We start from the raw sequence: 57390 nt of genomic DNA, 5'->3' as shown, positions 1-57390 counted from the left end.
CAGCCCGACCACGACCGACCCGCACGTGAACAGGGCGAGGGACCAGCGGGAGCGCGCTCCCAGGGCCGAGCGGCGCAGCGGCGCCAGGGCTTCGGCGTACGAGATGGTCGTCACCCCAGCGACGCTAGCGACTCCAGCATCGCCACCGCGGCCTCGGGGTCCTCCACGGTCGGCACGTCGGGCCCCGCGGGGCGGTCGACGAGGACCACGGGCAGGCCGAGCCGGCGGGCCGCTTCGAGCTTGGCGGCGGTCGCCGTGCCTCCGCTGTCCTTGGAGACGATCACGTCGATGGCGTGCTCGCGCAGCAGCTCCAGCTCCCCCTCGACGGTGAAGGGCCCGCGGGCCAGCACGACGTGGGAGTACGCCGGCAGGACCTCCGGCGCGTCCACGGACCGCACGAGGCAGAAGGTGTCGTGCAGGAACGTGAACTCCCCCACCTCCTGGCGCCCGATCGTCAGGAACAGGCGCCGACCCAGGTACGCAGCGACGTGCGCCGCGTCCTCGAGGGTCGGCACCCGGTGCCAGTCGTCGCCGTCCTGCTCCTGCCAGCCCGGTCGCCGCAGCGCCACCAGGGGCACGCCGACCTGCGAGCAGGCCTGGGCCGCGTGCTCGCTCATCCGGGCGGCATAGGGATGGGTGGCGTCGACGACCACGTCGACGCGCTCCGCGCGGAGGTATGCCGCCAGCCCCGCGACTCCCCCGAAGCCCCCCACGCGCACGTCGACGTCAGGGACCCGCGGCGCACTGGTCACCCCCGCGAGGGAGTAGGTGACGGCATACGAGCGGGAGCGCTCGGCGAGGAGCCCGGCGAGGTGACGGGCCTCGCCGGTCCCGCCCAGGAGGAGCGTCCGCGTGGTCACGCGACCCATCGAACCACAGTGCGACAATGCCGTCATGGAGCAGGTGGGGGGCGGTCGCGAGGCCCAGCTGGAGCACACGGGGCTGCGTCCCGGCTGGACCACGGGGGCGTGCGCGACGGCGGCGACCAAGGCGGCCTACGCGGCGCTGCTGACCGGCGACTTCCCCGACCCGGTGACGATCTCGCTGCCCAGGGGGCGCACCCCCGCGTTCGCGCTGACGGCCGAGGACCGCGGCGACGGCTGGGCGCAGGCGGCCGTCACCAAGGACGCCGGCGACGACCCCGACGTGACGCACGGCGCGATCATCCGCTCGCGGGTGAGCCACGGGGACCCGGGATCAGGCGTCACCTTCCGCGGCGGACCCGGCGTCGGCCGGGTGACCCTGCCCGGGCTGCCGCTCGCGGTGGGCGAGCCCGCGATCAACCCGGTGCCGCGCACGCTGATGAGGACAGCCCTGCGCGAGGTCGCCGGCGGTGAGGCCGATCCGGACGTGGTGGTCGAGATCAGCGTCGACCAGGGCGTCGAGATGGCCCGCCACACCTGGAACCCCCGCATCGGGATCCTCGACGGGCTGTCGATCCTCGGGACGACGGGCGTGGTCGTGCCCTACTCGTGCGCGGCGTGGATCGACTCGATCCGCCGCGGCATCGATGTGTCCGAGGCGATGGGGCTGGAGCACGTCGCGGGCTGCACCGGGTCGACCTCGGAGCGGGTCGTGACCGAGCTATACGACCTGCCCACGCCGGCGCTGCTGGACATGGGCGACTTCGTGGGGGCTGTGCTGAAGTACCTCCGGCAGCATCCCCGCCCGCGCCTCACCATCTGCGGCGGGTTCGCCAAGCTCTCCAAGCTCGCGAACGGTCATCTCGACCTGCACTCGGGGCGCTCGCAGGTCGACAAGGCCCACCTGGCGTCGCTGGCCGAGGGCGCCGGTGCCCCGGCCGAGCTCGTGGCGCGGCTGCACGAGGTCAACACCGGCCTCGAGGCGCTCACCCTGTGCCAGGAGGCCGGGGTCGCCCTGGGCGACCAGGTCGCGTATGCCGCCCGCCAGGCGGCCCTCGAGGTCCTGGAGGGCGCGCCGGTCCTGGTGGACGTCGTCTGCATCGACCGCGCGGGCACGGTCGTGGGGCGCGTGGACCCGGCCTGACCCTCAGCGAGGCGTGATGGGCGGTGGCAGTGCGCAGTCGTGCCGCTCGCGCTCGGTGGAGTACAGGTGCGAGTCGCGGAACTGCGAGGCGGCCAGCACCTGACCCACGAGGATGATGGCGGTGCGGCGCAGCCCGTGGTCACGCACGGCATCCCCCAGCTCGCCCAGGGTGCCGCGCCAGACGACCTGCTCGGGGCGGCTCGCCATCGCGACCACCGCTGCGGGACAGTCGAGCCCGTAGTGCGGCGCGAGCTCCTCGACCACCTCGTCGGCCAGGTGGGTCGCCAGGTGCAGGGCGATGAGGGCGCGGGACCGGCCGAGGGTGGCGATCGTCTCGTGCTCGGGCATGGCGGAGGCGTTGCGCGACAACCGGGTCAGGATGATCGTCTGCCCCACCGTGGGGACGGTGAGCTCCCGGCCGAGCGCCGCGGCGGCGGCGGCGAAGGCCGGCACCCCCGGCACCATGACGTAGTCGATCCCCGCGGCCTCCAGGCGCCGCACCTGCTCGGCGACGGCGGAGAAGACCGACAGGTCCCCCGACTGCAGGCGCGCGACGTCCTGCCCGGCCTCGTGGGCGCGGACGAGCTCACCCATGATCTGGTCGAGGTCGAGGTGCGCCGTGTCGACGAGGCGGGCGCCCGGGCGGCACTCGGCGAGCAGCTCGTCGGGGACGAGGGCTCCGGCATAGAGCACGACGGGGCAGGACTGCAGCAGCCGCAGGCCACGGACGGTGATGAGGTCGGGGGCGCCGGGACCGGCGCCGATGAAGTGGACGGTCATGCGGGCAGCTCCTCGGGTCGTATGACGGACCACTGCGTCACCGGGCGGGCGGGGTTCCAGGACGTGAAGCCACCGACCGCGTCGGCGTGCGACACCTCGAGGCGGGTCAGGGATCCGCCATACCGGCGAAACATGCTGAGCAACACGGACTCCGAGTCGAGGGTGACCGTGTTGGCGACGAGCCGGCCGCCGGGCCGCAGGGCGTCGAGGACGGCGGGGACGAGGCCCTCCGCGGTGAGCCCGCCCCCGACGAAGACGGCGTCCGGGCGCGGCAGCCCCGCCAGCGCGCCGGGCGCCAGTCCCTCGACGACCTGCAGGCCGGGGACGCCGAGGTGGTCGGCGTTGCGGCGGATGCGCTTGATCCGGTCGCCGCGGGGCTCGACCGTGATGGCGCGGCAGGTCGGGTGGGCCCGCATCCACTCGATGCCGATGCTGCCGGACCCCCCGCCGACGTCCCACAGCAGCTCGCCTGGCGCCGGGCGCAGGGCCGCGAGGGTCGCTGCGCGCACGTGCTGCTTGGTGAGCTGCCCGTCCGTCTCGTAGAGCTCGTCGGCGAGCCCGGGGACCAGCCCGGCGAGCGAGTGGTATGACGAGAGGCACTGCACCGCAACGATGTTGAGCGCGCTGCCGGGGTCGGCGTGCCACGACCCGGCCACCCCCTCGACGACGCGCTCGTCGGGGCCGCCGAGGTCGGACAGCACCCACACGAGGCTGTCCCCGAGCCCGTGCTCGGTGAGCAGCGTCGCGACGGCCTGCGGGGTGAGGGCGTCGCGCGACAGCACCAGCACGCGGCGGCCGGGGTGGGCCACGAGGGCGAGACGCTCGAGGGGGCGGCCGACCGCCGACACGACGTCGACGTCCTCCAGGCCCCAGCCGAGCCGGGCGCAGGCCAGCGACAGCGACGACGGGGCCCCGATCACGGTGAGGCGCTCGCGACCGAGGACCTCCGCGAGGGTGCGACCGATGCCGTGGTGCATGGGATCGCCGCTCGCGAGCACCACGACGCGCACCTCGCCGCCCGTCCCCCCGAGGGCGCCCCCAGGCGCCCCGAGGCCGTCCAGCAGGGGACGCAGGCCCTCGCGCAGCGGCACGGGCAACGGGACGACCCGCGCCTCGTGGTGACCGGCGACGAGGTCGGTCTGGCGGGTGCTGCCGACGACGACGTCGGCGGACGACACGGCCGCGCGAGCGGGCTCGCCGAGCCCGGCCCAGCCGTCGGCGCCGATGCCGACCACGGTGACGGGGTTCACGATCCGATCAGCTCCTCGAGCGCGCGGGTGTCCAGGTGGTCCTCGACGGCGTCGGCGAGGCGGTCGAGCATCGCGACCCGTTGCGCCGCGAAGGACGAGGCGTCAGGGGCCGGAGCCCAGCCGGGGCGGGTGCGGGTCGCCACCTGCCGCAGGAAGGCCCGCCGGAACCCGTCGTTCTCGAAGGCCCCGTGCCAGGTCGTGCCCCACACGGCGTCACGCTGCCACCCGTCGAGGAAGGGCAGCACGTCCGCCTCGCCCCGCAGGTCCGTGCGCTCGCTCACGCCGTGGTGGATGAGATAGGCGGTGACGTCGTGCCCGCCCCAGCGTCCGGTCGGCGTGCCGAGGTGCTTCTCGCGGGCGAAGGTCACCCGCGTCGGCAGCAGCCCGAGGCCGGGCACCGTTGCGGCAGCGGGGCTCTCGACGGCATACGGGTCGTGGATCTGGTCGGCGAACATCTGGTAGCCACCGCAGATCCCGAGCACCGGACGCCCGGCCCGGGCGCGCTCGACGACGGCCCGGTCGAGCCCGCGGGAGCGGAGCCAGGCCAGGTCGCTCTGCGTGGCGCGTGACCCGGGCAGGACCGCGAGGTCGGCGGCCGCCACGACGGCAGGGTCGGCGGTCACCTCGACCTGCACGCCGGGCTCGATCGCGAGGGCGTCCACGTCCGTGGCGTTGCTGACGCGGGGGAAGCGGATCACCGCCACCCGCAAGGGTTCTGGCGAGTCGGCGGGCGAGCCGGCGCCGGTGCGGGACCCGGCGCGCGACCACCCCGAGATGGCCAGGGCGTCCTCGGAGTCCAGCCAGACGTCCTGCAGGTAGGGCACGACGCCCAGCACGGGCCGGCCCCCGGTCCGCTCCTCGAGCATGCGCAGGCCGGGCTCGAGCAGCCCGAGGTCGCCGCGGAACTTGTTGACGATCCAGCCCTTGATGCACGCCTGGTCCTCGGGGTCGAGGATCCCGAGCGTGCCGTAGAACGCGGCGAGCACGCCCCCGCGGTCGATGTCGCCGACCACGACGACGGGCAGGTCGACGGCCCGGGCCAGGCCGAGGTTGACGTAGTCGCCGGACCGCAGGTTGATCTCGGCGGGCGACCCGGCGCCCTCGGCGATGACGACGTCGTAGCGGGACGACACGTCGCGGAAGGCCTCGAACGCCGCCTCGGCCAGCGCCCGGCGCCCCGTCGCCCACTCCCCCGCCTGCAGCTCACCCCACGGCTGCCCGAGCAGGACGACGTGGCTGCGGCGGTCTGAGCCGGGCTTGAGCAGCACGGGATTCATCGCGGCCTCGGGCGTGACGCCGCACGCGAGGGCCTGCACCCACTGGGCGCGCCCGATCTCGGAGCCGTCGGGGCAGACCATCGAGTTGTTGGACATGTTCTGCGCCTTGAAGGGCGCGACGCGCACGCCCTGGCGCGCGAGCCAGCGGCAGATCCCCGCTGTGACGAGGGACTTGCCCGCGTCGGACGTCGTCCCGGCGACGAGCAGCCCCCTGGTCATGCCTGCCCGCCTGTCGTCGTCGTCGTTGTCGTCGTCGTTGTCGTCGTTGTGGTTGTCGTCGTTGTCATGGTGGTCCCGTCCCCGCCCTCGGCGAGGCGGTGCGCCGGGCCGACGGGCCCTCGGACCGGTCGTATGCCGTCCGCCACCGCTCCGACGACCGCCGCCACGGCCAGGGCCGCCGCGCCGATGGTCCGCGAGAGACGCACCGCCCGAGCCAGGTCCGCGGTGACGACCGCGCGTCCGCGACCCAGCGTGCCGCGATCCTCCACCTCGTCGTCGTAGCGGTTGACGCCCCCAAGGCGCACGCCCAGCGCCCCGGCGAAGGTCGCCTCGACGGGACCGGCGTTGGGGCTCGGGTGGTGGGGGGCGTCCTCGCGCCACGCGCGCAGGGCCTCGGCCCGGTCGCCGCCATGGCGCGGAGCCAGCGCCACGGTCAGCGCGGCGCACGCGCGGGCCGGCGCCAGGTTGACGAGGTCGTCGAGCCTGGCTGCGGCCCAGCCGAACTCGCGATACCGCCGGTTGCGGTAGCCGATCATCGCGTCGAGGGTGTTGATCGCGCGGTAGCCGAGCAGGCCCGGCACGCCCAGCAGCCCGCCCCACAGCAGCGGGGCGACGACGGCGTCGGAGGTGTTCTCGGCGAGGGACTCGGTGGCGGCCCGGGCCAGCTCGTCCGCGTCCAGTCCGTCCGGGGCGCGGGAGCACAGGTGACTCAGGCGGTCTCGCGCCCCGGGCAGGTCGTCGGCGTCGAGGAGCCGCGCCATCGCGTCGCCTTCGCGCGCGAGGCTGGTGCCGCCGAGGACGACCCAGGTGGCGACGGCGGTGGCCGTCATACGGAGCAGGGGCCGGTCGCGCAGCCCGCGCTCGACCAGCCCGCCCGCACCCGTGACCGCCCCGACGAGCAGGGCGACGTGCAGGACCCCGGCAGGCCGTCCGTCCCGATAGGTGAGGCGCTCGAGCCGGCTCGCCAGCGTCCCGAACGCCGCGACCGGATGGGCCCGGCGCGGGTCGGCGAGGGCGAGGTCGGCGGCATACCCCAGGACCAGGCCCCCCGCCCGCGGTCCGACACGCTCCAGCCACTGCACCCGCACACCCTATCCATCCGCTGAGCCTGCCCCCGCCACGACCCGAGGGGCGGGTCGGAGCGCGTCAGGGCAGGCGTCCGAGGACCACCGTCGCGGTCGCGGACCGGGCCCGGGCGACCACCACTCCGCCGGCCGCCAGCACCGCCGCCTCGGCGACGCTGGGGGCGCCCACGTGGCGACGCACGACCTCGCTGGGCGCCGCGACGGGCTGAGACGCGAGCGTCTCGTCGTCGTAGGTCTGCAGGGGCACGCCGAGGCGCCTCGCCAGCTCGACGACGGCAGGCTCGGTCCGCTTGCGGGTGGACGTCACCACGGCGACCATCGCGTAGCGGGGGTCGACCCCGTCGCCGTCGGCGGGACCGTCGACCAGCTCGTCGAACCGTCCTTCGTCGAGCCCCTCGACCAGCCCGTCGATCAGCTCGTCGACCAGCGCGACGAGCCCGTCGACGGCGGCGCCGGACCGGGTGCCCACCCCCAGGATCAGTTCACTCATGGTCGCGATCCTGCCACCGTGCCCAGGTCGTCCTCCCGACCGGACGGGCGGGTATGCCGAGAGCCCGCCCCCTGGCCGGGGACGGGCTCTCGCCCTGGTGCTGCGGTGCTTGCTGCCGTCTGTGAGGCGTGGACCTGGTCAGCCGGCGGGCGGGGCCGTGGGCACTGCCGAGGCCGAGCCCGAGCCGGACGACGACTTCCCCATCGAGCCACCCATGCCCCCGAGCTGCTCCAGCTCGGCCTTGGTGACCATGCGGGCGCCCTCGGGCTTGGTCACGTCACGGTCGAGCTCGGAGATCTGGGACACCAGGGTCAGGTGCAGGTTCTTGGCCTTGAGGTCCTGCAGCTCCTTCTTGCTCTTGGCGTCCTTGGCCTTGGTCTCGTCGAACCAGTTCAGGACCTGCATCACGTCGCCCTTGACGGCGGTGAAGCGACCGTCGGCGATCGTGGCGTCGAAGGCCAGGACCGAGCCGGCCTTGAGCTCGGTGAGGCTCTTGGTAGCGTCCTTGACCATCTGGTCGGTGAACTGCTTGGGCGCGATCCGCTTGCCGTCCTGGAACATCTGGGTCAGGAACGGCTGGATCTTGACCTGCACCTTGACCGTGTCGCCCTCGCTCGTGAACGTGCCGTTGGTGTCGAGGTTGCTCTTGACGGCGGCGGTCAGCTGCTTGGTCTGGTCGGGCGTGAGCTGGGTCGGGTTGGTGCTGGCGGCGGCGCCGCCGGACTTCGCCAGCTGCTCCACGGTGCCCTTGTCGAAGCCCACCCACTTGCCGTTGACGGCGTCCTTGATCCAGCTCGGCGCCTGCCCGAGCGCGCCCTGCACGTCGGCCATGGAGAACGCGCCGGTCTGGTCGGCGATCTTGGCCAGGTCGAGCTTGACGAAGGTGTCCTGCGCGGCGGTCCTGAGGTTGAACAGGTCCGAGTCCGTCTTCCAGGACATCGCGGTGTTGATCTTGGTCGGGTCGGTCTCGTCCTTGAGCGCTGCCCCCGTCGACTGCATGTCGACGACGATGGACGACCCGGAGATCAGCTGGGCGATCTTGGGCGAGACGCTCGGCGTGCTGGTGGAGCCCCCGCTGCCGCTGCCCATGCTCGACGCGAGCTTGATGATCGTGTCCGGGCTCGCCTCGAGCTTGGTCGTGACGCGCTGGCGCTTGCTGTCACCGGTCTTGTCGTAGGCGGAGAAGAACGCTCCCTTGGCGTCCGACCCGACCGCCGCGGCCGCCTTGGCGTCGCTGCCGGTCGTGCCTGCCCCGCAGGCGGCGAGCGTCCCGATCGCCAGCGGCGCGGCGACGAGGCCGGCGATGATCCTGCTGCGCGTGTCCATCCTGGTGTCCCCCTTGGATCCTGGTGTCGGCGGCCCTGGCGGGCCGGCCACTGACTCGAACCTACTCGCCGATCCGGGCCGGCGGAACCCGATCCGGCCAGGGTCCACCCTGTCGCGACCCTGGTCGTTGCCGGTCCACCCCTACCAACCCCCGGGGCCGGGTCAGGGTTCCCGTTGGTAGGCTGCGGGCACCGAACACCGCAGGGCGGGGAAGCCGGTGAGTCTCCGGCGCTGACCCGCAACCGTGACCTCCTGGCGCCATCCGTGGCTTGGAGCAGCCGGACCGCCCGTCCTGCGCGTCGGCTCCGTCTATCCGCCGTGGCATGCGGGTGGAGCTCGTCCCGGGCAGTTCCGAGGCGGCCCACGCCCGCCAAGGAAGGTCGCCCGTGTCCCCCACGTCCCGCTCCATCTCTCGTGCCGGCCGTGCCCGCAGGGCACGTGGGAACGTCGCCACGCCGTTCACCGCGGTGCTCGCCCTGTTCCTGGCAACGCTGCTGTCGGCGCTCGTGTCGACGGTCGCCCTCGCGGCGCCCGCGCACGCGGCGGACGCCTACCGCTTCTGGGGCTACTACCAGCTGACCAGCGGCACGTGGGGCTTCGCGACCAAGGGGCCCGACGGCACGACGCCGGCGGACGGGTCGGTCGAGGGCTACCGCTTCGCCCTGGGCGACACGAGCACCCCGCGGCTGCCGCGGGCGGTCGTGACCTTCGACCAGGCCTGCGGCTCGACCCCGGCCGTCTCCGGGAGCAAGCGCGTGGGCGTGGTCGTGGACTTCGGTCGGGCGGCGGACGCACGGGAGCAGGGCGCGACCGTGCCGGCCCCCTACGCCACCTGCGTGACGGTGCCCACGTCGGCGACCGGGGCCCAGGTCCTGGCGGCGGCCGCCAAGCCCCGCGTCGAGAAGGCCATGGTCTGCGGCATCGACGGCTACCCGGCGAGCGGCTGCAGCGACACCGTCAAGGACGTGCCCGCCGCCGCCAAGGCCGCCGACCAGCCGGTGACCATCGACGTCCGCCCGGCCTCGTCTGCAGGCTCGACCTCTGCCTCGGGCGCGGCCGCCTCCTCGTCCGCCGCCGCACCCGCGTCGTCGAGCTCGTCCTCCAGCACGACCGCGTATGTCGTCGGCGTGCTCGCCGTCCTCGCGCTCCTGGCGGCCGCGGCGTGGGCCATGGCGCGCCGGCGCCGCGCGGACGGGCGCTGACGGACCCCGTGACGTCCGGGCGAGCACGCGTGCCGCGACGGGTCCATCCCGTCGCGTGGTGGCTGTGGGCCGCCGGGCTCGCCACGGCCGCCTCCCGCACGGACAACCCGCTGCTCCTGCTCGCCGTCGTCGCGGTCGCCGTGCTCGTCGTGGCGCTGCGCGAGGACCCGCACGCCGACGCGCCCCTGACGATGTTCCTGGTGCTCGGGCTCGTCGCCATCGGCCTGCGGGTCGGCCTGTCGATCGTCCTCGGCGGCGGGGTCACCGGGCAGGTCGTGCTCGTCACCCTGCCCGAGGTCCCGCTCCCGGAGGCGGCGGGCAGCCTCCGGCTGGGCGGCCCCGTCACGCTCGAGGGCGTGCTGGCGGCCCTCTGGCAGGGGCTGCAGCTCGCCGCGATGCTGGCCGCGATCGGCGCCGCCAACGCCCTGGCCTCCCCGCGGCGCCTGCTGCGCTACGTCCCGGCCACCCTCTACGACGTCGGCACCGCCGTCGTGGTCGCGTTGTCCTTCGCCCCGCGGATGGTCGTGGACGCCCGTGCCGTCCGCACCGCCCGTCGCCTGCGCGGCCATGACGGACGCGGGCCCCGCGAGCTGGCCCGCACGATGGTGCCCGTGCTCGAGGCGGCCTTCGACCGCTCCCTGGACCTGGCGGCCTCGATGGAGGCCCGCGGCTACGGCCGCCACACCCGGGCGGGCGGCACCCCTCGCTGGTCCGGCGTCGTCACCGTCGTCGGGCTGATCGGCCTGGTCGCCGGGCTCTACGGCCTCCTCGACGGGTCGGCGGCGTCCGCCTTCGGCTGGCCGCTGCTCGTCCTCGGCGTCCTGGTCAGCGCGGGGGCCCTGCTCCTCGGCTCCCGCCTCGACACCCGGACCCGTTACCGCCGCGACCCCTGGGGATGGCCCGAGTGGGGCGTGACGCTGGCGGGCGGCATACCGGCCCTGACCCTGATCACCCTGGCGACGCGGCAGGTGCCGGGCCTCACGATGCCCACCGTCCCGCTCACCGCCCCTCCCCTCGTCGTCCCGGCGCTCGTCGCCATCACCTGCGCCGCTCTGGCCGCCGTCGCCGCGCCTCCCCTGCCGCGGACCGAGGCTCCCGCAGCCCGGCCCGGGCAGCCCGAACGCCCGCGGCAAGAGGTGGCGGCGTGATCAGCGTCGAGGGCTGGACCGTGACCTACGACGGCGCGAGCCGCCCTGCCCTGCGCGACGCCGACCTGCACGTCGACGAGGGCGAGCTGGTGCTGGTCGTCGGCGAGACCGGGTCGGGCAAGTCCACCCTGCTGCGCAGCCTCGACGGGCTGGTCCCGCACTTCAGCGGCGGCACCGTCTCCGGGCGGGTGCAGGTCGCCGGTCGGGACACCCGCACCCACCGGCCCCGCGACCTGGCCGACGTCGTCGGGATGGTCGTGCAGGACCCCGCCGCGTCGTTCGTCACCGACACGGTGGAGGACGAGCTGGCCTACGGCATGGAGGCGATCGGCCTGTCCCCCACCGCCATGCGCCGCCGCGTGGAGGAGACGCTGGACCTGCTCGGCCTCGCCGACCTGCGCCACCGGGGTCTGCGGACCCTGTCCGGCGGCCAGCAGCAGCGGGTCGCCATCGGTGCTGTGCTGGCGGCGGGCCCCCGCGTCCTCGTCCTCGACGAACCCACGTCCGCCCTCGACCCCGTCGCCGCCGAGGACGTCCTGTCGTCGGTCACCCGGCTGGTCCACGACCTCGGCATGACCGTGGTGGTCGCCGAGCACCGCCTCGAGCGCGTCGTCCACCACGCCGACGGCATCGTGCTCGTCGAGGGGTCCGCGTGCTCGGACGTGCTGGCTCCCGCGGCGGCGATGGGCCGATCTGTCGTGCACCCACCCGTCGTCGGGCTCGGACGGGCCCTGGGCTGGTCGCCGCTGCCGCTGTCGGTGCGCGACGCCCGCCGGGCCGTGCGACCGCTGCGCGACCGTCTCGAGGCCGCGGCCCGACAGACCACGCCGGCCCGACTGATCAAGGCCGGGCGACCGGCCACCGCAGCAGCACGGTCTGCGGTCGGCCACCGGACCCCCGGCGAGCCCCTCGTCGCCGTCGACGGTCTCGCGGTCGTGCGGGACGGCCGACCGGTCCTCGCCGGAGTCGACCTCGACGCGCACGCCGGTCAGGTGCTGGCCCTCATGGGCCGCAACGGCGTCGGCAAGTCCACCCTGCTCCGGGTGCTCACCGGCACCCTCCGTCCGTCCCGGGGGCGCGTCCGGGTCGACGGCCTGGACCCCGCGGGCGCTCGGGCCCGCGAGCTGGTGCGGCACGTCGGGCTGGTCCCCCAGGACGCCGGCACGCTGCTGCACGCCGACACCGTGGCGCGGGAGTGCCGCGAGGCCGACACCGACTTCGGCGCCGTGCCGGGGACCTGCCGGGCCCTGCTGTCCCGCCTGCTGGGGCCGAGCGAGCCCGCCGACCTCGACGACCGCCACCCCCGTGACCTGTCCGAGGGCCAACGACTGCTGCTGGCGCTCGCCGTGGTCCTCACCGGCGCGCCCCCCGTGGTCCTGCTCGACGAGCCGACCCGGGGGCTCGACTACACCGCCAAGGCCCGGCTCGTCGCGGTCCTGGACCAGCTGGCCGCCGAGGGCAACGCCGTCGTCCTCGCGACGCACGACGTCGAGCTCGCTGCTGACGTCGCGGACCGCGTCGTGCTGCTGGCCGAGGGCGAGGTCGTGGCCGACGGCCCCGCCGACGAGGTGCTCTCGGCCTCCACCGCGTTCGCCCCGCAGGTGGCCAAGGTCCTGCACCCGCTGTCGGTGCTCACGGTCCCGGCGGCCACGGACCTGGCGACCCGCGCGGGCGTCATACGGGGGCGCTCGTGAACCTCCGGCTGCGCCCCACCTCGGCCCTCACGCTGCTGCTCGTCAGCGTGGTGTGCGCCGCGGCCTTCCTGTGGCCGTTCGTCACGAGCTCGCCCGAGGTGCTCGCGCACGCCCATGACGCGCCCTGGGTCTTTGCGGCCCTCCTCGGCCTGCTCGCGCTCGTCTGCCTGGCCGAGGTCACCGCCGACGGCCTCGACGCCAAGACGGTCGCCGTGATGGGCGTGCTGTGCGCCGCGGGGGGTGGGTTGCGGGTCCTGTCCGCGGGGACGGCCGGGCTGGAGCCCATGTTCTTCCTGCTGGTCATGGCCGGCGCGGTGCTCGGCCCGGCCCCCGGCTTCGTGGTCGGCGCGCTCGCCCTGCTCACCGGGGGCCTGCTCACGGGCAACATCGGTCCGTGGGTGCCGTTCCAGATGATCACGGCCGGCTGGGTCGCGCTCGGTGCCGGGCTGCTCCCCACCGCCCGCCTCGGACGGTGGGGTCGGCGGAGCCTGCTCGCGGTCTACGGCCTGGTGGCGGGGCTGGGTTACGGCGTGGTCATGAACCTCTGGTTCTGGCCCTTCCTCGCCACCACCATGGCCCCCGAGGGCGCCGGCTTCGTGCCCGGCGGGGACCTCGCGACCAACGTGGCGCACTACGCCACGTTCTACGTCCTCACCTCGCTCGGCTGGGACCTGCCCCGGGGCATCCTGACCGCCGTGCTCGTGTGGTGGGCCGGGCCTGCCATCGACCGCGTGCTGCGGCGGGCGGTGCGCCGGGCGCGCTTCGACGCGTCGCCCACCTTCGTCGACAAGGACGTCCCCATCCCGCAGGAGGCAGCATGATCACCCTCGTCACCGGCGGGGTCCGGTCCGGCAAGAGCCGGTATGCCGAGAGCCTCGTCCCCGCCTCGCGGCCCGTCGCCTACGTGGCGCCCGGCCTCGTGCCCGTCGACGGCGACGCTGAGTGGGCCCGCCGGGTCGCCGCGCACCGCGAGCACCGCCCTGCCTGCTGGACCACGGTCGAGTCGGCCGACCTCGCCGCAGTGGTGGCCGGGGCGAGCACCCCGCTGCTGATCGACTGCCTCGGCACCTGGGTGACCCGGCTCGTCGACGACGCGCAGGCGTGGGACGACCCGGTGGCGGCCGCCGAGGCCGTCGGTCTGGCGCGTGAGTCGCTCGTCGGTGCTCTTGCCAGAGCCCGCGCCGACGCCCGCGTCGAAGCCCGCGCCGACGCCCGCGCCGGGGTCGACGTCGTCCTCGTCACCAACGAGGTCGGGTGGGGCGTCGTGCCCGAGCACGCCTCGGGCCGGATGTTCCGCGACGAGCTGGGGCGGGTCAATGCCGCTGTGTCCGCGATCGCGGACCGGGTGGTGCTTGTGGTGGCCGGGCGCGTGCTCGACCTGTCGGCGGCGCCGGTGGTCCCGTGAGCGGGGCGACCGGCGGCACGGGGGCTCCCGCGAGCGGGACGTGGACGGACGGGGTGCGCCTGGCCTGGGGGATGCTCTCCGCGGTGCCCGTGCCCCCACCACGCCGCGTGGACCGCCCCGTGGCCGGCGTCGCCATGCTCGTCGCGCCGCTCGCCACGCTCCCCCTGCTCGCGTCGTGGGTCGGGTGGGCGCTCGTGGCGCGCTGGGCGGACGCCCCGAGCATCGTCACCGGGGGCGTCGCCGTGGCGCTGCTCGTGCTCCTCACCAGGGCCATGCACCAGGACGGGCTGGCGGACTACGCGGACGGGCTGTCGTCGAGCTATGACCGCGAGCGCGCCCTGGCGGTCATGAAGACCGGCGACGTCGGCCCGTCCGGTGCCACCGCCATCGCGCTCTGCCTGCTCCTGCAGGCCGCGAGCCTCGGAGCGCTCGCCGCGACCTGGCACGGCATCGCGCTCGGCGCCGTCGCCCTGGTCGTCAGTCGGCACGTCCTTGCGTGGGGGTGCCTGCGCGGGGTGCCGAGCGCGCGCCCGGGCGGCCTCGGCGACATGGTGGCCGGCAGCGTCGCACGGTGGCAGGCCGGGGCGGCGCTGGCGGTCCTGTCGGCGCTGGCCGTCCTGGCGTCCTGGACCTCGGGTCCCGCCTCGGCCTGGTGGCACGGACCTTCTTGCGTCGCAGCGGGACTCGTGGGCTGCTGGCTCGTGGTGGAGCGGGCCGTGCGCCGCCTCGGCGGCATCACGGGCGACGTCCTCGGCGCCGCGATCGAGGTGTCGCTCACCCTCGCGCTGGTGCTGGCCGCCATCCTGGTCTGAGACCGGTGGAGGATCGCGCCAGGTCAGGCCCGTGGAGGTAAGGCCGCCATATGTCAGGCCGTCGCGTGTCAGGCCGGCGATGGTCAGCCCGGCGGTGGTCAGCCCGGTGCGGCCGATCCCTCGCGCGCCTCGATCTCGGGCTCCTGCTCGGCGTGCGCCAGGACGGCGACGGCAGCCCCCGCCAGCACCGTGGCAGCACCCAGCCACTGCCAGCCGGTCATCGCCGCTCCCAGCAGGACCGCCGAGCCCACGACCGAGATGATCGGCTCGACCGTCGACACGATGGACGCCTGGGTCGCGCCCACCGCCGCCACCCCCGCGAAGAAGGTCGCGATCGCGAGCGCCCCGCCGACGAGGCCCACCCCGGCCACCGCCCAGGGGGACCGCATGGCCAACGCCGGGGCGAAGGTGCCCGTGGCAGCGGTCGCGACGACGATGAACCCGGTCGCGAGGGTGCACACCCAGGCGCTCGCCAGCAGCGGGGGGACGGTCGCGCCGAGGTGGTCGGTGAGCAGCACGTAGGCCGTGTAGCACAGCGCCGTCGCCACCCCTGCCAGCACGCCGGAGAGGCTGCCCGCGCCGGTCACCCGGCCGAGGGCGAGCCCGATCCCGGCGAAGGACAGCACGAGCGACAGGACCACGCCGCGCGACGGCACGACGCGTGCCGCCAGGGCCGTGACCAGCGCCACCAGGCAGGGGTAGAGGTAGAGGAGCAGTGCCGCCAGCCCCGCCGAGATCTGCTGCACCGCATAGAAGTAGGTCGCGGCCTGCAGGACGTACGCGAACCCCGCCACGCCCAGGCCCGCCAGCGCGCGACGTGGGAGCGGCCGCACCAGCCCCCGGCCCACGCACAGCCCCCACAGCACGAGCGCGGCCACCGCGAAGCGGTAGAAGAGCACCGTGGGGACGTCGACGCCCGCGCGATAGGCCGCCGTCGCGAGCAACGGGTTGATCCCGAAGCCGACGGCGGAGGTCAGGACGAGCAGGTATCCGCGCAGCACGCCGCTCACGCTAGCGACCCACGGTGCGTGTCCGGCGATCCGTCCGGCCGACGCTCCTGGCGGCGACGTGCGACGAGGGCCTCTCGCCATACGGCAAGAGGCCCTCGCAGGTGACGTATGGCGATCAGCTCGCGGCGCCGCCCTGGACGAACGGCGGCTTGGTGACGGTGGCCGCCACCTCGCGGCCGCGCACGTCGACGACGACCTCGTCGCCCTCCTTGGCGCCCCGGTCGAGCAGGCACAGCGCGATGCCCTGCTTGAGGGTCGGCGACATCGTGCCGGAGGTGACCACACCGATCACTGCGTCGTCCTCGCCGCCCGCACTTCTGATCACGCAGTCCTTGCGCGGGATCCCCTTGCCGGTGACCAGCAGCCCCCAGGACAACCGGCAGTCCTTGGCGGCCTTCTGCTCCGCGAGGACCTCCTTGCCCCAGAACGACTCCTTGCCCCAGCCGACCGCCCAGCCGGCCCGCGCCATGTTGGGGGTGATGTCCATGGACAGCTCGTGGCCGTGCAGGGCGTACCCCATCTCGGTGCGCAGGGTGTCGCGGGCACCCAGCCCGCACGGCAGACCGTCGAAGGGCTCCATGGCCTCGACGAGGGCGTCCCAGACGGCAGGGGTGTTGTCCCACGTCGGGAGCAGCTCGTAGCCCTTCTCGCCGGTGTAGCCGGTGCGGCACACGATCACCGGACGACCGTTCCACTGCGCCTCGGCGAAGGACATGTACTCCAGGTCGGTCGGCAGGCCGAGCGCTTTGACCACGTCCTCGGACCGGGGTCCCTGGACGGCGATGACGCCGTACTCCTCGTGCAGGTTGGTCAGCTCGAGACCCTCGGGGAGCTTCTCCCGCATGCGGCGCACGACCTCGGTCGTGTTGGCGGCGTTGGGGATGAGAAAGACCTCGTCGTCGCTCTTGACGTACTGGATGAGGTCGTCGACGACCCCGCCGCTCTCCTCGTCGCAGCACATCGTGTACTGCGCCTTGGGCGGCTCGACCTTGCGCAGGTCGTTGGTGAAGCAGGCGTTGCAGAAGTCGGCGGCGCCCGTGCCGACGACCCTGGCCTTGCCGAGGTGCGAGACGTCGAAGATCCCGACGCGCTCCCGGACCGCGGTGTGCTCGCGGATCACGCCGCCACCGGGGTACTCGATGGGCATCTGCCACCCGCCGAAGTCGGCCATCTTGGCGCCGAGCGCGACGTGCTTCTCGTGGAGGGGGGACTTCTTCAGTGAAGTTTCCGTCATGGGGCCGACACTACAAGGGGCGGTGGGCGTCCACCGCGCCGGGAGGCTAGGTTGTCGGGAAGGCCTCCCCGGGCCGGTCCTGTCCTGTCCTTCCCTGCCATCCGCACCACCGACCCCGCACGTCTCGTGCACCGTCCATCCCCCACAGGAGCTGTCGTGACCTCGCTCACCGTCACCGCGCGCTCCGCCGCAGACCTCGCCGTCGACGTCCTCGTCCTCGGTGCCTTCAGCGGCGACGCGTCACCCGTCCTCCCGTCCGGCCTCTCCGAGGCTGCGACGTCCTACCTCGCGGGCGCCCTGCCCACGCTCGGGTTCACCGGCGCCCCCGACTCGACGGTCGTCCTGCCCGCCGTGCCCGGGGTCAAGGCCCCGCGCGTCGTGGTCGCCGGTCTCGGCGCCGAGCCAGCCAAGAAGAAGCTCGTCGACGAGGCCGCCCTGCGCCGCGCCGCCGCCACCGCCACCCGCGCCGTCAAGGACGCCGGCACCGTCGCCGTCGCCTTCCCGGGCAGCTCGGCGACGGCCGTGGGCGCCGTGGCCGAAGGAGCCGCCCTGGGCGCCTACCGCTTCACGGCGCAGCGCGGCACCTCGAGCGCACCGACCGTCATCGAGACCATCACCGTCGTGGCCGACCGCGGACGCGACTCCGCCGTCAAGGCCGCCGTCAAGCGGGCCGCGGCGGTCGCCGAGGCCGTCGGCTACGCCCGTGACCTGGTCAACACGGCCCCCAACCTCCTCTACCCGCAGACCTTCGTCGACAGCGTCCGCGAGCGCACCACCGGGTCCAAGGTCAAGATCAAGGTGCTCGACGAGAAGGCCCTGGCCAAGGGCGGGTTCGGCGGCATCGTCGGGGTGGGCCAGGGCTCGGCGCACGCGCCGCGGCTCGTGTCCCTGTCCTACAAGCCGGCCAAGGCCAAGCACCACCTGGCGCTGGTCGGCAAGGGCATGACCTTCGACTCCGGTGGCCTGGACATCAAGCCCGCCAACAACATGGCCAACATGAAGTCCGACATGGCCGGTGCCGCCGCGGTCGCCGGCGCGGTCCTCGCGATCGCCGAGCTGGGTCTGCCGATCCAGGTCACCGGGTGGCTCGGGCTGGCCGAGAACATGCCCTCGGGCACCGCGCAGCGCGCCTCGGACGTCGTGACCATGCGCAACGGCATGACCGTCGAGATCCTCAACACCGACGCCGAGGGGCGCATGGTGCTCGGCGACGCCATGTGCGCCGCCGGCGAGGAGGGCCCCGACACGATCGTCGACATCGCGACCCTCACCGGCGCCCAGGTCGTGGCCCTCGGGCACGAGGTGGCCGCCGTCATGGGCAACGACGACGACTTCCGCACCCGCGTGTGCAGCGCCGGCGACGACATGGGTGAGGACCTGTGGCCGATGCCCCTGCCCCCGGCATACCGCAAGGCCCTGGACACCGAGGTCGCGGACATCGCGCACAAGGCGGGCCCGGCCGGCGGCATGCTCACCGCCGGACTGTTCCTCAAGGAGTTCGTCCCCGAGGTCGGCGGTGACCGCATCCCGTGGGCCCACGTGGACATCGCCGGACCGTCCTTCAACGAGCAGGCTCCTCGGGGCGTCGCCCCCAAGGGCGGCACGGGCTTCGGGGTCGCCACCCTGGTCCGTCTCGCCGAGGTGCTGAGCGCCGACTGACGCCCACGCGCCCCGTCACCCGGATGGACGGCGCCCGGTCACGCTGGTGACGGGCGCCGTCCCTCTGCGCGATAGTGCTCGGCAGGACGGATGCCGACCTGCTGCGACGCGGTGCCAAGGGGCGCCGGGCTGCGGTGAGATGCGTCTGTGCCCCACCGCTCCGACCAGCCACGACGCGCCTCGCAGCCGCGCCCTGCAGGTCGGCTGCGCGCGGTGGCGACGACCGGGGCCGTCGCAGCCCTCGCCCTGGTGCTGACCGTGGTCCTGCCTGTCGTCCTGCCTGCCGTGGCGCGCGACGCGTCCGGCCTCCGCACCCTCGCCGGGGGTCTGCTGCCGGAGCTGGTCCAGGCCCGAGCCGACGGCCGGCGCGCGCCGCAGGCCGTGCTCCGCTCGCGCACCGACATCCCGCGCGAGGTGCCGGTCGTGCCGGCCGTGGCGGCGCCGAAGCACGTGGACCCGGGCAGCGCCGCCACTCCCGAGGACGTGCGGGGCGCCACCAGGCTGACCTGGCCGCTGCCGGCGTCCTGCACCGACGTGTCCTCGCGGGCGAGGGGTGCGCGGCCGCCTCGCCTCCCCGCGCGGACGGGTTACAGCACCGACCCCGCCAGCCTCGGCAAGGGCGCCAGGCTGCAGCGCGTCTACGCCGTTCGCGACGGACGCCTCAGCCCCCTCGACGGCCTCGGCCCGGCCGATCGTTGCGACCGGTGGCGGTGGGAGGTCCTGCGGTCCGGCATACCCGCGGCCCATCTCGTCGCCCTGGACCAGGTCGTGCTCTACGACTACCCGCCCGAGGTGCTCCAGGACCCCTCCCGCCAGGGAGGGATCCGCACAGGCTTCTTCGAGCCCAACCCGAGCGACCCGACGCGCTACCGGCTGGCGTTCGCCACCGGCCTCGGAGCGCAGGAGCAGCTCCTCACCATGGCGCACGAGGTCGGGCACGTGGTCAGCCTCTACCCGGACCGGACCCGCCCCTCCCGCGACGCCCGGTGCCCCTGGGTGATCGACAACGCCGGCACCTGCGCGGCAGCCGGCACCCCGCTCGTGGCGTTCTACGCCGGCACCTACTCGGCCGAGCAGCGCAGCCGCATCTCCAGGCTGTATGCCGACCACCGTCAGCCCTCCGCGGACGAGCTGCAGGCCTTCCACGCCACCGGCCCGGAGTCCTTCGTGTCTGCCTACGCGGCGACGCACCCCACCGAGGACTTCGCCGAGAGCTACGCCTACTGGTGCCTCCACGGCACGTCACGTGACGCCCCCGTGGAGGGTGCGTCCACCGCGGGGCTGGCCAAGCGCGCGTTCTTCGACGCCGAGGCGCGGGACGGTCGCCTGGACGCGAGGGTCTGCGGGCCCTGGCGTGCCCTGGCGTCGCGTGGCTGAGCGTCGGCCTCGACGTCGGCCTCGGCCTCGGGAGTCGCGACTCCGCTTGCGCCCTGGAGACGCGTGGGTGAGAGGATGACGGCGGCTGCGGCGGCGTCACGAGCGCCTCGAGGCCATCCCGACCAACGACGGCCGAGACGCAAGGGAGCGCACCATGGCTGACCAGCAGCAGGACACCTACGACATCGTCATCCTCGGAGGGGGCAGCGGGGGCTACGCCTGCGCGCTGCGCGCCGCGGAGCTGGGCCTGTCCGTGGCCCTGGTCGAGAGGTCCAAGCTGGGCGGCACCTGCCTGCACCTCGGCTGCATCCCCACCAAGGCCCTGCTCCACGCGGCCGAGGTGGCCGACAGCGCCCGCGAGAGCGCTCAGTTCGGGGTGCGGGCGACGTTCGAGTCGATCGACCTGCCCGCCGTCCACGCCTACAAGGACGGCGTGGTCAACCGCCTCCACAAGGGTCTCCAGGGCCTGGTCAAGGCGGCCGGCCTGACGTATGTCGAGGGCACCGGACGGGTCGTCGCGGCGGACGCGGTCGAGGTCGACGGACGGCGCCTGACCGGCCGCAACCTCGTGCTCGCGACGGGGTCCTACGCCAAGACGCTGCCCGGGCTCGAGATCGGGGGGCGGGTCATGACCAGCGAGCAGGCGCTGCGGCTCGACGAGGTGCCCGCCCGCACCATCGTGCTGGGTGGAGGCGTCATCGGCGTCGAGCTCGCCTCGGCGCTGCGCAGCTTCGGCTCCGAGGTGACGATCGTGGAGGCGCTCCCCCGGCTCGTCGCGGCCGAGGACCCGGCGATCTCCAAGCAGCTGGAGCGATCCTTCCGCAAGCGCAAGATCGCGGTCCGCACCGGCGCCCGCTTCGAGTCCGCGACGCAGGACGACGCCCAGGTGACCGTGACGCTCGAGGGTGGCGACCAGCTGGAGGCAGAGCTGCTGCTCGTGGCCGTCGGCCGGGGCCCCGTCACCGACGGCCTCGGCTACGAGCAGATCGGCGTGGCGACGGACCGCGGCTACGTGCTGGCCGAGGACTGCCGCACGTCCGTCGAGGGCGTCTGGGCCGTCGGCGACATCGTGCCCGGGCTGCAGCTGGCGCACCGCGGGTTCGCCCAGGGCATCTACGTCGCCGAGGCCATCGCCGGGCTCGAGCCGGCGCGCATCGACGAGCGGGGCATCCCCCGCGTCACCTACTGCGACCCCGAGATCGCGTCGGTGGGCTACACCCAGGAGCAGGCCGAGGAGGCCTTCGGCGAGGTCGAGGCCTACGAGTACAACCTCGGCGGCAACGGTAGGTCCCAGATCCTCGGGACGCAGGGCTTCGTCAAGCTCGTCCGACGCAAGGACGGGCCGGTCGTCGGACTGCACATGATCGGCGCCCGCATGGGCGAGCAGGTCGGCGAGGCCCAGCTGATCTACGGCTGGGAGGCACTGCCCGAGGACGTGGCCTCGCTGGTCCACGCCCACCCCACCCAGAACGAGGCGCTCGGGGAGGCTCACCTCGCTCTCGCGGGCAAGCCGCTCCACGCGCACTCCTAGCGCCTTGTCGCAGTAGGGTGGCTCTCGAACGTCAACGGCTCACCGAAGGAGAACCTCACACATGTCTGAACGCGTGACGATGCCCGCACTTGGCGAGTCGGTGACCGAGGGCACCGTGACCCGCTGGCTCAAGTCCGTGGGTGACTCGGTCGAGGTTGACGAGCCCTTGCTCGAGGTCTCGACCGACAAGGTCGACACCGAGATCCCCTCCCCCGCCGCGGGCACCCTCCAGGAGATCCTGGTGGAGGAGGACGAGACGGTCGAGGTCGGTGCAGACCTCGCCGTGATCGGTGACGGCGACGCCCCCGCCAAGGACGACTCCGGCGACGAGGACCAGTCCGCCGCCGAGGAGGCCAAGGACTCCGAGTCCTCGCAGCCCGAGACGGAGGAGACGGTCGAGGAGACCACCCAGGCCGCTCCCTCCACCGAGCAGGAGGAGCCGGCCGACGAGAGCGACTCCGGCGACACGTCGGGCTCCGGCTCCGGCGGCTCGTCCGGCGGATCCGTCTCCGGGGGCGACAAGGTCACCATGCCGGCGCTCGGCGAGTCCGTCACCGAGGGCACTATCACCCGGTGGCTCAAGGCCGAGGGCGACGACGTCGAGGTCGACGAGCCGCTCCTCGAGGTGTCCACCGACAAGGTCGACACCGAGATCCCCTCCCCGTTCGCGGGCAAGCTCACCAAGATCCTCGTCCAGGAGGACGAGACCGCCGAGGTCGGCGCCGAGCTGGCGATCGTCGGTGGCGAGGCCTCCGGCGGCGACTCCTCTGACGGGGATGGCTCCGAGGGCCAGTCGCCCAAGGAGGACGCCCCCAAGGAGGAGGCTCCCAAGGAGGAGGCGAAGGCCGAGGAGAAGCCCAAGGAGCAGCCGAAGCAGGACGCCCCCCAGCAGCAGTCGTCCGAGCCCAAGGCCGCGGCGCCTCGCGCCGAGTCCCAGGGTGACGCCGACGCCTCGGCATACGTGACCCCGCTGGTCCGCAAGCTCGCCGCCGACAACGGCGTCGACCTGTCCAGCCTCAAGGGCACGGGCGTGGGTGGCCGCATCCGCAAGCAGGACGTCCTCGACGCCGCCAAGGAGGCCTCCGAGCCGGAGGCTGCCCCCGCCGCGGCCGCCACGCCGGCAGCAGCCCCGGCCCCCGCGGCCGGTGGTGGCGCTCCGACCGCCGTGCCGACCGCCGACCCCGCGTCGGCCGCCAAGCGTGGCACCACGGAGAAGATGCCGCGCCTGCGCAAGGTCATCGCCCAGCGCATGGTCGAGTCCCTGTCCGTCTCGGCGCAGCTCACGGCCGCCATCGAGGTGGACATGACCCGCGTCGTGTCCCTGCGGGCCCGCGCCAAGGGTGAGTTCCAGCAGCGCGAGGGCGTCAAGCTCACCTACCTGCCGTTCATCACGCTGGCCGCGATCGAGGCCCTCAAGGCCTTCCCGCAGCTCAACTCCAGCATCGACGGCGACAGCCTCGTCTACCACGGCGCCGAGCACGTGGGCATCGCGGTCGACACCGAGCGTGGCCTGCTCGTGCCGGTGATCAAGGACGCCGGTGACCTCAACATCGCCGGGCTGTCCCGCAAGATCGCCGACCTGGCCGACCGCACCCGCACCAACAAGGTCGGGCCGGACGAGCTGGGTGGCGCGACCTTCACGATCACCAACATCGGCAGCAACGGCTCGCTGCTCGACACGCCGATCATCAACCAGCCCAACGTCGGCATCCTCGGCACGGGCGCCATCGTCAAGCGGCCCGCCGTCGTCACCGACGCCGAGGGCAACGACGCGATCGCGATCCGCTCGATGATGTACCTCGTGCTCACCTACGACCACCGCGCGGTCGACGGTGCGCTCGCCGGCAAGTTCCTCTCGGCGCTCAAGGCGCGCCTGGAGGAAGGCCGGTTCGAGTCCTCGCTCGGGCTCTGACCCACCCTGTCTGCGGGCCGTGATCACCACCGGTGGTCACGGCCCGCAGCCATCTCTGCACCTGACACCTGGGAGGCACCCCGTGGCACGACGAATCCTGGTCAGCGGCGCCAGCGGCCTGATCGGCACCGAGCTGCGCACCGCCCTGGCCGCCCGTGGCGACCAGGTGATCCGGCTGGTGCGCCGACCGCCGTCGAGCGCCGACGAGATCCGATGGGACCCGACGGCCGGGCACATCGACCTCGACGGGGTCGAGCCCGTCGATGCCGTGGTCAACCTGTCGGGTGCCCCGGTCGCGCGGCGCTGGACCTCGCGCTACAAGCGAGAGCTCCTCACCAGCCGCACGAGCACCACGCGAACGCTCGTCCGGCACCTCGACCGTCTCGGCGACCAGGTGCCGCTCCTCAACGCCTCCGCGGTCGGGATCTATGGCAGCGACCGCGGCGAGGAGGAGCTGACCGAGGCGAGTGCCCCGGGCCACACCTTCCTGGCCGAGGTCGTCAAGGCCTGGGAGCTCGAGGCCTGCGCGGCGCAGACGAACGGTCGTCGGGTCACGCTCGCCCGCACCGGTCTGGTCCTGTCGGCCGAGGGCGGCGCCCTCGGCCCGCTCCTCCCCCTGGCTCGCCTCGGGCTCGGGGGACCCATCGGCAGCGGGCGCCAGTGGTGGCCGTGGATCTCGATGGAGGACGAGGTGCGGGCGCTCCTGCATATGATCGACACCGAGGTCCATGGTCCGGTCAACCTCGTCGCCCCGGGCAGCGCCCGGCAGGGCGACATCGCGATGGCCCTGGCTCGTGCCCTCGGCCGTCCTGCGTTCGTCCCCGCGCCCGCGACGGCCTTGCGGCTCGCGCTGGGCGAGCTGGCCGACGACATCCTCGGCAGCCAGCTGATCCGACCAGGGGTGCTCGAGCAGACCGGCTTCGTATGGCGCCACGCCCGGGTCGAGGATGCCGTGCGCCAGGTGGCGAGTCCTTGGCACGACCTCACGGTCCGCGCCTGACCCAGGCGCCTCAGGCTCTGCCCTCTGCCCTCTGCCCTCTGCCCTCTGCCCTCAGCCCTCAGCCCTCAGCCCTCAGCCCTCAGCCCTCAGCCCTCAGCCTCGAGCGTGACTGCCGACCCCGCTGCGACGCCCGACGATCGAGGCGATCGCCGCCACGGCGGACAACCCGACGCCCGTGCCGAGGGCCATGAGGATCGCGCCCACGGCGTAGAGCCCCGTCTCGTCGGCCCGCGCCCACAGGGTCCAGGCGCCCGTGAGGCCGACCGCCATGGGCAGGGCGACCTCCAGGACGGCCGGAACCGGACCGAGGCGCCAGGCCCCCAGCGCGGTCGCCGCGACCGCCGTGATCCCGCAGGCGGCCACCTGCCAGGCGGGATAGGTGCCGTCGAACCCCCAGGACAGCCAGATCGCCCAGACCAGGGCTCCCACGGCCAGGAACAGCAGTGCGCGTGCGACTCTCATGATCTCCCCCGACGGTCGTTGGTCCCGACGTCTCCACCGTAGGCCCGTTCCCCTGAGCTAGCCGTGAGCCCGCAAGGCTCACGGGTTCACCGGCCCACGACGGCGGGTGCCTCGGCGATGCCGTCGAGCCGCCAGCCCTCCCTCGTCCTGCGCAGGTGGTAGTCCGCGGCAGTAGCCGCATGACCTGACGCCGTCCGCGTCGGCGACCCGGGCTCGGTCCAGGTGTAGTCGTCCAGCCGGACGGAGGCCCGCACGGTCGCCGCTCCCCCGTCGATGCGGACGGTTCGTGCCTGCTCCACGACGAACCGGACGCCCCGCTGCGTCTGGCCCCGTCGTCGCAGCTCCGCGACGGCCGTCTCGTCGTTCCGGCGGGCCCACGACCCGTCGGCGTCGGCCGATCGGAGCGCCCCGACGTCACGGGCCATGAGCGCTGAGGCGCGCGCATCGAGAAGGTCCTGGAGCACGGCCCGGGGATCGGTCGAGACGGCCCCCGATGGTCCGGACGCCCGCGAGGAGGCGCCCCCGGCGGGGGGTGCGGCCGACGTGCCCGCCAACGGGCTGGCGGTCGACTGGCTCGCGGCCGGCGGGCTGGCGGTCGCCGGGCTGGTGGGCGCCGGGCCAGTGCTGCCGGGGCGCGTGGTGGGGCCCGAGGTCGCGGGAGCCGTGGTGACGGGGTCCGAGCGGCCAGGTGCAGCGGCGGCTTGGGCGGGACGGGCAGGTGTGGAGGCTGACGCAGGGGTGCCCGACGGGCGTTGCGTCGCAGCCGCGACGGGGCGAGATGCGGCGGCCGCGTGCGCGTCTCGCCGGTCCAGCCACCAGCGACCGCCGAGGACGCCGAGCACCAGCCCGACCGCGATCGACAGGGCCAGCGCGCGTCGGGAGAGCAGTCGCGGCCGTGCTGCCTTGCGTCGGGCCTCCTCGAGGTGCGCGGCTCGCACCCTGGCACGGGTGAGTGCCCGCTCCTGCTCGGCGGCCTGCTCCCGCACCCGCCGGGTGACGTCCTCGGGGCGGTCGACCGGGCTGACCTCCACCGGGGACGACACGAGCGCGGTCAGGGACTCGACCAGCTCCGCCACCTCTGGTCGGTCACCTGGGCGTGGGGACAGGCAGGCCCGCACGACGTCCAGCAGCCCGGCGGGCGTGCCGGGGACCCGGGCATCGAGCTCGCGCGGGTCCGTGGCCGCGGGGCGGGCCTCACCGACGAGGGCGTACCACGCGAGGGCGCCCAGCGAGTACACGTCGGAGGACGGCGCAGGCTCGCCACCGGCCACGATGTCCGGTGCGACGAATCCGGTCGTCCCCCACGGATCGTCGACCGCCTCGTCGAAGGCGCTGAGGGTCCCGAGGTCGCCCACGAGCGGCTTCCCGGTCGCGTCGAGCAGCACGTTGCCGGGTGACAGGTCGCCGTGGACCAGGCGGGCGGCGTGCAGGTCTCGGATCGTCGTGGCGAGACCCAGCAGCACCGCCGTCACCTCCGCGGGGGTGAGGTGGCCGCGTGAACGGACGAGGTCGGACAGGGAGCCGCCCTCCGCCAGCGTCAGCACCACGACGATCCGCTGGTCCTCCAGGACCATCGCGTCGAGGAGCTCGACGACGCCGGGATGGTGGACCTGCCTCAGCCACTCCAGCTCGGCCAGGACGCTCTCCGCGTCCCGCGGTGCCGTCGACCACCCCTTGACCTGCCAGGGGTCGTCGGGTCGCAGGGGCTCGCGCGACACCTTGAGCGCGACCGCACGTCCGTCGGAGAGGCGTTCGCCGCGCCACACCACGCTCGCGGCGCCGCCCCCGAGGACGCCCTGGACGTCATACCCGGGAACTGCGGGCCTGGCCATGGGAGCCCTCCTGCCTGCCACGAAGAGGTCCGTCCCCCTCGACCCACACCTTGTCTCCTCCCGGACGACCACCCCGGCCGTCATCCACAGGCGGGGTTGTGAACGTTCAACGCCTGTGGACGAAGGAGTCGTCACGCGGTCGTATCGTGGGGGCATGCGTTTCGAGCACCTGGGCTTCGCGCCGGACCTGGTCGACTACCAGCAGGCCTGGGACCACCAGCGGGAGGTCCACGCGCAGGTCGTGGCCCGCGCGATCCCCGACACGACGCTCCTGCTGGAGCACCGGCGGGTCTACACCGCGGGCAAGCGCACCGAGCCGCACGAGCGGCCGTTCGACGGCACCCCGGTCATCGACGTCGACCGGGGAGGCAAGATCACCTGGCACGGCCCCGGGCAGCTGGTCGGCTACCCGATCGTCCACCTGCCCAGCAACCGCGACGTCGTGGCGCACGTGCGCCGCCTCGAGGACATGATGATGGGGGTCTGCGCCGACCTCGGCGTCGAGACCGCCCGCGTCGCCGGGCGCAGCGGCGTCTGGGTCATGGCCGACGATCGTGGTGGCGACCGCAAGATCGGGGCGATCGGGATCCGGGTCAGCCGGGACGTGACGATGCACGGCTTCGCGCTCAACGCGGACTGCGACCTGTCCTGGGCGCAGGTGATCGTGCCGTGCGGCATCGCCGACGCCGGGGTCACCTCGTTGTCCCGCGAGCTCGACCGGGACGTCACCGTGCAGGAGGTCCTGCCCCTCGCCGAGCGGCACCTCGCCCGCGTGTTCGACATGACGACCGCCCAGGCGGTCGAGGCGGCCCGCCAGCGTGGCACGGTCACCGGCACGACGCCGCTGCCCGAGCTCCTGCACTGACGACGCGCCCGCCTACGCGCGGGCGAGCACCTCGAACTCCTCGAGGACGACCGGCATGTCCGCCGCGAACGGGTGACTACCGTCGTCGACACGGGTGAAGAAGTCCTGGTGACCCGCGCGCCAGCCGTCAAGGCTCCCGTCACCTTCGCCCTCGGCCCAGGCATGAGCCGCCTCCACCTCGTCGAAGGGCACGACGCGCACGCGCGTCGTGCGCAGCACCGCCCGGGGCGATCCGGAACCGTCGCAAAGGATGGTGACGGACCCTGCCTCGGGCATCGGCTCGCCGTGACCGTCACCGTCGTAGGCGTCGTAGGCCCAGGCCGGTGACGACGTCGTGGTCTTGCGCCCGGACAGGACCAGCGCACACAGCTCGTCGGCCATCTCACGGGTGTCCCCGAAGGACCAGGCGGGCGGGCGCAGGACCGCGGACGAGGAGACCCCCTGATAGATCTCCTCCCCGGCGAGGCCGGAGCGCACCCGAGCCTCGGTCCAGAACGCCTCGACGAGCTCGGTCTGCGGGTCTGCGGGTGGGGTCGGCATGCGTTCACGGTAGCCCTGGTGCAGCGCTCGCACATCCGGACCCCGCCGTGCCGGCACCGCTGCATTGGGGGTGTGTCCGTGGCGCGGCGTACCCTGTGGGAACGGTCGCCCCCGCACCCCGGACGCGGCCCGTTGCTAGGGGTCGGCATACGGCCTGACGCACACGATCGCAAGGAGCACCATGACCGTCGCACCGGAGGGTCGTCGCATGTTGCGCGTCGAGGCGCGCAACGCGGAGACCCCCATCGAGCGCAAGCCGAGCTGGATCCGAACGACGGCCAAGATGGGGCCCGAGTACTCCCAGATGCAGTCGCGCGTCAAGGGCCAGGGCCTGCACACGGTGTGCCAGGAGGCGTCCTGCCCCAACATCTTCGAGTGCTGGGAGGACCGGGAGGCGACCTTCCTCATCGGCGGTGATGTGTGCACCCGCCGCTGCGACTTCTGCGACATCGCGACCGGACGCCCCACCGAGCTGGACCGCGGCGAGCCGACCAAGGTCGCGCAGAACATCGCGACCATGCAGCTGCGCTACGCGACCGTGACCGGCGTCGCACGCGACGACCAGCCCGACGGGGCGGCCTGGCTGTATGCCGAGACGATCCGCGAGATCCACCGGCTCAACCCCACGACCGGGGTCGAGATCCTGCCGCCGGACTTCGGCGCCAAGCCCGAGCTGGTCGGCCAGGTCTTCGACGCCCGCCCCGAGGTGTTCGCGCACAACCTCGAGACCGTCCCGCGCATCTTCAAGCGCATCCGCCCGGCGTTCACCTACGACAAGTCGCTTCGGGTGCTCTCCATGGCGCAGGACGCCGGCCTCATCACCAAGTCCAACCTCATCCTCGGCATGGGTGAGGAGGAGCAGGAGATCGAGCAGGCCATCGGAGACCTGGTCGACGCGGGCTGCCACGTCCTGACCATCACGCAGTACCTCCGGCCGTCCAAGCTGCACCACCCCATCGACCGCTGGGTCAAGCCCGAGGAGTTCGTGCACTGGCGCGACCTGGCCCTCGACCGCGGGATGAAGGCCGTCATGGCCGGCCCCCTGGTGCGCTCGTCCTACCGGTCGGGCAAGCTCTACAGCCAGGCCATGCGGGAGTTCGGCCGTCCGCTGCCCGAGCACCTGTCGCACCTCTCCGACGCCGCCGACCAGACCACTCGCCAGGAGGCGTCCTCGCTGCTCGCGCAGCGCTGACGTCCCCCGAGCCAACCCCCACAGAACGGTAAGATCCGCCTCATGGCACGAGAAGCATCCGGCAGCACGAAGGCGTCCCGGTTCGGGCGCAACAAGGCGCCCAAGCAGCCCAAGGACCCCAACAAGCCCGGGCGCATCGCTCAGATGAAGCAGGCGTACGGCTTCGCCAAGCAGGTGGATCCCAAGATCACGCAGTGGATGGTCGGCGCGGCGCTGCTGACCCTGCTCGTCATGGTGGCCATCGGCTTCCTGGTGGGGCACCCCTGGTACTTCCTGTTCCTCGGCATCCCGCTCGCCGCGCTGGCCGCGATGATCGTGATGAGCCGCCGTACGGACCGCGGCGCCTACTCGATGATCGAGGGCAAGCCCGGTGCGACCATGGCCGCGCTGTCCTCCATCCGCCGCGGCGGCTGGTTCATCGAGCAGCAGCCCATCGCCGCGGACGGGCGACCCAAGGGGCAGGACTACACCAACGTCGCCACGCTGTATCGCGCGGTGGGTCGTCCCGGCGTCGTGCTCGTCGCCGAGGGTCCGACGGCCCGCGCCAAGAAGCTCCTGGTCGAGGAGCGTCGCAAGGTCGAGCGCCTCGCGTCCGGCTCGCCCGTGCACCTGATGCGGGTCGGGGATGCGGAGGCGGAGGGGCAGACCGGTGACGTCGAGGTCGTGCCCGTGCGCAAGCTCGCCTCCAAGGTGCAGCGCCTGAAGCCGGTGCTGACCAAGGAGGAGGTCGCGGTCGTCAACAAGCGCCTGAAGGCCATGACGGGCGCCGGCGCCGGCGTCCCGGCGGGGATGGACCCGACGAGGGCGCGCGTGGATCGCAAGGGCATGCGCGGTCGCTGACGAAGGACGTATGTGGAGGTTGCGGGTCGTCCCGAGGTACGAGGGGCAGCTCTCGGCCGTAGCGGAGTCCGAGGAAGGGACCAGGTCAGGCAGGTCGCTGACGAGAGACGTATGCGGAGGTTAAGGGCCCTGGGCGAGGAACGAGCCTGGGGCCCTCGGCCGTAGCGGAGTCCGAGGAAGCGACCGAGTCAGGCAGGTCGCTGACGAGAGACGTATGCGCAGGTTGAGGGTCGTCCCGAGGTACGGGGGGCGGCCCTCAACCGTCTGCACGATCAGTTCCCGTCTGCACGACCAGCGCCCGTCTCAGCCACCATCCTCCGTCTCGTGCTGCAGCACGAGACGGAGGACGCAACCAGAGACGCGGGACGCAACCAGAGACGCGGGACGCAACCAGAGACGCTGGACGCGGGACGCGACGAGAGACGCTCAGGTCAGCGGGTGCGGACGATGACGCTGCCGACGGCCTTGTCGTGCAGGCCCCGGCCGTCGCCGTCCCACACCACGGGCGGGATGACCAGCAGGAGCAGCAGGGTCCGCAGCGCGGCGCCCACGACGCCCAGCGGCCCTCCGGCGGCGCGGCGGACGTGCAGGCCGAGCAGGCGGTGGCCGATCGTGCAGCCGGCGGTGCCGACGAGCAGGACGTTCTCGACGGCGAACACGGCGAGCGGGATGAACGAGTCCAGTCCGGTGGCGCCGACCGGCATGCGGAACAACCCGATGGCGATGGCGCAGCACAGCAGCCAGTCGACGAGCAGGGCCAGCACGCGGCGTCCGAGCGGTGCCATGGCGCCTGGCCCCGACGCGGGGAGGCCGAGGCGCTCCCCGGCATACGCGCCCTGCTGGGTCAGCTGACCCGGTCCCTCGAGCCAGCCACCGACGTCCCTGCGATCCACCACCGGCTCAGGCTACCTGCCGGGCGGGGTTCGGCTGGACAGCGTGTAACACGCGGGAAACATTGGAGTCATGGTCGGGTAACGGCCTGCCCGTACCTTGGTGGGCAACAGGTCGGCCAGTCGGGCCGACGACACACAGGAGGACGATGTGTTCAGCACCCCTGAAGAGGTCCTGACTTTCATCAAGGACGAGGACGTCAAGTTCGTCGACATCCGGTTCTGTGACCTGCCGGGCGTGATGCAGCACTTCAACGTGCCGGCCCAGACGCTCGACGAGGACTTCTTCACGGAGGGCCAGGCCTTCGACGGGTCCTCGATCCGCGGGTTCCAGGCGATCCACGAGTCCGACATGAAGCTGCTGCCGGACGTCAAGACGGCCTATCTCGACCCCTTCCGCGTCGAGAAGACCCTGATCATGAACTTCTCGATCGTGGACCCGTTCACGGACGAGCCCTACAGCCGCGACCCGCGCAACATCGCGCTCAAGGCCGAGACCTACCTCAAGTCCACGGGCATCGCCGACACCGCGTTCTTCGGCGCCGAGGCGGAGTTCTACGTCTTCGACGACGTGCGCTACGCCAACAACGCGCAGACCTCCTTCTACTCGATCGACTCTATCGAGGCGGCCTGGAACTCCGGGCGCGAGGAGGAGGGCGGCAACCGCGGCTACAAGACGGCGTTCAAGGGTGGCTACTTCCCGGTGCCGCCGGTGGACCACTTCGCCGACACCCGCGACAAGATCTGCCTCAACCTGGACCGCGTCGGCCTGGAGGTCGAGCGCTCCCACCACGAGGTGGGCACCGCCGGCCAGCAGGAGATCAACTACAAGTTCAACACCCTGCTGCACTCGGGCGACGACATCATGAAGTTCAAGTACGTCGTCAAGAACACCGTGTGGGAGGAGGGCAAGACCGCGACCTTCATGCCCAAGCCGATCTTCGGCGACAACGGGTCCGGCATGCACACGCACCAGTCCCTGTGGAAGGACGGCAAGCCGCTCTTCTACGACGAGCAGGGCTACGGCGGCCTGTCCGACATCGCTCGCTGGTACATCGGCGGCCTGCTCAAGCACGCCCCGGCGCTGCTGGCGTTCACCAACCCGAGCGCCAACTCCTACCACCGTCTGGTGCCGGGCTTCGAGGCTCCGGTCAACCTGGTCTACTCCGCCCGCAACCGCTCGGCCTGCATCCGCATCCCGATCGCGGGCACGAGCCCCAAGGCCAAGCGCATCGAGTTCCGCATCCCGGACCCCTCGGCCAACCCCTACCTCGCCTTCGCCGCGCAGCTGATGGCCGGCCTGGACGGCATCAAGAACCGCATCGAGCCCCCGGAGCCGATCGACAAGGACCTCTACGAGCTGCCCCCGGAGGAGCACGAGCAGATCGAGCAGGTCCCCTGCACCCTCGAGGAGGTCCTCAAGGCGCTCGAGGAGGACCACGAGTTCCTGCTCGAGGGCGACGTCTTCACCGAGGACCTGATCCGCACCTGGATCGACTGGAAGACCGAGAACGAGGTGGCGCCGCTGCGTCTGCGCCCCCACCCCTACGAGTTCGAGATGTACTTCAGCATCTGATCGAGCCGTCGCCGAAGGGCCGTCCTGCCGCGTGCAGGGCGGCCCTCGTCGCGTCCCCAGGGGCATGGTGGTGGGAGGATGCCGTATGCCGAAGCCCGCCGTCTCCCCCACCGCCGCCCTGCGCTGGGGCGCCCTCACCGCCCTCCTCGGCGCAGCCGCCGCCACCGCAGCCGTCGCCGGGACCCGGGCCTGGGCCCTCGTCGCCGCCCGCGACCGGATCCACTCCCCCGGGTCCACGCCCGCGGCCGAGGTGGCGGTCGTGCTGGGGGCGGGCGTCCTGCCTGACGGGACACCGAGCCGCTACCTCGCCGCGCGTCTGGACCGGGCGCTGGAGCTGCTGCGGCTCGGACGGGTCGAGGTCATCGTCGTGTCCGGGGCCGACCTGCCCGGGGCGGACGAGCCCGGGGTGATGCGGCGGTACCTCGAGGACAACGGCGTCGACCCCGACCTCGTCGTCGAGGACCGGGAGGGCGTGGACACCTACGCCACCTGCTGGCGGGCGCGACGCGTCTACGGCCTGGAGCGGATCGCACTGGTGAGCCAGGCCTACCACCTGCCGCGGGCCCTGGCGATCGCCGGCGCGGCGGGGCTGGACGCGGTCGGGGTCGCCGACTGGTCCGTGAAGCGCCCCCTGGCCGGGACCGACCGCAACGCCTGGGCCTACGGCGTGGCCCGCGAGTGGGCCGCCGGCGCCAAGGTCCTGGCCGACCTCGTCCGCCCCCGGCGCGAGGACGACCCCGAGCACGACCCCGCCGTGCAGCGCGCGCTGGCGCACGCGCGATCACGGTGACCGGTCGGGGGGCCGGGCGGTCGGCATACGGCCACCCCGCCGGAGGCGCGGCCGGGCCCACGCCGTAGTGTCCAGAGCGTGGATGACGACCTCGACATCATCTGCGTGGACCCCGGTGAGGACCCCGCCGCGATGGAGCGCATCCGGACGCTGCTGGCGAGCCAGGACCTCGAGATCGACTCCGGCGTCGAGGAGTTCGTGACCTTCCAGCACTACGGCCGAGTGCTGGCCTGCGCCGGGCTGGAGGGTCAGGTCGTCAAGTGCGTGGCCGTGGACCCGTCCCTGCAGGGACGCGAGGTGCTGCTGCCGCTGATGACGGAGATGACCTACGTGGCCCTCGACCGGGGCGTCACCCACCTGTTCATCTACACCAAGCCGGACTACCGGCCCCACTTCGAGGCGTGCGGCTTCCACCACCTGGCGACCGTGCCCGGTGTCGTGACCCTGCTCGAGAACACCCCCCGCGGCCTCCCGGCCTACTGCGAGCAGCTGGCGCACCTCCGGCGCTACCGCGACAAGGTGGGTGCCGTCGTGCTCAACGCCAACCCGTTCACGCTGGGGCACCGCCACCTGCTGAGCCGGGCCGTGGCGGACTGCGAGGTGCTGCACGTCTTCGTCGTGGCCGAGCGGTCCAGCAGCTTCACCTTCGACGAGCGCTACCGGCTCGTGGTGGCCGGCGTCGAGGAGATGCCGGAGCGGGACCGGATCATGGTGCACCGCGGGTCGGCCTACCTGGTGAGCCGGGCGACCTTCCCGAGCTACTTCCTCAAGGACTCCGGGGTCGTCGACCGCGCCGGCACCGGGCTCGACCTGCTGATCTTTCGCCAGCACATCGCGCCGGCCCTCGGCATCACCGACCGCTACGTCGGCACGGAGCCGTTCTGCCCCGTCACCCGGGCCTACAACGCCGACATGCACCGCTGGCTCGAGGCGGAGCCGCTGGCCGCAGACCCCGTGCGCGTGCACGAGATCCCGCGCGTGGCGCGGGACGGCGTCGCGATCTCCGCGTCGGAGGTCCGTCGTCGCCTGGCCAACAAGGACCTCGTCGCCCTCGCCGGCCTCGTGCCGGCCCCCACCCTCGCCCTGCTCACCACCAAGGTGCAGGCCGACCGCCCCCGGGCCGAGCTCGTGCCCGCCGCCGTCGGCTGACCGCGCCACCACGACAAGGAGGTCGTCATGCGCATCGCCCAGGACGCCATCGCGGGCACGCTCGAGTCGAGCGACGTGATGGTGAGGGTCGCTCCCCCGCCGGACGGGGAGGACGGGCTGGAGATCGACGTCAGCAGCGCGGTGCTGGCGCAGTTCGGCCACCAGATCCGGGCCGTGGTCGACGAGGTGGTGTCCGCGCTCGGCGTTACCGCCGGTCGCATCACGATCGAGGACAAGGGGGCGCTCGACTGGGCGATCCGGGCGCGGCTGCAGGCCGCGCTGGTGCGCGGCTGCGGCGTCCCCCTCGACTGGACGACGCTGCAGGCCGCCGAGGGTGCACCTGACGGCAGCGATGACGAGGAGGGGGCGCAGGCATGATCACCGCTGCGACCATGCGCGATCCCGGGGCCATGCGCCACCGCTCCATGCTGTTCGTCCCCGGGTCCAATGCCTCGATGATGAGCACGGCCTACGTCTACGGCGCGGACGCCATCATGTTCGACCTCGAGGACGCCGTCGCCCTCCGCGAGAAGGACTCGGCGCGGCTCATGGTCTTCCACGCGCTGCAGTCCCCGGTCTACGCGGGCACCGACACGGTCGTCCGCATCAACCCCTTGGACACGCCCTACGGCCGCGACGACCTCGAGGCGTGCGTGCGCGCCGGCGCCCGGACGATCCGGCTCCCCAAGACCGACTCCGCCGACGACATCCGCGAGCTCGAGCACGAGGTGGAGGACGTCGAGCGGGACTGCGGGCGCGAGGTCGGCTCCACCCGGCTCATGGCGGCGATCGAGTCGGCGAGCGGGGTGGTCAACGCCGTCGAGATCGCCCACGCGAGCCCGCGGATGGTGTCCATCGCCCTGGCCGGCTTCGACTACGTCATCGATCTGCAGACGACGCGGAGCCGCGAGGGAACCGAGCTGTTCTACGCCCGGTGCGCCGTCCTGCACGCCGCTCGGGTGGCGGGCATCGCGGCCTACGACGTGGTGTGGTCGGACGTCAACGACGAGGAGGGCTTCCTCGCCGAGGTCGAGCTGATCAAGCGGCTCGGGTTCAACGGCAAGTCCCTCGTCAACCCGCGACAGGTCCCCCTGCTGCACGAGGCCTTCGCCCCCACCGAGGACGAGCTGGCCCACGCCCAGGTCGTCGTCGCGGCGGCCGAGAAGGCCGAGCGCGACGGCCTCGGCGTCGTCTCCCTCGGCGGCAAGATGATCGACGCCCCGATCATCGTCGCCGCCCGCCGCACCATCGCCTTCGCCGACGCCTCGGGCGTCCGTCGCCAGGAGCGTCACGCATGACCGCCACCGACCTGCCCGTCACCCACCCTGCGCCCGATGACCTGCCCGACCTCGCGGCCTTTGGCCAGGGACTGCGGCCGTATGCCGGATGGGCCCGCACGACGCCCCACCTCATGGCGCCCGACCCCCTGGGCCGCAAGGTCCGCCGCAGCCTGGAGGAGGCCATCGAGGCCAGCGGGCTGCGCGACGGCATGACCATCTCCTTCCACCACCACTTCCGCGAGGGCGACAAGAGCATCAACCTCGTGGTCGACACCATCGCCCGGATGGGCCTGCGGGACCTGACCCTGGCCTCCAGCTCGCTCAACCGCTGCCACGCGCCCCTGGTGCGGCACGTGCAGGACGGCGTCATCACCCGGATCTACACGTCGGGCATGCGCGGCGAGCTCGCCCGGCGCATCAGCGGGGGGCTGCTGGAGCACCCGGTCATGATCCACAGCCACGGCGGACGGGCCGCTCTCGTGACGTCCGGCGAGCTGCGCCTCGACGTGGCCTTCCTGGGGGTGTCGGCGTGCGACGCCATGGGCAACGCCAACGGCGTCACCGGGCGGTCGCACTGCGGGTCGCTGGGCTACGCGATGGTCGATGCCGAGCACGCCGACAAGGTCGTCATGCTCACGGAGGAGATCGTCCCCTATCCCAACACCCCGGTGAGCATCAGCCAGGACCGGGTCGACCACGTCGTGGTGGTCGACGAGGTGGGCGACCCGTCCAAGATCTCGGTGGGGGCCGCGCGCCTCACCAAGGACCCCAAGGAACTGCTCATCGCCCGCCTCGCCGCGGACGTCATCGAGCACTCGGGGTGCTTCGAGGACGGCTTCTCGATGCAGACCGGCTCGGGCGCGAGTGCCACCGCGGTGACGCAGTTCCTCGGACCTCGCATGCGCCACCAGGGGATCAGCGCGGGGTGGGCCCTCGGTGGCATCACGGGTGGCATGGTCGACCTGCACCGCCAGGGTCTGGTGCGGCGCATCCTGGACGTGCAGGACTTCGACACGGTCGCGGCCCAGTCGCTCGCCGAGAACCCCGACCACCGGGAGATCAGCGCCAACGAGTACGCCAACCCGTTCTCCAAGGGCGCCTGCTCCGACGGGCTGGACGTGGTCATCCTCTCGGCCCTCGAGATCGACCTCGACTTCGACGTCAACGTCATCACCGGGTCCGACGGACTCATGATGGGTGCGAGCGGCGGGCATTGCGACGTGGCGGCCGGTGCCAACCTCGCCGTCGTCGTCGCGCCCCTGATCCGGTCTCGCATCCCCGTGGTGGTCGACAAGGTCACCACGAGGGTGACCCCCGGGGAGACGATCGGCGTGCTCGTCACCGACCACGGCATCGCGGTCAACCCGGCGCGCCCAGACGTCGAGGAACGGCTCCGAGCTGCGGGCCTGCCCGTGACGACCATCCACCAGCTCTACGAACGGGCCGTGTCGATCACCGGTGTGCCCCGTCCGATCGAGCGCGGTGACCAGGTGGTCGGGGTCGTGCGCTACCGCGACGGGAGCGTCATCGACGTCGTGCGGCAGGTGCTCGCGCCGTGATCACGACCACCCCGGCGCAGCTGCTCGCCGCCCGCGACGACCGGGTCCGTCGGCGTCGCTCCCTCCAGGGACGCCACCCGGGGTCGGTGGTCGTCGGCGTCACGCTCGTCACGCCAGGACCGGTCAAGAGCTCGCCCACCCTGGTGCGGATCAGGGACCGGGCGGTCACGGCGCTGCGGGGACAGGCCGCCGAGCTGGGCTGGCCGGTGCTCGACCGCGAGGAGCGCGACGGCGCCGCCGGGCCCGAGGCGCACCTGGTCCTGGACGTCCCGACCGGTGACGCCACCACCGTCAAGCGGGTGCTGGTCGGGCTGGAGGACTCGTGCCCCGGCGGGCGGCTGTGGGACCTCGACGTCCACGACGGCGAGCGGACCGTCTCGCGCACCTCCCTGGGCCGGGCGCCTCGACGCTGCCTGGTCTGCGCGGAGCCGGCTCACGCCTGCGCGCGCTCCCGGGCCCACGACCTGGCCGACCTGACCACCGCGGTGGAGGCGCTCCGTGCTGCCCACCGCTGAGCAGATCCCGACCTCCATGAGCTCCCAGGAGGCCACGGTGACCGCCCTGCACGACCGCGACCAGGCCCGTCGCCTCTCCCGGCTCGCGACGGAGGCCCTGCTGGCCGAGGTGGAGCTGAGCCCCAAGCCCGGTCTCGTCGACCCCACGTCGTGCGCGTCGCACGACGACATGGACGTCGAGACCTTCCGGGCGAGCATCGACGCGATCTCGCCGTGGTTCCCGGTCCTGCACGAGACCGGTCGCGCGGGCCACCGCGACGGGCCGGCCCGCTTCCTCGAGCGGCTCCGGCGCCCCGGCATGGGCTGCGAGGACGCGATGTTCGCGGCCACCCGTGGGGTCAACACGCACAAGGGAGCCGTCTTCGCCTTCGGTCTGCTGCTGGGCTGCGCCGGCCGGCTGGCGGCGGGCGGGCTCCCCGTCACCGTCCACACCCTCACGGCCCTCGCCGGCCGGATGGCGCGCCCCCTCGTCGAGGTCGAGCTGCCCTCGGTGGACCGGCCCGGCACCTTTGGCGAGGTCGCCTTCGTGCAGCACCGGCTCGCGGGTGCGCGGGGTGAGGCGGCGAGCGGCTACGCGTCCGTCCGCCTGCGTGCCCTCCCGGCCTACCGGGCGGTCCTCGAGGACCGGGGCGATCAGCGGGCGGCGCTGCTGCAGGCGCTGCTGGTGCTGCTGGCGACGACCGACGACACCACCCTCGTCAAGGACGGCTCCCTCGACGGGCTGCGGCACGTCCAGCGCAGCGCTCATGAGCTCCTCGAGACCGGTGGGGTCCGGGCTCCGGACGCCCTCACCCGCCTCTGCCGGCTCGATGCGGACCTCACGGCTCGTCGGCTCAGCCCCGGGGGGTGCGCCGACCTGCTGGCCGTGACCCACTTCCTCGCCCACCTGCCGAGCGGCGACGACTAGGCTGACGCCGACCCGTCCGACCGCCCGAAGGCCCCCCGCATGAGCGTGACCCTGCTGGTCAACCCGGCCTGCCGGGCAGCTCGGCGACGGGCCGGCCTCGCCGAGCAGGTCCGACGGGCTCTCCCCGGGCCGTATGCCGACGCCACCGTCGTCGCCAGCCGGTCCCTGGAGGACGTCACCGCCATCGCCGCCGCCGCACGGCCGGACGACGTGGTGGTCGTGCTGGGTGGCGACGGCACGTTGCGGGCCGCCGCTGCGGGCGCGTCGAGGTCCGGGTCCGTCATCGCTCCCCTGCCCGGCGGCAGCGGCAACGACCTGTGCCGCCACCTGGGCATCCCCCTGGACCCGGTCCGCGCGGCGCGGGCGACGGCGTCCTGGACCGAGCGGCCGATCGACCTGGGGGACGTCGACGGCCAGGTCTTCCTCACGATCGCGACGCTGGGCTTCACCGCCGCCATCAACGAGCAGGCCAACCGCGTGCATAGTCGCGGCCCCTTCATCTACGTCGCCGCGGCCGTGGCGCTGCTGCCGCGGGTGCGGCCCACGAGGGTCGTGCACGTCATCGACGGTGCGGCCACACCGGTCGACGCGTGGATGGTGTCGATCGCGATCACGAGCAGCCAGGGCGGCGGCATCCTGGTCGCGCCCGGGGCCGAGGCCGACGACGGTCTGCTCGACGTCGTCAGCTATGACGCACGGACGTGGGGCGGCTTCGTCGCGAGCCTGGTCGCCACGCTGCTGAGGCGGCCCATCGCCTCGCGCGCCGTGCAGCACCGCCGGGCCCGCTCGCTGCGGCTCGAGACCCCCGACCCCGTGCCCGTCTATGCCGACGGTGAGCGGGTGGGGACCACGCCCTGCACGATCCGCGTGCGGCCTGGAGCCGTGCGGCTGCTCGGGCCCGCTCGCTGAGCGGCCGCGTGCCGGACGCCGCCCGCACGGTCCGCGGCGTCCGGCATAGGACCTCCCGGGCACACCCCTGGTGGGTGGCACCTGGCTCGCGACGTCTCCGGCACCCGCACCTCAGCGTCGGCTCACGACAGGGGCGTGCCTCCGGCCTCCGCGCGCAGGCGGAGGTACTCCTCGCGCGGGATCGGCTGCGCGTCCGGCCGACCCAGGTCGTCGAGGTGGATGTTGTAGGTCTCGCGCGCCGAGAACGCCGCGATGGCCGCGATGCAGGTCACGACGAAGGCGAAGGCGCCGATCTTGAGCGGGATGCCCGTGGACCCCGGAGGCGCGAGCGCGGCGAACAGCGCCGGGAAGAAGGCGGTGATCATCGTGCCGATGTTCTGCGAGATCGCCATCGCCGACACCCGGGTCTTGGTCGGGAACAGCTCGGGGTAGAACGCGGGGAAGGTGGCGTTGTAGCCCTGGTAGACGATCCCCCACATCAGGATGGACATGACGATCGCGAGGACGACGTTGTGGTTGCTGATGGCCGAGAGGTAGAAGTAGGCCAGCAGCCCCGACCCGAGGGCGCCGACGATGATCGGCGGCCGCCGCCCGATGCGGTCCGACAACGAGCCCACCCACGGGATCAGGATGCAGGCCACGACGTTGCCGATGACCGGGATCCACAGGTAGACGTCCTTGTCGAACCCCACCCCGTAGGACTTCTGCACGGCGTACGCCGCCCCGAAGATCGTCGCCACGGTGGGGATGACGTTCATCAGCGCCATGCACATGACCCGCACCATGTCCGCGAACGAGTGGCGGAACGCCCCGACGATGGGCGACTCGGGCAGCTGCCCCTCCTCCAGCTCCTCCACGAAGGCCGGCGACTCCTCGACGCTGCGCCGGATGTACCATCCCGCGATGATGACGAAGGCGCTCATGAGGAACGGGATGCGCCAGCCCCAGCTGTTGAAGGAGTCCTCGCTCATCACCGCCGCGAGGGGCAGGAACACGGCGGCCGCCAGGATCTGGCCGAACTGCGTGCCCTGCAGGGTGAACGACGCGAAGTAGCCGCGGCGTCCGAAGGGTGCGTGCTCCACGATCATCGAGGAGGCACCGGAGATCTCGCCGGCGACGGCGAAGCCCTGGACCAGGCGCAGGACGACCAGCAGGATCGGAGCGAGGATGCCCACCTGCTGGTAGGTCGGCAGGAGCGCGACCGCCATGGTGGAGACACCCATGAGGAGCATGCAGAGCACGAGGACGTTCTTGCGGCCGTGCAGGTCGCCCCACCGGCCGAGGAAGAACGCGCCGATGGGCCGGGCGACGTACCCAACACCGTAGGTCGCCAGGGAGGCGACGATCGCCACGGTGGGGTTGCCCTTGGGGAAGAAGATCTCCGGGAAGACGAGCGAGGCCGCCTGCGCGTAGATGAAGAAGTCGTAGTACTCCAGGGCGCTGCCGATGAAGCCGCTGGCCGCGGCCTTGCGGGGGCTGTGGGCGCCGGCGGGCTCACGGTCCTGGGCGGCGACCGAGTCGCCGTGCTGATCGGTCATGGGACGGTCCATTCGTCGTCGGATGGGCGCCTCGTGGGGGACGGGTCCCGACGCGAGCCGAGGACAGTAGACAGACGGACCCGCCGGTAGGAAAGAGGGTGTCCGAATCACGGACACCCGTCCGGACAGCGAACGCTCGGATCGCCCACGCACGGCGGCGCCCCGCCGGATCACGAGGATCCGACGGGGCGCCGGGCGGTCGGCATACGGCATACGGCCGAGAGCAGGTGGCTCTCGGTCAGCCGATGCGGGTCACCTGCACGACGGTCGGGCGCGGGCCGGCGAAGCGGCCGCGACCGGACTGCTTGACGTAGTCGGGGAAGAACGAGTGCTGGTCGGCCCAGGTGCCGTCCTCGCCCGGGTGCTGCACGGCCACGAAGACCGAGCCGTCGCGGTCGTGGATGACCGGGCCGCAGGTCTCGGCCTCGGCCGGCACCGCCAGGAACTGCGTGACGCGACCCCGCTCAGGCCCACCCAGCTCGACGTGGAACAGGCCGTCGTCGTACTTCAGGGCGCTCGGCATGCCGTCCGTGGAGATCCACAGGTCACCGCGGCTGTCGAAGGCCACGTTGTCGGGGCAGGCGATCGGGGCGACCGGTCCGGTGTAGCCACCGAAGTAGGTGCCGGCGGTCTTGGGGTCACCGCAGATCAGGACGAGGTCCCAGGTGAAGCGGCGACCGGTGTGGTCCCCGCCGACCTCGGTGATCTCGACGACGTGACCGTCCTTGTTGAGCGGACGCGGGTTGGCCTCGTCGACACCTGCCTTGCCGGTCTTGCCGCGGTCGGAGTTGTTGGTGCAGGCGGCGTAGATGCGGCCGGTGACGAGGTTGGGCTCGACGTCCTCGGGGCGGTCCATCTTGGTCGGGCCCTTGCCGTTGGAGCCCACGGCCGCGTCGGCGGCCAGGCGGGTGTAGACGAGGACCTCCTCGAGGGTGAAGCCCTTGACCATGGACCGGCCACCCTTGGTGAGGGCGATCCACTCGCCGGAGCCGTCGCTGACCTTGTCCTCCATGCCGTCGCCGTTGAACTGCGCGACGTAGAGGTCGCCCTCGGACAGCAGGCGCAGGTTGTTCTTGCGCGCGGCGTTGCCGGGGCGGGCGTCGTAGCGGCGCCGGGAGACGAACTTGTAGATGTAGTCGAGCTTCTCGTCGTCGCCCATGTACGCCACGACGCGACCGTCGTCGGCGACGATGACGTTGGCGCCCTCGTGCTTGAACCGGCCCATCGCGGTGTGCTTGACGGGCGTGGAGGTCGGGTCCATCGGGTCGACCTCGACGATCCAGCCGAAGCGGTTGGGCTCGTTGCGGAAGTCGGCGGTGCGGGCGTCCCAGCGGGGGTCGACCTTGGCCCAGCCGCGGGTGTCCTGCGTCGAGGACAGGCCGTAGCGCTTCTCCTCCTTGGAGGTCCCCTCGGCCTTGAAGTACTGGTTGAAGTTCTCCTCGCCGGACAGGACCGTCCCCCACGGGGTGGTGCCGCCGGAGCAGTTGTTCATCGTGCCGCGCACGGTGCGACCGGTCGGGTCCTCCTTGGTGCGCAGCAGCGGGCTGCCGGCGGCGGGGCCGTCGACGGCGAAGGGCGTGTCCAGGGTGATGCGGCGGTTGAGGCGCCCGCCGCGACGGTAGGTCCAGCGCTCGCCGCGCGCGGGGCGGGTGAGCTCGACGACGGACAACCCGTGAGCGGCCCAGGCGGTCCGGACGACCTCGGTCGGGTCCATCGTGGGCGGGAACATGATGTTCTCGTTGGTGTACTCGTGGTTGCAGACCAGCAGGGCCTTCTTGCCGTGCTTGTCGGTCACGATGACGTTGGTGTAGTCGTTGTTGTAGCCGAACTGCATGGCCTGCGCCTCGGCCGACTGGTTCTCGGGGTCGAACATCGGGGCACCCTTGAGGATCGGGTCGCCCCACCGGATGATCGGGGCATAGGTGAAGCCGCCGGGCACGGTGAGGCGGTCGACGTCCTCGGGGACCGGGGCGATGCCGATGAAGGACAGTCCGGAGACCCGTCGGGCGGCCCTGCCCTTGCCCTTGCCGCGCCCGTCGTCCTTGGCGTCCACCAGGGCGGCAGCAGGCTCGGCGGTGGCGGTCGCGACGGCCCCGAAGGCCAGCGCCAGGGCGCCCGCGCCACCGAGGACGGAGCGGCGGGAGAGCGCCGCGCCGGCAACCTCGGCGAAGGTCTCGTGGGTCGAGTCGTTGGGGATGGGCCTGGAGCAGGCGTCGCCGCAGCGGAGGTGGCAGGTGACGGCGCTGCGGTTGGCGTGCGCGATGCCGGCCATGGGCAGCAGGGTGCGCTCGTGGGTCACGGTGATCTCCCGATCGGTGCGAGGGGGTGGAGGGACGCCGGCCTGGACCGGGCGTTCGCGCCGAACCTAGCCAGCCCCACCGGCGCCGGGGAGGTGCCCGAGGTGGATGCCAGGTGAACGCTCCGTGAAAGCGCCCGAGACCGCGTGAGCACCCGTCACGATGCGTGAGGGGTCACTCCTCGTGGGCGTAGAACCGGCGATCGACGACGACCCTGGCCTGGCGCGCGATGCGCAGGTAGGTGTCCACGAGCAGCCCGCCCTCGCCGGGCCCCCGCCCGATGATCCGCGCGATCCCGTCCGCGTCCCGCGCGTCGGTGGTCACGCTCTCCACGGGACGCCCGCGCCAGAGCATCCCGGCGTTGCGCAGGTGCGAGGCGGACCCCCAGGCCTCGGTGAGCAGGTTGGCCTCGCCGTCGGCGAGCAGCCCGGCCGCGCGTGCGGCCTCGATGGCGGGCAGGGTGCCGGTGGTCCGCAGGGCGGGCACGTCGTGGCCGTGCTGCAGCTGGATCACCTGGACGGTCCACTCGACGTCGCTCAGCCCGCCGGTGCCGAGCTTGAGGTGCGTCCGGCGGTCGGCCCCCCGTGGCAGCCGCTCGCTCTCCATCCGGGCCTTGAGCTTGCGTATGTCGCGCAGCTGCGTCGCGCCGAGCCCGCCGTCGGGGTAGCGGTGGGGGTCGACGAGGGCGACGAACCGCTCCCCCAGCCCGGCGTCGCCGGCGACCGGGCGCGCCCGCAGCAGCGCCTGGCGCTCCCACGTCAGGGCCCAGCGCTCGTAGTAGGTGCGGTAGGACTCCAGGCTCCGCACGAGGGGGCCGCTCTTGCCCTCGGGCCGCAGGTCCGCGTCGACGCCGACGGCCGGCTCCGGGCCGCCCCAGGCGGTGAGGCGCCGCAGCTCCTGCACGACGGCGGTGGCCCGGCGCTGGAGCTCGGCCTCGTCGTGCGGGGTGCCCTCCTCGGGCTCATGGACGAACATGACGTCGGCGTCGCTGGAGTAGCCGAGCTCCGACCCGCCGAGCCGGCCCATCCCCACGACCAGCAGCCGGGTGCCGAGGGGTTCGCGCAGCTCCATCTCGACCTTGTGGACCGCGGTCTCGAGGGCGATCTCCAGCGTCGCGGAGGTGATCGCGGTGAGGGCCTCGCCGACGTCGGCCAGCGGGAGCAGGCCCACGAGGTCGGCGACGGCCACGCGGAAGAGCTCGTGACGTCGCACGCCCCGCACCGCGAGCATCGCGTCCTCGGGGGTGTCCTTGCGCTGCGCCGCGGACCGCATGACGGTGCGCAGCGACTGCAGGGAACGGGGGGTGAGGCCCACGTCGTCGCCGAGGACGGCGACGGCGTGCGGGGTGCGCTCGAGCAGCTCGGAGGCGAACCGGCTGGAGGACAGGACGTGGGCGAGCCGTTGGGCGGCGCTGCCCTCGTCGCGCAGCATCTTGAGGTACCAGTGGGTGGTGCCCAGCTCCTCGCTGACCTTGCGGAAGGACAGCAGGCCCGCGTCGGGGTCGGCGCCGTCGGCGAACCACCCGAGCATGACGGGGAGCAGGGTCCGCTGGATGGCGGCTCGTCTGGAGAGTCCCTCGGTCAGCGCCTCCAGGTGGCGCAGCGCCCCGCGCGGGTCGCGGAAGCCCAGGGCGGCCAGGCGGTCGCCGGCGGCCTCCGGCGTGAGCCGCCCCTCGCTCGCGGACAGCCGGGCGACGGCGGATAGAAGCGGCCGGTAGAAGAGGCGCTCGTGCAGCCGGCGCACCTCGCGGGCCCGGCGCTGCCACTCCTTGACGACGACGGTGGCGGGGTCGCCGTCCTGGTGCAGGGACCGGCCCAGCCGGCGCAGCTCGGCCTCGGCCGTCGGCATCAGGTGGGTGCGCCGCAGCCGATAGACCTGGATCCGGTGCTCGAGCGACCGGAGCAGCCGATAGGCCTCGTCGAGGACCGCAGCGTCGTCGCGCCCGACGTAGCCGCCGCGGGCGAGCGTGGCCAGGGCCTCGAGGGTCGTGCCCGAGCGCAGGCTCGGGTCCAGGCGACCGTGCACGAGCTGCAGGAGCTGGACGCTGAACTCGACGTCCCGCAGCCCGCCAGGACCGAGCTTGAGCTGCCGGTCGGCCTCCTTGGCCGGGACGTGCTGCTCCACGCGGCGGCGCATCGCCTGGACGTCCTCGACGAAGTTGTCCCGCGACGACGCCTCCCACACGAGGGGGGTGACCGCGTCGAGGTAGCGCCGGGACAGCTCGGCGTCGCCCGCCACGTGCCGCGCCTTGAGCAGCGCCTGGAACTCCCAGGTCTTGGCCCAGCGCTGGTAGTAGTGCAGGTGGCTCGCGACCGTGCGGACCAGCGGGCCGTTCTTGCCCTCGGGGCGCAGCGCCGCGTCGACCGGCCACAGGGAGCCCTCGGCGGTCGAGGACGCGCACGCGCGCATGAGCGCGCTCGCGACCTGGGTGCCGACGCGCATCGCCTCCATCTCCTCGGGGCTGCCGGGCTCGACCCCCTCGTCGGCCGGCTCGCACACGAAGATCACGTCGACGTCGCTGACGTAGTTGAGCTCGCGCCCCCCGCACTTGCCCATGCCGATCACCGACAGGCGCACGCTCTCGGAGCCCTCGGTCTCGGCGCAGGCCACGACGTGCGCGGCCTCCAGCGCCGCGGCGGCCAGGTCGGCGAGCGAGCGGGCGGTGTCGGGCAGGGTCATGAGCGGGTCGTCGCTGGTCATGTCCAGCGCGGTGATGGCCAGCAGCTCACGGCGATAGGTCGCGCGGATGGCGTCGTGCGCCTTGTCCGTGGGGAGGTCCCGGACCGCATCGGTCATGACGGCGACGAGCTCCTCGGCCGTATGCCGGGAGGCACCGACCGCCCGCCGCCAGTCCTGCGGGTGGGACACGAGGTGGTCGCCGAGCGCGGACGACGCCCCCAGGACGTGCAGCAGCCGGTCGCGACCCGCGGGGTCCTCGCGCAGCGCCCGGCCGAGGTCACCGGCCGGCCCCCGGTCACGGCCGTCGCCGGTCAGGGCCTCGGACAGCCGGACCAGCGAGAGCAGCGCCAGGTCGGGGTCCGCCGTCGTCCGCAGGGAGCCGACGAGCTCGTCGCGGGCGTCCCCCACCAGCGTCATCACGGCGGGGTCGTCGAGCAGCGTCTGGGCCCGCGACGGGTCCTGGAAGCCCTGGCGGGCGAGCGCGCCCGTGGCCGAGGTCGCCCGCGACGTGGCGGCGGGCTGCGACGTGGGCTGGGCGCTCGTCATACGACCGGTCAGAGCCGCGGGAGCAGGCGCTCGAGCTCGAAGGGGGTCACCTGGGAGCGGTACTCCTCCCACTCCTGGCGCTTGTTGCGCAGGAAGAACTCGAAGACGTGCTCGCCGAGCGTCTCGGCGACCAGGTCGGATCGCTCCATCGCGTCGATGGCGCGGCCGAGGGACCGGGGCAGCGCCTCGATCCCGAGGGCACGCCGCTCCGAGTCCGTGAGCGCCCAGACGTCGTCCTCGGCCTCCTCCGGCAGCTCGTAGCCCTCCTCGATGCCCTTGAGGCCGGCGGCGAGGAGCACGGAGTAGGCGAGGTAGGGGTTGGCGGCGGTGTCGAGGGTGCGGATCTCGACCCGGGTCGCCTGGCCCTTGTTGGGCTTGTAGAGCGGGATGCGGACCATCGCGCTGCGGTTGGCGTGCCCCCAGCAGACGTAGGCGGGTGCCTCGCCGCCGCCCCACAGCCGCTTGTAGGAGTTGACCCACTGGTTGGTCACGGCGGTGAGCTCGGGCGCGTGGCGCAGCATGCCGGCGACGAACTGCCGCCCCACCTTGGACAGCTGGTAGCGCGACCCCGGCTCGTAGAAGGCGTTGTTGTCGCCCTCGAACAGCGAGACGTGGGTGTGCATGCCCGAGCCCGGGTGTTCGGTCAGGGGCTTGGGCATGAAGGAGGCGTAGACCCCGTGCTCCAGCGCGACCTCCTTGATGACCGTGCGGAAGGTCATGATGTTGTCGGCCATGCTCATCGCGTCGGCGTAGCGCAGGTCGATCTCGTTCTGGCCCGGGGCGCCCTCGTGGTGGCTGAACTCCACCGAGATGCCCATCGACTCCAGCATGGTGATCGCGGCCCGGCGGAAGTCGTGCGCGGTGCCCTGCGGGAGGTGGTCGAAGTAGCCGCCCTGGTCGATCGGGCGCGGCGGGTTGCTCACGCGCCGCGACCCGTCGCCCTCCTGCTCGAAGAGGAAGAACTCGATCTCGGGGTGGACGTAGAACGTGAAGCCCATGTCCGCCGCCTTGGTCAGCGTGCGGTGCAGGACGTGGCGCGGATCCGCCAGCGACGGCTGCCCGTCGGTGGAGTGCAGGTCGCAGAACATGCGGGCGGTGCCCGGGGACTCGCCCCGCCACGGCAGCACCTGGAAGGTCGTGGGGTCCGGCTTGGCGAGCATGTCGGCCTCGTTGACCCGGGCCAGCCCCTCGATGACCGACCCGTCGAAGCCGATGCCCTCGGCGAAGGCCGTCTCCAGCTCCGCCGGCGAGATGGCCACCGACTTCAACGTGCCGAGCACGTCGGTGAACCACAGTCGTACGAACCGGATGTCGCGCTCCTCGATGGAACGCAGGACGAACTCCTCCTGGCGATTCATGACCCCAGCCTCCCCCACACTTGTTTCGCCCGCGTTACGGGCGCGCTGGCGTGTCGCGGACGGCCCGGCGGCAGAGGGACCCCGCCCTGCCGACCACCAGGCCCGGGAGTAGTGTGACAGCACGCCGGTTCACCCCGGACCGGTCGACGAGGATCGGAAACGGATCGAGGTCCGCCATGGCAGAGCAGAGCAGCGAGTCGGTCGACAAGGCCGTGGACACCACCGTGAGCGTGAGCCGCGTGGTGTCCCACCCCATCGACAGCGTCTGGAACGTCCTCATGAAGCCGCACGGTGCGGAGGCCCTCCTCGGCGAGGGTGGAGAGCTCGGCAGCAAGGGAGAGCCCTGGCGCGCCAAGGACGGGTCGCACGGCGTGGCCCGCAGCTTCCACCCCCTCGAGCAGATCAGGTTCTCCTGGCACCCGGACGATTCCGCCGACTCCCCTGCCTCCGTGGTCGAGCTGGACCTCGCCAAGGACGGCGAGTCCAGCACCCGCCTCGACGTCACCCACAGCAACCTGCATCCCGGCGCCGACCGGGACGCGCTCAAGGCGCGCTGGGAGACGGCCCTGGAGCGGATCGAGCAGGACGCGCTCTGAGTCGAGGGGCGTCGCCCCGGCGGCCAGGGCCCCAGTCAGGGCCCCAGTCACGGCCCCGGGCACGGCCTGCGGCAGGCACGGCAGGAGCCGGCCACCCCGTGCGGGGGTGGCCGGCTCCCGGCATACGTGGGTGGGTCAGCCCGGCATCGACCAGGGTCAGAGGCCGAGGGTGCCGGGCGCGTCCGGCTCGTCGCCGTCCTCGCGGGCCCGGCGCTCGTCCTCCTCGTCCCATGCCTCGGTGCGCGAGCGCGCGGTCGTCAGTGCCTCGCGGGCCTCGGCCTCGGAGCCGTAGGGTCCCATGACGTCCTCGTCGCGCGAGCGATCCTGGTCGGTCTCCACCTGGTTCGTCTTCACGTTGTACCAGTAGGCCATCGTCGGTCTCCTCCTCGAGCTGGCGGTCGTGCGTCCTGATTGGGGTGCCGCCCGCGCGGCTCCCTAGACTGCAGCCTATGTCGATCAGCCCTGCCGCCGTCGTCCCCGGCCGCGTCTCCGCACGTCGCGCCGTCCCCTCCCAGATCGAGCGTCCGCACTACGTCGACCGCGGGCAGGACATCCGCGAGGACGGCGACCGGCTGGTCAAGGACGCCGAGACCATCGAGCGCATGCGCGTCGCCGGACGGATCGCGGCCGAGGCCATGGCCGTCGGCGCCGAGCTGGTCGCGCCGGGCGTCACGACCGACCAGATCGACCGCGTGGTGCACGAGTTCGTCTGCGACGCGGGCGCCTATCCCTCGCCCCTCGGCTACAAGGCCTTCCCCAAGTCGCTGTGCACCAGCGTCAACGAGGTCATCTGCCACGGCATCCCCGACTCGCGCCCGCTCGAGGACGGCGACATCGTCAACCTCGACGTGACCGTCTTCGTGGACGGCGTGCACGGGGACACCGACGCGACCTATCTCGTCGGGGACGTGGACGAGGAGTCCCGCCTCCTGGTCGAGCGCACCCACGAGGCGATGATGCGCGGCATCAAGGCGGCGCGCCCGGGGCGCGAGGTCAACGTGATCGGTCGCGTCATCGAGTCCTACGCCAGGCGGTTCGGCTACGGCGTGGTGCGGGACTACACCGGGCACGGGATCGGCACCGAGTTCCACAGCGGCCTGATCATCCCGCACTACGACGCGGCGCCCGCCTACGACACCGTCATCGAGCCCGGCATGACCTTCACCGTCGAGCCGATGCTGACGCTCGGGGGTGGCAGCGACTGGGACCTGTGGGACGACGGCTGGACCGTCGTCACCGCCGACCTGAGCCGCTCCGCGCAGTTCGAGCACACCATCGTCGTGACCGACAACGGTGCGGAGATCCTGACGGCGGTGTGAGTCGTCATACGCTGGATCCCATGACCTCACGCAGCACCAGCCTCCCCCTCGGCATCGACGTCGGGGGCAGCGGCATCAAGGGAGCCCCTGTCGACCTCGAGACCGGCGAGTTCGCCGCCGAGCGGGTCCGGATCCCCACCCCCGAGGACTCGACCCCCGAGGCGGTCGCCGACGTGATCGCGCAGATCATCGACCAGCTGGACGAGGTCGGTCCCGACGCGCCGGTCGGCATCACCGTGCCCGGCGTCGTGACCCACGGCGTCGTCCGCTCGGCGGCCAACATCGACAAGCGCTGGATCGACTGCGACGCCGACGCGCTGTTCACGAAGCGGCTCGGCCGGGACGTGCACGTCGTCAACGACGCCGACGCGGCGGGCATCGCCGAGGTGCGCTACGGCGCGGCCAAGGGCAAGGACGGCTTCGTCATCCTCACGACGCTCGGCACCGGCATCGGGATCGCCCTGATCCACGACGGCGTCCTGATCCCCAACGCCGAGCTGGGGCACCTTGAGCTGGACGGCCACGACGCCGAGACCCAGGCGGCCAACGGCGTGCGCGAGGCTGAGGACCTCTCCTGGGAGGAGTGGGCCGAGCGGCTGCAGCGCTACTACTCCCACCTGGAGGACCTGCTGTGGCCGGACCTGTTCGTCGTCGGCGGCGGCGTCTCCAAGAAGGCCAAGAAGTTCCTGCCGCTGCTCGACCTGCGCACCCCGATCATCCCGGCGACGCTGCTCAACAGCGCGGGCATCGTGGGCGCGGCGACGCTGGCTGCGGACGAGGCGGCCCGCCGCCACTGACCCGGCGCCGGCAAGGGCATCCGGACCCGCCGGCGGCCGAGGCATCCACCGGGGTTCGTCCCCCAGGCTGATGCCTTCGCCCCCGGCGGGTATGACGTCCTCCGGCTCAGGTGATGCCAGCGGGCTCAGGTGATGCCGGCGGGCTCAGGTGAAGTCGCGGGCGTCCCCGCCGGCGAGGTCCACGACCTCGGTCCGCTCGGGGCTGAACCTCGTCGCGTGATCGAGATAGATGCCGCGACCGGCGGGTGCGAGCAGCCCGTCGTGCACCGGGACGGCATACCTCGGCGCGATGCGCCGGACGAAGGCGACCGTCTCCTTGCTCGCGCACCACGGCGCGTTGAGCGGCATCGCGAGGACGTCGACCGGACCGGGCTCGGCGTCGTAGGCGTCGCCGGGGTGGAAGACCGTCGGCTCGCCGACCGCGCTGATGACCACGCCGGTGTTGCGGATCCGCGGGATGAGCTCGTTGATCACGGCGTGCTGCTCACCCACGCCGCGCAGGGAGACGTCGCCGACCCGCACCTCGTCGCCGCCCACGAAGGGCACCGAGCCGGGCACCTCCACCAGGTCCCGGGCCTCGGCCTCGACGTACCACGCCGCGTCGGGGTTGCCCTCGCGCAGCGCGGGAAGCCGGTCGGGGTCCAGGTGGTCGGGGTGCTGGTGGGTGACGACGACGGCGTCGAGATCGCGCAGCTCCTCCCAGCCGCGGGCCAGGGTGCCCGGGTCGACCAGGATGCGCTGGTCGGCGATCTCGACCAGGAGACAGGCATGTCCGAGATGTGTCAGGCGCATGCCTCAACCCTAGGCGTCGACCCCCTGCAGCACCACGGGACGCACCTCGGAGAACCGCACCGCGTCGCGTCCCCCGGCCTTGGCGGCATACAGGGCGACGTCGGCGCGGGCCACCATCGCCGCGACGCTCTCGATGCCGTCCCACACCGCCACGCCGCCGGAGAAGGTCTGGCCGGTCTGGGCCGCTCCGCGCAGCCCCTCCAGCAGGAGGCGCACGTTGTCCGGGTGACGCCCCTTGGCCAGCATGAGGAACTCCTCGCCGCCGTGGCGGCTGAGGAAGACGTCCGGGGGCAGGCTGCGGCGCCACGCGGACGCGGTCGTCTCGAGCAACCGGTCGCCGGCCGGGTGGCCGTGCAGGTCGTTGAACCCCTTGAAGTGGTCGAGGTCGAGCAGGGCGACCACCAGTGACACGTCCTGCTCGACCGCCTCCGCCACCATCCGGTGCATCTGCGCCTCGCCTGTGCGCCGGTTGGGCAGGGACGTCAGGTGATCCGTCCGGGCCAGGGCCTGCAGCTGGCCGCGCTGCTGGTCGACCAGCCGCATCATCCGGCCCAGCCGCAGCATGACCAGCCCGAAGACCACCGCCGTCATCAGCAGCAGCGGCCAGGCGCTGAGGCCCTGCGGTCGGTCGTGCTCGCGCAGCAGCATCAGCGGCGGCATCACCGCCGCGACCGCGAGGACCGTGAGCTGGATCCGCTCGAGACCGGCGGACGGCCTGCGGGACCGCCCGGCGAACCGCGCCATGGACGGGTGCAGGGCCCCCAGGCCTGCGACGAACGCGCTCACGACGTACCAGAACACCGCGCTCGAGGAGCCACCCTGGACCCGGATGGGGTCGGCCAGCTGCAGGACGTCTCCCACCGTCATGGCGCTCATGCCCAGGACGAGCAGGACGGGCGATGGCGCGCCGCCCGACGTCAGCACGATCCGGCTCGCCGCGATGATGACGAGGAGGTCGAGCAGCGGCGACGTCACGGTGGTGAAGGCGATCGGCGACTCGGTCGCCTGGGTCTCGGCGGCGAAGGACCAGATGACGGCGGCACACCCGAGGCCGAAGATCGTCCCGTCGAGCGCCACGCTGCGCGCGGCCTCGCTGGTGACCCGTCCCGAGGCCGACACGACACCCGCGATGACGACGACGTAGCCGACGATGGACATCACGTCACCCACCAGCACGCCGCCCACGAGCTCCGCGCGCATCAGGGGCAGCGGCAGGCTGAGGATCCCCCACGCCGCGGTCCCGACCAGCAAGGTCCACCAGATGGCGCGGCCCGGAGGGCGATAGAGCAGGATGCCGGCGAGGAAAGTGAGCGGGACGACCGCGATGGCGACCGTCGCCAGGTCGAGCCGATGCTCGACGGGCAGCCACAGGTAGGTCACGAGGACGCCCGCTGCGACCATCGCCGCGACGCGGAAGACCAGCGGACGCTCCGTCACCTCGAACCCTCCCCCGCGTCGAGGGATGCGTCCCGCGTCTCCCACAGGTAGGTCCGGGCGCGGCCGTTGGCCTTGGCGGCATACAACGCCTCGTCGGCGCGGGCCACGAGGTCCGCGTCCGAGTCCCCCCGCTGCCACTGGGTCACCCCGGCCGAGAAGGTCTGCTGGCGAGGCGTGGCCGCCCTGAGCCGGTCCACCAGGTCGAGGACCGCCGACGTCGGCAGGCCCACGGTGATCAGCACGAACTCCTCACCGCCGTAGCGGGCCAGCACCTCCGCCGGCCCGAGCAGGTCGCTCCACCGGTGGGCGCACCCGACGAGCAGCTCGTCGCCCGCGTGGTGACCGAAGCTGTCGTTGAACGCCTTGAACCGGTCGAGGTCGATGATCGTGACGCTCAGGGGTTCCCCGGTCTGCTCGACCCGGACCAGGGCCCGGCCCAGCTCGGCGTCACCTGTGCGCCGGTTGGGCAGCCCGGTGAGGTGGTCGTTGCGGGCGAGCACCTCGAGGACCTCGGACTGCTGGTCCGAGGTGCGCATCATGCCGGCCGCCCGGGCCACCACGAGCCCGAACATCAGCAGCATCGACACCGACAGGGCAGAGCCGTCCGGCACCGAGCCGTCGCCCGCGGCGCCCGCCAGCTGCCAGCCGTAGACGCCGACGGGCAGCATCCCCATCCCGAACAACCAGGGCACGTGGTGGCGGGCGGTGAGCCGGGCGTCGAGCTCTCGCCCGCTCGAGCCGACGTTCGCGCCCACGGGCGCGTTGACGGCGGCGGCGACCGCCCCGTAGGCCAGGACCCACGCCACGTGGGCGGCGTCCGGCGCCTGGCGGTCGCGGATGAGGTTGGCGAAGTCCAGGCAGTCACCCACCAGGAGCAGGGCCGGGCAGGCCAGACCGATGATCGCCCCCCAGCTGACCGGGGCGCGTGACATCACCCTGATCACGCCCACGGCCAGCAGGACGAGGTCGAGGATCGGGAAGAGGGCGCAGACGACGGCGGAGGACGGCTGGCCCTGGAACAGCGGCGAGCGCAGGCCCGGCACGACGAGCGTGATCCAGGCGAGGGTGCCGAGGGCCACGGTCAGGATGAGCGTGTCGAGGGTCCGGGCGAGGTTGAGGCGCTCGCGTGCCCGGGCCACCAGCTGCACGTATCCGGTGAGGGCGATCGTGTAGGCGCCGAGCATGAGAGCGTCACCGGGGTCGGCCAGCTGGCGGTCGTGGCCGTAGACGAGGTCGGCCGTGAGGTCGCTGACGTAGTCCCCGACGGCGTAGACGGCCCACGCGACGAGCAGGGCATAGGTGAAGGCGTTGCGCCGGGACGGGTGCTGCCGCAGGGCCCACGCGATCGAGGCGAGCAGCACCAGGTAGGCGGAGGCGTAGACGCCGAACCGCACCGTCCGGTCGGGGTCGATGCCCCACCCGGTCCTCGAGGTGACGAGGTCGACGACGGCGAGCAGGAGGTAGAAGCCACCCAGGCCGAGGGAGACCGACCAACGACCCACGGAAACCTCGCTTTCGCGGGTCTGCGGATGGCTACCGCAGACCCCTGGACTACGCAGTGTAGTCATCCCGTGACCGGCCCGTGGGCGGGATGAGTCGGTCTGTACGCCGGGTTCTGTCCACCCCGGTCTCCCGGGGATGGGCGATCATCCATCTAGGGTGGCCGTTGCCGGCCACCTCGAGCGCTCTACCCGTGCGCTCGGGCGGGCAGCCCTCGGACGCGCACTGTCTGAGCTTGCTTCAGGTGGGGTTTACCTAGCCGCCGTGGTCACCCACGGCGCTGGTGGTCTCTTGCACCACCGTTTCACCCTTACCAGGCCGCTCTGCGAACGTCCTGGCGGTCTGTTCTCTGTGGCACTGTCCCGCGGGTCGCCCCGGGTGGCCGTTAGCCACCACCTTGCCCTTCGAAGCCCGGACGTTCCTCGGCACCATGACGGTGACGCGATCGCCCGACCGACTCATCCCGGGGCAGAGTCTACCGGCCGTATGACGCCGCGCCCACCGCCTCGAAGGCCACCCGACGTCGCTCCACCGACGCCTCGACGAGACGGACCTCGAGGGTGCTCCCCAGCTCGAGGTCGTCACCGGCGCAGGGAGCCAGCACGGGCAGGTCGACGAGCTGCACGAGGGAGGGTCCCTTGTCGGAGAGGTCGACGACGCTCGCGGTGAAGGTCTCCCCCACGCGGGGTGCGAGCACGGCGGCCTCGACGGCGTCGGTGCAGGCGCGCTCGACGGCCTTGGCGCGACGGTCCGAGGACCGCATGAGCTCGGGGAGGGTGGGCAGCGCCGCCCGCGCCCAGTCGGGGACGTCCGTGCCTGCCACGGCGGCCTCGCACACGACGAGGCCGAACCGGTCGACCAGGCGCCGCAGCGGAGCGGTGACGTGGGCATAGCTGGCGGCCAGCGCGGCGTGGCGGGCCTGCTCGGGCGCGGCCCCGTCGAAGGGCGTGTAGGACGCGCCGCGGAACAGCGTCGTGGCGGCGTGGATGATCGCGAGATGCCGAGGGTCGGTGCGGTCCAGGGACTGGAGCATCTCGCCGTACGGCTGGCCGGGGGCCCAGGGCACCCCCAGCGCCGCGCACTGGCGACGCAGCCGCGCCACGTCGCGCTCGTCGGCGGGAGGCATGGTGCGCAGGATCCCCACGCCGGCCGCGAGCATGACCTCGGCCGCCGCCATGCCGGTCATGAGGGAGATCTGGGCGTTCCAGTCCTCGACCGGGGCGAGGGGTCGCAGCTCGAGGCGGTAGCCGTGCTCGGCGTCGCCGTTGACCTCCTGCTCGGGCATCGGGAGGCTGGCGCCGCCGCGGGCCCGCTCCTGCGCCTGCCGCGCCAGACCCACGTCGCGCAGCAGCCCGAGCATCGGGTCGGCGGTGCCTGCGTCGAGGTCGCGCTGCACCTGGTCGTAGTCGAGCCGCGCCGCGGAGCGCACCATGGCGCGGTCGAGGGACTCGAGGCGGACGTCACCGTCGGCGTCGACGCGCAGGTCCCACACGAAGGCCGGCCGCTCGACGCCGGGCAGCAGGCTCGCCGCGTCCTCGCTGAGCCGGGTGGGGTGCAGGGGCGTCCGGCGGTCGGGGGCATAGATCGTCTGGCCGCGACGCCTGGCCTCGGTGTCGATGGCGCCACCCGGGCGCACGTAGGCCGGCACGTCGGCGATGGCGTAGAGCACGCGCACCCCGCCCGCACCGTCCCGCTCCAGGTGCATGGCCTGGTCGAGGTCCATCGATCCCTCGGGGTCGATGGTGATGAACGGGAGCGCGGTCAGGTCCGCGCCGACCCGGACCGGGCGCGCGGCGGCCTGCTCCGCCTCGGCCAGCGCCTCGGCGGGGAACTCCCCCGGGACGTCGAGCTCGGCGCGGATCTCGTCGAACGCGCGGTGCAGCTCGTCACCGCCGGGCTCAGAGGTCAGGATCGTGCGGGTCGCAGCCATGGAGGTCACTCTAGGGGGCCCTAGGCTGTCCCGGTGCTGATCCTGCTGCCCCCGTCGGAGTCGAAGTCGTCCCGCGCCCGGGGTCGGCGCTGGCGCCCCGAGTCGCTGTCCTGGCCGGAGCTGACGCCGGCGCGGCTCGACGTGGTGCGCGAGCTCGCTGCGGTGTCCGGACGGCCCGATGCTGCCGACGCGCTCGGCGTGTCGCCCGGGCTGACCGATGAGATCGCCCGCAACCTGCGCCTGGACACGGCGCCCGCGGTGCCGGTGGCCGAGCTCTACTCGGGGGTGCTCTACGACGCGCTGGACCTCGCGTCCCTCGACGCGGCGGGGCTGCGGCGGGCCCGGAGGTTCGTGGTGGTCCAGTCCGCGCTGCACGGCGCGCTGCGCCTGACCGACCGCGTGGCGCCATACCGGCTGTCGATGGGTGTGCGGCTCGGCTCGCTGGGGCCGCTCGCGACGTGGTGGCGCCCGCGGGTCGGCCCGGTGCTCACCGCCGCGGCCGGGTCCGGTCTGGTCGTCGACTGCCGGTCCAGCACGTATGCCGCAGCCTGGCCTCCATCGGGGGAGCTCGCCCGGCGCTGGGTGCACGTGCGGGTGCCCGGCGCCACGCACATGGCCAAGCACACGCGTGGGCTGGTCGCACGGGCGATCTGCGAGCTGCCGGCGACGCCGCGGTCGCCACGCGCTCTGGCGGACGCCCTGGCGGCGGGGTTCGAGGTGGCGCTGGAGCCGCCGGAGCGCGTCGGCCGCCCCTGGATCCTCGACACCTACCCGAGGTAGTCACATCCGCCCGACTTCGCACGCCAGGCCGATGGACCTACCCGAGGTAGGTACATCCGCCCGACTTCGCACGCCAGGCCGATAGACCTACCCGAGG

At 73.0% G+C, this 57390-nt stretch carries 51 protein-coding genes and 1 other RNA gene (1 of these 52 only partly in view); 28 read left to right on the top strand and 24 right to left on the bottom strand.

The window, feature by feature from the left end:
- Both K313_RS0100260 and K313_RS0100255 read right to left on the bottom strand, forming a co-directional pair.
- Positions 1–114, bottom strand: partial view of a hypothetical protein gene (locus K313_RS0100260; protein WP_029209946.1) — the 5' portion only. Its footprint begins 378 nt before the window's first position; 114 of the gene's 492 nt are visible here — the first part of the coding sequence; it begins with the start codon at positions 112–114; its stop codon lies beyond the left edge, outside the window.
- On the bottom strand, positions 111–869 hold the full coding sequence (locus K313_RS0100255) for a cobalt-precorrin-6A reductase (protein WP_034250866.1): 759 nt from the start codon (positions 867–869) through the stop codon (positions 111–113). Before K313_RS0100255 ends, K313_RS0100260 begins: the two co-directional genes overlap by 4 nt.
- Before the next feature lie 25 nt (positions 870–894).
- Here K313_RS0100255 and K313_RS0100250 point away from each other — a divergent pair, with 25 nt between their 5' ends.
- Positions 895–2007 carry a cobalt-precorrin-5B (C(1))-methyltransferase gene (locus K313_RS0100250; protein ID WP_029209944.1) on the top strand — a complete coding sequence of 371 codons (1113 nt, stop codon included), beginning with the start codon at positions 895–897 and terminating at the stop codon, positions 2005–2007.
- A gap of 3 nt (positions 2008–2010) precedes the next feature.
- Here K313_RS0100250 and cobM read toward each other — a convergent pair whose 3' ends face one another.
- From cobM to K313_RS0100220, 6 genes are all read right to left on the bottom strand, one after another.
- Positions 2011–2787 carry a precorrin-4 C(11)-methyltransferase gene (cobM, locus tag K313_RS0100245; protein ID WP_019286986.1) on the bottom strand — a complete coding sequence of 259 codons (777 nt, stop codon included), beginning with the start codon at positions 2785–2787 and terminating at the stop codon, positions 2011–2013.
- The gene (locus K313_RS0100240) at positions 2784–4037 is read right to left on the bottom strand and encodes a bifunctional cobalt-precorrin-7 (C(5))-methyltransferase/cobalt-precorrin-6B (C(15))-methyltransferase (protein ID WP_029209943.1); all 1254 of its coding nucleotides are present in this window, start codon (positions 4035–4037) and stop codon (positions 2784–2786) included. Before K313_RS0100240 ends, cobM begins: the two co-directional genes overlap by 4 nt.
- Positions 4034–5533, bottom strand: coding sequence for a cobyric acid synthase (locus tag K313_RS0100235; RefSeq protein ID WP_029209942.1), 1500 nt, complete (start codon positions 5531–5533; stop codon positions 4034–4036). Before K313_RS0100235 ends, K313_RS0100240 begins: the two co-directional genes overlap by 4 nt.
- Entirely contained in the window at positions 5530–6615 is a 1086-nt protein-coding gene (locus tag K313_RS0100230) for a cobalamin biosynthesis protein (RefSeq protein WP_240483905.1), read from the bottom strand. Before K313_RS0100230 ends, K313_RS0100235 begins: the two co-directional genes overlap by 4 nt.
- Before the next feature lie 64 nt (positions 6616–6679).
- Positions 6680–7108, bottom strand: a complete 429-nt coding sequence (locus K313_RS19455; protein ID WP_084412276.1) for a cobalamin biosynthesis protein — start codon at positions 7106–7108, stop codon at positions 6680–6682.
- A 138-nt stretch (positions 7109–7246) separates the two neighbouring features.
- Positions 7247–8434, bottom strand: a complete 1188-nt coding sequence (locus K313_RS0100220; RefSeq protein WP_029209939.1) for a hypothetical protein — start codon at positions 8432–8434, stop codon at positions 7247–7249.
- 386 nt (positions 8435–8820) lie between these two features.
- Here K313_RS0100220 and K313_RS19450 point away from each other — a divergent pair, with 386 nt between their 5' ends.
- Genes K313_RS19450 through K313_RS0100190 form a run of 6 tightly spaced genes read left to right on the top strand, consistent with a single transcriptional unit; the run spans position 8821 to position 14695 of the window.
- Positions 8821–9636, top strand: a complete 816-nt coding sequence (locus tag K313_RS19450; RefSeq protein WP_240483904.1) for an SCO2322 family protein — start codon at positions 8821–8823, stop codon at positions 9634–9636.
- Positions 9637–9665: 29 nt separating this feature from the next.
- Positions 9666–10784, top strand: a complete 1119-nt coding sequence (locus tag K313_RS19445) for an energy-coupling factor transporter transmembrane component T (protein WP_240483903.1) — start codon at positions 9666–9668, stop codon at positions 10782–10784.
- Positions 10781–12478 carry an ABC transporter ATP-binding protein gene (locus K313_RS0100205; protein ID WP_029209938.1) on the top strand — a complete coding sequence of 566 codons (1698 nt, stop codon included), beginning with the start codon at positions 10781–10783 and terminating at the stop codon, positions 12476–12478. Before K313_RS19445 ends, K313_RS0100205 begins: the two co-directional genes overlap by 4 nt.
- Complete coding sequence (locus tag K313_RS0100200; RefSeq protein ID WP_029209937.1) at positions 12475–13299, top strand: ECF transporter S component; 825 nt, start codon at positions 12475–12477, stop codon at positions 13297–13299. The genes K313_RS0100205 and K313_RS0100200 overlap by 4 nt, the downstream gene beginning before the upstream one ends.
- Positions 13296–13883, top strand: a complete 588-nt coding sequence (locus tag K313_RS0100195) for a bifunctional adenosylcobinamide kinase/adenosylcobinamide-phosphate guanylyltransferase (protein ID WP_029209936.1) — start codon at positions 13296–13298, stop codon at positions 13881–13883. Before K313_RS0100200 ends, K313_RS0100195 begins: the two co-directional genes overlap by 4 nt.
- The gene (locus K313_RS0100190; protein ID WP_240483902.1) at positions 13880–14695 is read left to right on the top strand and encodes an adenosylcobinamide-GDP ribazoletransferase; all 816 of its coding nucleotides are present in this window, start codon (positions 13880–13882) and stop codon (positions 14693–14695) included. The genes K313_RS0100195 and K313_RS0100190 overlap by 4 nt, the downstream gene beginning before the upstream one ends.
- Positions 14696–14793: 98 nt before the next feature.
- Here K313_RS0100190 and K313_RS0100185 read toward each other — a convergent pair whose 3' ends face one another.
- Both K313_RS0100185 and gcvT read right to left on the bottom strand, forming a co-directional pair.
- Complete coding sequence (locus tag K313_RS0100185; protein WP_029209934.1) at positions 14794–15696, bottom strand: DMT family transporter; 903 nt, start codon at positions 15694–15696, stop codon at positions 14794–14796.
- 124 nt (positions 15697–15820) lie between these two features.
- Positions 15821–16939 carry a glycine cleavage system aminomethyltransferase GcvT gene (gene gcvT / locus K313_RS0100180; protein WP_019284720.1) on the bottom strand — a complete coding sequence of 373 codons (1119 nt, stop codon included), beginning with the start codon at positions 16937–16939 and terminating at the stop codon, positions 15821–15823.
- A 156-nt stretch (positions 16940–17095) separates the two neighbouring features.
- Between gcvT and K313_RS0100175 the strand changes: the two genes are divergently transcribed.
- The 5 genes from K313_RS0100175 to K313_RS0100155 all read left to right on the top strand — a co-directional run bounded on the left by K313_RS0100175 (position 17096) and on the right by K313_RS0100155 (position 24418).
- On the top strand, positions 17096–18598 hold the full coding sequence (locus K313_RS0100175) for a leucyl aminopeptidase (protein ID WP_029209933.1): 1503 nt from the start codon (positions 17096–17098) through the stop codon (positions 18596–18598).
- A gap of 213 nt (positions 18599–18811) precedes the next feature.
- Positions 18812–19975, top strand: a complete 1164-nt coding sequence (locus tag K313_RS0100170; RefSeq protein ID WP_029209932.1) for a putative zinc-binding metallopeptidase — start codon at positions 18812–18814, stop codon at positions 19973–19975.
- A gap of 154 nt (positions 19976–20129) precedes the next feature.
- On the top strand, positions 20130–21506 hold the full coding sequence (lpdA, locus tag K313_RS0100165; RefSeq protein WP_019284718.1) for a dihydrolipoyl dehydrogenase: 1377 nt from the start codon (positions 20130–20132) through the stop codon (positions 21504–21506).
- 61 nt (positions 21507–21567) lie between these two features.
- Positions 21568–23418, top strand: a complete 1851-nt coding sequence (sucB, locus tag K313_RS0100160) for a 2-oxoglutarate dehydrogenase, E2 component, dihydrolipoamide succinyltransferase (RefSeq protein WP_029209931.1) — start codon at positions 21568–21570, stop codon at positions 23416–23418.
- Between the two features lie 82 nt (positions 23419–23500).
- The gene (locus K313_RS0100155) at positions 23501–24418 is read left to right on the top strand and encodes a TIGR01777 family oxidoreductase (RefSeq protein WP_019284715.1); all 918 of its coding nucleotides are present in this window, start codon (positions 23501–23503) and stop codon (positions 24416–24418) included.
- A 93-nt stretch (positions 24419–24511) separates the two neighbouring features.
- Here the strand turns inward: K313_RS0100155 and K313_RS19440 are convergent, their stop codons facing one another.
- Both K313_RS19440 and K313_RS0100145 read right to left on the bottom strand, forming a co-directional pair.
- A complete protein-coding gene (locus K313_RS19440; protein WP_029209930.1) occupies positions 24512–24880 on the bottom strand; it encodes a hypothetical protein in 369 nt (122 codons plus the stop codon).
- Between the two features lie 86 nt (positions 24881–24966).
- Positions 24967–26712 carry a serine/threonine protein kinase gene (locus K313_RS0100145; RefSeq protein WP_029209929.1) on the bottom strand — a complete coding sequence of 582 codons (1746 nt, stop codon included), beginning with the start codon at positions 26710–26712 and terminating at the stop codon, positions 24967–24969.
- A 154-nt stretch (positions 26713–26866) separates the two neighbouring features.
- On the opposite strand from K313_RS0100145, the gene lipB reads away from it, so the two are divergent.
- A complete protein-coding gene (lipB, locus tag K313_RS0100140) occupies positions 26867–27577 on the top strand; it encodes a lipoyl(octanoyl) transferase LipB (RefSeq protein WP_029209928.1) in 711 nt (236 codons plus the stop codon).
- A 12-nt stretch (positions 27578–27589) separates the two neighbouring features.
- Here the strand turns inward: lipB and K313_RS0100135 are convergent, their stop codons facing one another.
- Positions 27590–28117 carry an ASCH domain-containing protein gene (locus K313_RS0100135; RefSeq protein WP_029209927.1) on the bottom strand — a complete coding sequence of 176 codons (528 nt, stop codon included), beginning with the start codon at positions 28115–28117 and terminating at the stop codon, positions 27590–27592.
- A gap of 181 nt (positions 28118–28298) precedes the next feature.
- On the opposite strand from K313_RS0100135, the gene lipA reads away from it, so the two are divergent.
- Positions 28299–29309: a lipoyl synthase gene (lipA, locus tag K313_RS0100130; RefSeq protein ID WP_029209926.1), complete on the top strand. Its 1011-nt coding sequence runs from the start codon at positions 28299–28301 to the stop codon at positions 29307–29309.
- 42 nt (positions 29310–29351) lie between these two features.
- The gene (locus tag K313_RS0100125) at positions 29352–30149 is read left to right on the top strand and encodes a DUF4191 domain-containing protein (RefSeq protein ID WP_029209925.1); all 798 of its coding nucleotides are present in this window, start codon (positions 29352–29354) and stop codon (positions 30147–30149) included.
- 431 nt (positions 30150–30580) lie between these two features.
- On the opposite strand, the gene K313_RS0100120 is transcribed toward K313_RS0100125, so the two are convergent.
- Positions 30581–31045 (bottom strand): RDD family protein, encoded by a 465-nt coding sequence (locus K313_RS0100120; RefSeq protein ID WP_029209924.1) that lies wholly within the window; start codon positions 31043–31045, stop codon positions 30581–30583.
- 145 nt (positions 31046–31190) lie between these two features.
- Here K313_RS0100120 and glnA (K313_RS0100115) point away from each other — a divergent pair, with 145 nt between their 5' ends.
- The 9 genes from glnA (K313_RS0100115) (at position 31191) to K313_RS0100075 (ending at position 39724) form a co-directional block, all read left to right on the top strand.
- The gene (glnA, locus tag K313_RS0100115; RefSeq protein ID WP_029209923.1) at positions 31191–32615 is read left to right on the top strand and encodes a type I glutamate--ammonia ligase; all 1425 of its coding nucleotides are present in this window, start codon (positions 31191–31193) and stop codon (positions 32613–32615) included.
- A gap of 85 nt (positions 32616–32700) precedes the next feature.
- On the top strand, positions 32701–33405 hold the full coding sequence (locus tag K313_RS19435; protein ID WP_029209922.1) for a SanA/YdcF family protein: 705 nt from the start codon (positions 32701–32703) through the stop codon (positions 33403–33405).
- 78 nt (positions 33406–33483) lie between these two features.
- Positions 33484–34554, top strand: a complete 1071-nt coding sequence (gene citC / locus K313_RS0100105) for a [citrate (pro-3S)-lyase] ligase (RefSeq protein WP_029209921.1) — start codon at positions 33484–33486, stop codon at positions 34552–34554.
- 27 nt (positions 34555–34581) lie between these two features.
- The gene (citD, locus tag K313_RS0100100; RefSeq protein WP_029209920.1) at positions 34582–34932 is read left to right on the top strand and encodes a citrate lyase acyl carrier protein; all 351 of its coding nucleotides are present in this window, start codon (positions 34582–34584) and stop codon (positions 34930–34932) included.
- Complete coding sequence (gene citE / locus K313_RS0100095; protein WP_205621779.1) at positions 34929–35852, top strand: citrate (pro-3S)-lyase subunit beta; 924 nt, start codon at positions 34929–34931, stop codon at positions 35850–35852. Before citD ends, citE begins: the two co-directional genes overlap by 4 nt.
- Positions 35849–37393, top strand: a complete 1545-nt coding sequence (gene citF, locus K313_RS0100090) for a citrate lyase subunit alpha (protein ID WP_029209918.1) — start codon at positions 35849–35851, stop codon at positions 37391–37393. The genes citE and citF overlap by 4 nt, the downstream gene beginning before the upstream one ends.
- Positions 37390–37908 (top strand): citrate lyase holo-[acyl-carrier protein] synthase, encoded by a 519-nt coding sequence (gene citX, locus K313_RS0100085; RefSeq protein WP_029209917.1) that lies wholly within the window; start codon positions 37390–37392, stop codon positions 37906–37908. Before citF ends, citX begins: the two co-directional genes overlap by 4 nt.
- Complete coding sequence (citG, locus tag K313_RS0100080) at positions 37892–38815, top strand: triphosphoribosyl-dephospho-CoA synthase CitG (RefSeq protein WP_029209916.1); 924 nt, start codon at positions 37892–37894, stop codon at positions 38813–38815. The genes citX and citG overlap by 17 nt, the downstream gene beginning before the upstream one ends.
- A 39-nt stretch (positions 38816–38854) precedes the next feature.
- Positions 38855–39724: a diacylglycerol/lipid kinase family protein gene (locus K313_RS0100075; protein ID WP_084412271.1), complete on the top strand. Its 870-nt coding sequence runs from the start codon at positions 38855–38857 to the stop codon at positions 39722–39724.
- 122 nt (positions 39725–39846) lie between these two features.
- On the opposite strand, the gene K313_RS0100070 is transcribed toward K313_RS0100075, so the two are convergent.
- From K313_RS0100070 to glnA (K313_RS0100050), 4 genes are all read right to left on the bottom strand, one after another.
- Positions 39847–41262 carry an MFS transporter gene (locus K313_RS0100070; protein ID WP_051273947.1) on the bottom strand — a complete coding sequence of 472 codons (1416 nt, stop codon included), beginning with the start codon at positions 41260–41262 and terminating at the stop codon, positions 39847–39849.
- 238 nt (positions 41263–41500) lie between these two features.
- Positions 41501–43567, bottom strand: a complete 2067-nt coding sequence (locus K313_RS0100065; protein WP_029209913.1) for a PhoX family protein — start codon at positions 43565–43567, stop codon at positions 41501–41503.
- 166 nt (positions 43568–43733) lie between these two features.
- Positions 43734–46784 carry a bifunctional [glutamine synthetase] adenylyltransferase/[glutamine synthetase]-adenylyl-L-tyrosine phosphorylase gene (locus K313_RS0100055; protein WP_029209912.1) on the bottom strand — a complete coding sequence of 1017 codons (3051 nt, stop codon included), beginning with the start codon at positions 46782–46784 and terminating at the stop codon, positions 43734–43736.
- A gap of 8 nt (positions 46785–46792) precedes the next feature.
- Positions 46793–48142, bottom strand: coding sequence for a type I glutamate--ammonia ligase (gene glnA, locus K313_RS0100050; protein WP_029209911.1), 1350 nt, complete (start codon positions 48140–48142; stop codon positions 46793–46795).
- A 176-nt stretch (positions 48143–48318) separates the two neighbouring features.
- Here glnA (K313_RS0100050) and K313_RS0100045 point away from each other — a divergent pair, with 176 nt between their 5' ends.
- Complete coding sequence (locus K313_RS0100045; protein WP_029209910.1) at positions 48319–48738, top strand: SRPBCC family protein; 420 nt, start codon at positions 48319–48321, stop codon at positions 48736–48738.
- A 156-nt stretch (positions 48739–48894) separates the two neighbouring features.
- On the opposite strand, the gene K313_RS0100040 is transcribed toward K313_RS0100045, so the two are convergent.
- Positions 48895–49110: a hypothetical protein gene (locus K313_RS0100040; RefSeq protein ID WP_029209909.1), complete on the bottom strand. Its 216-nt coding sequence runs from the start codon at positions 49108–49110 to the stop codon at positions 48895–48897.
- Between the two features lie 77 nt (positions 49111–49187).
- Between K313_RS0100040 and map the strand changes: the two genes are divergently transcribed.
- Together map and ppgK are read left to right on the top strand one after the other, a co-directional pair.
- Positions 49188–50057 (top strand): type I methionyl aminopeptidase, encoded by an 870-nt coding sequence (gene map / locus K313_RS0100035; RefSeq protein WP_029209908.1) that lies wholly within the window; start codon positions 49188–49190, stop codon positions 50055–50057.
- 20 nt (positions 50058–50077) lie between these two features.
- The gene (gene ppgK, locus K313_RS0100030; protein ID WP_029209907.1) at positions 50078–50854 is read left to right on the top strand and encodes a polyphosphate--glucose phosphotransferase; all 777 of its coding nucleotides are present in this window, start codon (positions 50078–50080) and stop codon (positions 50852–50854) included.
- Positions 50855–50998: 144 nt separating this feature from the next.
- On the opposite strand, the gene K313_RS0100025 is transcribed toward ppgK, so the two are convergent.
- The 5 genes from K313_RS0100025 to K313_RS0100010 all read right to left on the bottom strand — a co-directional run bounded on the left by K313_RS0100025 (position 50999) and on the right by K313_RS0100010 (position 56513).
- A complete protein-coding gene (locus K313_RS0100025) occupies positions 50999–51646 on the bottom strand; it encodes an MBL fold metallo-hydrolase (RefSeq protein WP_029209906.1) in 648 nt (215 codons plus the stop codon).
- A gap of 9 nt (positions 51647–51655) precedes the next feature.
- Positions 51656–53083: a GGDEF domain-containing protein gene (locus tag K313_RS0100020; protein ID WP_029209905.1), complete on the bottom strand. Its 1428-nt coding sequence runs from the start codon at positions 53081–53083 to the stop codon at positions 51656–51658.
- Complete coding sequence (locus K313_RS21860) at positions 53080–54585, bottom strand: GGDEF domain-containing protein (protein WP_029209904.1); 1506 nt, start codon at positions 54583–54585, stop codon at positions 53080–53082. Before K313_RS21860 ends, K313_RS0100020 begins: the two co-directional genes overlap by 4 nt.
- A gap of 86 nt (positions 54586–54671) precedes the next feature.
- Positions 54672–55044, bottom strand: an RNA gene (gene rnpB, locus K313_RS21890) — RNase P RNA component class A.
- A 14-nt stretch (positions 55045–55058) separates the two neighbouring features.
- Positions 55059–56513 (bottom strand): RNB domain-containing ribonuclease, encoded by a 1455-nt coding sequence (locus K313_RS0100010; protein ID WP_034250908.1) that lies wholly within the window; start codon positions 56511–56513, stop codon positions 55059–55061.
- 33 nt (positions 56514–56546) lie between these two features.
- On the opposite strand from K313_RS0100010, the gene K313_RS0100005 reads away from it, so the two are divergent.
- Positions 56547–57293, top strand: a complete 747-nt coding sequence (locus tag K313_RS0100005; RefSeq protein ID WP_029209902.1) for a YaaA family protein — start codon at positions 56547–56549, stop codon at positions 57291–57293.
- Positions 57294–57390: the final 97 nt, after the last annotated feature.

It is taken from the genome of Arsenicicoccus bolidensis DSM 15745, assembly GCF_000426385.1.
Taxonomy (GTDB): domain Bacteria; phylum Actinomycetota; class Actinomycetes; order Actinomycetales; family Dermatophilaceae; genus Arsenicicoccus; species Arsenicicoccus bolidensis.
Note: the sequence above shows the minus strand (reverse complement) of the source record. Positions and strands in the feature narration are given on the sequence as shown.

What these genes read in the sequence shown, in the direction of transcription:
- glnA (WP_029209911.1), bottom strand. Translation starts at nt 48,142, where the DNA reads ATGAATCGCCAGGAGGAGTTCGTCCTGCGTTCCATCGAGGAGCGCGAC.
- K313_RS0100145 (WP_029209929.1), bottom strand. Translation starts at nt 26,712, where the DNA reads ATGGCCAGGCCCGCAGTTCCCGGGTATGACGTCCAGGGCGTCCTCGGG.
- citD (WP_029209920.1), top strand. Translation starts at nt 34,582, where the DNA reads ATGCGCATCGCCCAGGACGCCATCGCGGGCACGCTCGAGTCGAGCGAC.
- sucB (WP_029209931.1), top strand. Translation starts at nt 21,568, where the DNA reads ATGTCTGAACGCGTGACGATGCCCGCACTTGGCGAGTCGGTGACCGAG.
- K313_RS0100125 (WP_029209925.1), top strand. Translation starts at nt 29,352, where the DNA reads ATGGCACGAGAAGCATCCGGCAGCACGAAGGCGTCCCGGTTCGGGCGC.
- K313_RS0100040 (WP_029209909.1), bottom strand. Translation starts at nt 49,110, where the DNA reads ATGGCCTACTGGTACAACGTGAAGACGAACCAGGTGGAGACCGACCAG.
- K313_RS19440 (WP_029209930.1), bottom strand. Translation starts at nt 24,880, where the DNA reads ATGAGAGTCGCACGCGCACTGCTGTTCCTGGCCGTGGGAGCCCTGGTC.
- K313_RS0100025 (WP_029209906.1), bottom strand. Translation starts at nt 51,646, where the DNA reads ATGCGCCTGACACATCTCGGACATGCCTGTCTCCTGGTCGAGATCGCC.
- K313_RS0100220 (WP_029209939.1), bottom strand. Translation starts at nt 8,434, where the DNA reads ATGGACACGCGCAGCAGGATCATCGCCGGCCTCGTCGCCGCGCCGCTG.
- cobM (WP_019286986.1), bottom strand. Translation starts at nt 2,787, where the DNA reads ATGACCGTCCACTTCATCGGCGCCGGTCCCGGCGCCCCCGACCTCATC.
- K313_RS0100195 (WP_029209936.1), top strand. Translation starts at nt 13,296, where the DNA reads ATGATCACCCTCGTCACCGGCGGGGTCCGGTCCGGCAAGAGCCGGTAT.
- K313_RS0100010 (WP_034250908.1), bottom strand. Translation starts at nt 56,513, where the DNA reads ATGGCTGCGACCCGCACGATCCTGACCTCTGAGCCCGGCGGTGACGAG.
- lipB (WP_029209928.1), top strand. Translation starts at nt 26,867, where the DNA reads ATGCGTTTCGAGCACCTGGGCTTCGCGCCGGACCTGGTCGACTACCAG.
- lpdA (WP_019284718.1), top strand. Translation starts at nt 20,130, where the DNA reads ATGGCTGACCAGCAGCAGGACACCTACGACATCGTCATCCTCGGAGGG.
- lipA (WP_029209926.1), top strand. Translation starts at nt 28,299, where the DNA reads ATGACCGTCGCACCGGAGGGTCGTCGCATGTTGCGCGTCGAGGCGCGC.
- K313_RS0100070 (WP_051273947.1), bottom strand. Translation starts at nt 41,262, where the DNA reads ATGACCGATCAGCACGGCGACTCGGTCGCCGCCCAGGACCGTGAGCCC.
- K313_RS0100255 (WP_034250866.1), bottom strand. Translation starts at nt 869, where the DNA reads ATGGGTCGCGTGACCACGCGGACGCTCCTCCTGGGCGGGACCGGCGAG.
- K313_RS0100055 (WP_029209912.1), bottom strand. Translation starts at nt 46,784, where the DNA reads ATGACGAGCGCCCAGCCCACGTCGCAGCCCGCCGCCACGTCGCGGGCG.
- K313_RS0100250 (WP_029209944.1), top strand. Translation starts at nt 895, where the DNA reads ATGGAGCAGGTGGGGGGCGGTCGCGAGGCCCAGCTGGAGCACACGGGG.
- K313_RS0100045 (WP_029209910.1), top strand. Translation starts at nt 48,319, where the DNA reads ATGGCAGAGCAGAGCAGCGAGTCGGTCGACAAGGCCGTGGACACCACC.
- citE (WP_205621779.1), top strand. Translation starts at nt 34,929, where the DNA reads ATGATCACCGCTGCGACCATGCGCGATCCCGGGGCCATGCGCCACCGC.
- ppgK (WP_029209907.1), top strand. Translation starts at nt 50,078, where the DNA reads ATGACCTCACGCAGCACCAGCCTCCCCCTCGGCATCGACGTCGGGGGC.
- citF (WP_029209918.1), top strand. Translation starts at nt 35,849, where the DNA reads ATGACCGCCACCGACCTGCCCGTCACCCACCCTGCGCCCGATGACCTG.
- K313_RS0100075 (WP_084412271.1), top strand. Translation starts at nt 38,855, where the DNA reads ATGAGCGTGACCCTGCTGGTCAACCCGGCCTGCCGGGCAGCTCGGCGA.
- map (WP_029209908.1), top strand. Translation starts at nt 49,188, where the DNA reads ATGTCGATCAGCCCTGCCGCCGTCGTCCCCGGCCGCGTCTCCGCACGT.
- K313_RS0100235 (WP_029209942.1), bottom strand. Translation starts at nt 5,533, where the DNA reads ATGACCAGGGGGCTGCTCGTCGCCGGGACGACGTCCGACGCGGGCAAG.
- K313_RS19435 (WP_029209922.1), top strand. Translation starts at nt 32,701, where the DNA reads ATGCCGAAGCCCGCCGTCTCCCCCACCGCCGCCCTGCGCTGGGGCGCC.
- gcvT (WP_019284720.1), bottom strand. Translation starts at nt 16,939, where the DNA reads ATGACGGAAACTTCACTGAAGAAGTCCCCCCTCCACGAGAAGCACGTC.
- K313_RS0100135 (WP_029209927.1), bottom strand. Translation starts at nt 28,117, where the DNA reads ATGCCGACCCCACCCGCAGACCCGCAGACCGAGCTCGTCGAGGCGTTC.
- K313_RS19455 (WP_084412276.1), bottom strand. Translation starts at nt 7,108, where the DNA reads ATGAGTGAACTGATCCTGGGGGTGGGCACCCGGTCCGGCGCCGCCGTC.